Origin of the sequence: Colwellia sp. KU-HH00111, from assembly GCF_040362745.1 — a bacterium.
In the GTDB taxonomy this organism is placed as follows: Bacteria; Pseudomonadota; Gammaproteobacteria; order Enterobacterales; family Alteromonadaceae; genus Colwellia.
On record NZ_BAABWO010000006.1, the window covers coordinates 57,672 to 115,342 of the forward strand.

The following is a 57,671-nucleotide window of genomic DNA, read 5'->3' on the forward strand; positions in this document are numbered from 1 at the left end:
TGTTGAAAATAGTGTTGATGAAGCAATTAGTGATCCAATTAGCGCTCGTTACCCGTCAACTCAAAGTGCTGAACTTGATACGCAAGATTCACAAGCTACAACAGAGACGGTTAAAGCTGTGATCACTGAAGAAGTGCAGCAAGACTTGCCTTTTAATGATGTTGAACAACAGCAAACTGCAACACCATCTGACGCTAAGCAACCTACAGAAAGTGTGTCAGTTGAAAGCACAGCTAGCGCTGTTGAAGCCCAACCTCAACAAGCTGATTTAATTGATGCGAGTCAAGCCAGTTTGGCAACCGAGCCTGTGCTTGACCAAACTAAGCAGGAAGCAGTTAATAAGGATGACAGTACAGATATACCTGCTGCGGCGCCTGAATTTAATCTAGCAGAGAACACTGATGCTAAGGTTGGAGTTTCTGACGCTACTGAAGATGCAAACCCAGCAACGAGTACTGAGCAAAGCAACATGGCTGATGCGCCAACAACTGACGTTGAGGCAACTATAGTAACCGAGTCAACGGTTGCAGCGCCAGTTGAGGCAACTAATGCCGAAGCGCAAGCAAGCGATAGCGATACAGAGGTAGAAGCTGATGCTCTAACCTCGCAGCAACCTGCTAAGCAAGCAAAGCCGGAAACCAAGGCAAAAGTGAAAAAAACGGATGCCAAAGTAGCCACTAAGCCAGCTAATAAAAACAAAAAGTTAGCTAGACAAGTGAAAAAAGCAAATCGTTCATCTGGGCATGCGTCATCACCGATGACTAAAACAGAAACTATTACCACAATAAATGAAATTCCTACTCGCTTTATGGCGAATGAAGATCGTATGGTCCATCAAGTTTCAGGTCGAAGTGCTAGCTCAGCAGACGTAACCAGTAGAAGCTCAGCTAAAACAACTAATCCTACGTTGTAAGCTTTACTTCAAAGAATATAAAAGCCAGTTGTTAGTAATAACAACTGGCTTTTTTTTCACCCGGCCCTATAGCAAGCTAGCCTTTAAAATACTTTAAGGTAGCTTCTTTTCCCAAAAAAGTGCATGCCCTAAAGATGGGTCTAGTTCATACCCTGAGAACCCTATTTTTTTATAAGCATTTTTTGCAACTTCATTGCCTTGCAATACTTCCAGGGTTAGTTTGCAGCAACCTCTTTGAATCGCGATTTTCTCGACCTCAGCAAACAACTTTAAACTAATGCCTAAACCTCGATATTTAGCTAGAACTCCACAGTCATGAATATTGACCAAGGGCTTACAATTAAAGGTTGAAAAACCTTCCACACAATTGATGATTCCCGCAGGCTGATTATCTACATAACACAGCACAGTAAATACATCATTTCGTTGAGCCATTGTTGCGACCAAATTGTGTTTTACATGTGTAGTTAAAGGTTCACCTCCTCCCATGGGGTCAAGCGCATAATCATTTAATAACATAATTAAATCTGCTGCATGTTGGGGGTTGTTATAATCTGCTCTTACTAATGCTATCGCCATCTGAATCTCTTTAGTTGAATGGATATTATCTTAGGAATGTGTTCACTATACCCGAGCACTCTATAAAATAGAATCTTCATTGGTTGTAGTATTAAATCGCTTAGGTGGGTTTTGTTACTTTAGTTACATTGCCAGCGCATATTTAAGCTAAATAGTTAATTTATTGCTTTTTCATCGGTTATGCCCCTGCTAGAATAACGACAATTTTATTTGCCTCCATGCGACCTAGATACAAACTTGCTTGCATGTTTATTTTCGGAATTTATTTATCATGCGTACCAGTCAATACTTACTGTCTACTTTAAAAGAAACCCCTGCAAGTGCAGAAGTGATTAGCCACCAATTAATGCTGCGTGCAGGACTTGTCCGCAACCTTGCTTCAGGCTTATATACTTGGCTGCCAACCGGTTTGCGGGTATTAAAAAAAGTAGAAAACATTGTTCGAGAAGAAATGCAACGTGCTGGCGCTAATGAAATATTAATGCCAATGGTTCAACCTGCTGATTTATGGGAAGAGTCAGGTCGGTGGGATGATTACGGCCCAGAATTATTACGATTAAATGATCGTCACAAACGACCTTTTGTGCTTGGGCCAACCCATGAGGAAGTCATTACCAAGTTAGTGGCCAATGAATTAAGTAGTTACAAACAATTACCCCTATCGTTATTTCAAATTCAAACAAAATTCCGTGATGAAATTCGTCCGCGCTTTGGGGTGATGCGTGGTCGTGAATTCTTAATGAAAGATGCCTATTCTTTTCATTTAGAGCAAGACTGTTTGGAAAAAACATACCAAATAATGTTTGATGCCTATTGTCGAATATTTGACCGCCTTGGTTTGGATTACCGCCCTGTTTTAGCCGACACCGGCTCTATTGGTGGTGATGCAAGCCATGAGTTTCATGTATTAGCCGATTCTGGCGAAGATGATATCGCTTTTAGTAACGCCAGTGATTTTGCTGCCAATATTGAAAAAGCAGAAGCGTTAGCCCCATCTGCAGAGCGAGCAGAGCCAACACAAGCGCTAACCAAAGTTGCAACACCCAATGTCAAAACTATTGATGATGTTGCTCGCTTTTTAAGCGTTGATGTAAAAACTATAGTTAAAACGTTATTGGTCTGTGGTGTGGAAAATGAACAAGGTCAAACACCGCTTGTTGCCTTAGTGCTTCGAGGCGATCATCAACTAAATGAAATAAAAACTGAGCATCTACCACAAGTATCTACACCATTAACTTTTGCCAGTGATGAACAAATACTAGCCACAGCAAACTGTAACGCTGGCTCTATTGGCCCTATTGGTTTGAACATTGACGTGATCATTGATCGCAGTGCGGCACAGCTGAGTGATTTTGTGTGTGGCGCAAACGAAAATGATGCCCATTATACCGGCGTTAATTGGCAACGAGATTGTGCTATCACTGAAATTGCCGATTTACGTAATGTGGTTGAAGGCGATCCCAGCCCTTGTGGTCAAGGCGAAATCGTGATCAAACGTGGTATTGAAGTGGGCCATATATTCCAATTAGGTAGTAAGTATGCTCAAGCGATGAGTTGTGCAGTACTTAATGAAGGCGGTAAAAACCAAACCTTAACTATGGGTTGTTATGGTATCGGTGTTTCACGTATTGTTGCTGCTGCAATAGAGCAAAACCATGACAAATATGGCATAAAATGGCCTGAAGCTATTGCGCCATTCCAAGCGGCTATTGTGCCAATGAATATGGCCAAATCTGCCCGTGTAAAAGAAACGGCTGAAGCGCTATACGAACAATTAAGCCAAGCAGGTATTGAAGTGTTATTTGATGATCGTAAAGAGCGTCCTGGAGTGATGTTTGCTGATCACGAATTAATGGGTACGCCATTACTGCTGATTATCGGTGAACGAAATTTAGATGCACAACAAGTAGAACTTAAAAATCGTATTACCGGTGAAAAGTCACTAATTGCCATTGCCGATGTGATGTCATTATTTAACTAAAACCTGTAAGCTGGAGCATATCCCTCCAGCTTTATCTCACATTTAGCTGCTCCTAAAGACATTTATGTCAACAGTAATCAATAACACTATCAACTTGATTTTTATCTGTATTCAATCCTCAAAGAAACTTAAGGATAAAGATTGTTAAAAGAAATTAATCACGTTAAAGTTGTTTTAAACCTAATACATACCTAAACCATCTGCTTTTATCACTCGTGATATAAATACACTACTGTGAAGTACCAATGAATAAATTATTTTTACTACTAGCATTTACTTTCATCCCATTCAGCTCAGCCTCTGAAAGTAACTTAGAAAAATTTGCCCAAACCTATTTTAAGGCTATGGTAGCAACACAAGCACCGAATGCAACTAAAACAGATTTGGAAAACTACCTTTCATTATTAACAGACGATATCGGTCATTCACATTTACCCTGGGTAACTGATGACTCAAGATTGCCAGATGGAAAAGATACCATGCGTAAAGGGATGTTATTTTATTTAGCAGCCCATACAGAATATAGTGCAGAACTTCTTAATGTCTTTGTTTTCAACCACTCAGCAATAGCAATTCGATACAAAAACAGTGTAAAAGGTATTCATCCTGAAAGTAAAAAACCTATTGTTTATACTCAAACCATGATGGAAGTACTCGAAATGGAGAATGGAAAAGTGGCTGTTATTCGCAAGTATCACGAATAACCATTACCTAAATAGGCACTGAGTTTTACTATTTGCCAGCGCAAACTTCTTAGATCGTGCTATGTTATAGCATAATTGAAGACTCGACTAACCCCTCTTCATTCAGCGAACTCTGCTAGCACTACCATCGACAACACCATCCTATATTCCACTTTCTTCATAAACGCTATAAATAATCATTAAAAACTTAACCTTAACTATTCCAATACTGCTCAATATTAGCAACAATGGATAATCAATCATTAATACTAATAGAGAAGTAAACGCCTTATGAAAGCTATTATCAAGTCATCTAAATTAAATAATGTCTGTTATGAAATTAGAGGACAAATAGCAGCCGAAGCCCGTCGCTTAGAAGATGAAGGCCATAAAATCCTTAAACTTAACATTGGCAATCCTGCACCATTTGGTTTTGAAGCGCCTGATGATATTTTAAAAGACGTTATTCACAACTTACCTAGCTCTCAAGGCTATAGTGAGTCTCAAGGAATATATTCAGCGCGTGTTGCGGTAATGCAATATTTTCAGCAACAAGGTATTAAGGATGTTAGAGTTGATGATATTTTTATTGGTAACGGTGTCAGCGAACTCATTGTTATGGCGATGCAAGGCTTACTTAATAATAATGATGAAGTACTAATACCTGCACCTGATTACCCATTATGGACAGCGGCAGTAGCTTTGTCCGGAGGTAATCCTGTTCACTATATATGTGATGATGAAAACTTCTGGTATCCAGATCTGGAAGATATGGAAAGTAAAATCAGCGATAAAACCAAAGCAATTGTATTAATTAATCCAAATAATCCAACCGGCGCAGTTTATCCAGAAGAGGTATTGCTTGGTATCATTGAACTGGCGAGAAAACACAGCTTAATTATTTTTAGCGATGAAATATACGACAAAATTCTATACGATCAAGCCAAGCATATTGCCACTGCCTCCCTTGCACAAGATGTGTTAATTATTACCATGGGCGGTTTATCTAAAAATTACCGCATTGCTGGTTTCAGAGCCGGCTGGATGGTTATTTCTGGTCCCAAAATTCATGCCGAAGACTATATCGAAGGCTTGGGCATTTTAGCGTCCATGCGTTTGTGTGCAAATGTACCCTGTCAACATGCTATTCAAACCGCTTTAGGCGGCTATCAAAGCATTAATGAGTTAATTGAGGGTGATGGACGTTTACTCAAACAACGTAATATTGCCACAAAAATGATAAATGAGATTGACGGTTTATCCTGTCATCCAGCCATGGGCGCTTTATATTTATTTGTCAAAGTAGATGCTGAAAAGTTTAACATCACTAATGACGAACAAATGATTTTAGACTTACTTAAACAAGAAAAAATATTACTTGTTCATGGTAGTGCCTTTAACATAAAAGCAAACAATTATTTTAGATTAGTATTTTTACCGCATATTGATGAGCTTATTCCTGCGTTAGAAAAACTAAAAACTTTCTTTGCCACCTATAAACAAGTATCACTCAATTAATACAAGCTAGTCTGGACGAGAAAGCTCGTCCAGCGTTTGAATACAAGCAGGGAACTGCGATTGAAAAAACTCATTAACTTCTGGCCATTGTTGACAATGGTTATTTACTCTTTTTTCTAGAAGTTTTGTTGCATCAATAAACTCTCTATTACCACCGTTTACTTCAGATAAACTGTAGTAATATGCCGCTAAATCGTCCGCTGATTTTACAATCGCTTTAGTGACTTTGTCGACATTAGCTTGGATAACTAGCGGCGCCATCGCTTCATGCAAATACTCAGGTAAGCCTTCATATACCATGGAATGTTCCACTTCAGATTCGATTTTTTTAATTTGCTGGGTCAACTCTGGATTATAGTATTTTAACGGACTAGGAATATCGCCAACGCCACCACTCTCCGAAGCTTCATGATAAAGCGCGGCTAAAGCGATCGCTGAAGGGTCATAGGTGCGAGCAAATTTAATTTGACCAATTAAGGCAATTTGATGACTGATTAGCGCAACTTCAAACGAGTGTTGGGCACACGTTTCTGACTCTCTAGAGGTCATTAGCGGCCAACGGATAATTTTTCTAAGTCTTAGCATCCAAGCACTAAAACTACCTTTTTTATGGTGAAACATGAATGTCCAGAGGGAATGCTCCCATTATATAAGAATTAAGGGAAAAGTATGGTAACGATAATACTTTCACGTTAACAAAGCTAAACAATGATAACGTGAAATATACGTGAGTAGATTAATTAAATTGAGCAACCACCTCATCAACAACATCTTTTATCATCGACGAAGGCGCTTCTTTATCACTGGTCGAAAGGCGCTTAATAGCCCAGCCGTGCCAAGCAGGTTGGTGGGTTTTAACGTCATAAACATCAATCGCTAATTTACCTTCAGTGTATTGTCTAACGTGTGTGTCTGTATTGATATGAGCACCAAACATACCACCATAATAGCCTCTTCCCCAGCCAAAATACGAGTTATAACTAGAAGGGAAATTACTCACCTTGATTTTATCTCGATTACCAACTGAATAGGATATAGCAAAATCTGCTTTTTCGGCATCGCCAACGAGTTGGTAGCCTTTAGCGACAAATGCTTGTTCGATTTCATCATCAACACGTACCTTCATCACTGGGTTTATATCTTCGGCTGGCGCAATTATTTTTCCAGGGGTTAACCAAGCAAAGGTTTTATACGTTGACGTATCTATTTTGCTGTTTTTATCAAAATTAACTTTTGCTTTATAGGTAGTGACACAACCCGCCACGGCAATTACTAAGGCTGTTACAAATATTTTTTTTAAATTCGTCATCGTTTCCATCTCTTTACTTCGGTGTTGATTAACCTTAAAAGTTTAATATCAAAGGATTAATGAATCCGTTTGGTACAAGCTAATACCACGTTGATTAAGCATATACTGTAGTTATAAAGTGTAACGCAACTGATTAGAAATGATAGTAAAAAGTAAATTTTAGTATTGTATTAACCGAACAATATACATTATTTCAGTTAATTCTAAGAAAACACATCGCTTTTGTATTTAATGGTTGACAGTGTTAGCTAAACCCTTTAAAAATAGATTCACGCTTTAACCTTGTTTTACAAAAATATTAAATTTAACTAAACGATGCTTTCAAAATATAACAACATCCTCACAGTCGTCCTCATGGTCGTAGTAATTGTCAAATTACTGCGTGGATTTGGTCGTGCTAAGTATTAGTTTTAAATACAACAAGTAAGCAAAAAGATAACCAAGCCCTCGCTCTAAACTAGACCGAGGGCTTTTTTTTGATTCTCAATAACACAGTAGGTATTAATATGACAACAGAGCTTTTTACAGGTGCTGAAATGGTAGTGAAAGCACTATCCGCACTGAAGGTAAAGTATATCTTTGGCTACCCCGGTGGCTCAGTTTTAGACCTTTACGATGCGATATTTCAGCAACAAGAAATTGAGCATATTTTAGTACGCCATGAACAAGCAGCTACACATATGGCCGATGGCTATACTCGAGCCACTGGTGAAGTTGGTGTGGTTTTAGCTACTTCTGGTCCAGGTGCAACCAACTGTGTTACTGGTATTGCAACCGCCTATATGGATTCAATTCCTATGGTGGTATTAGCAGGTCAAGTGCCCACAACCTTGATTGGTAATGATGCCTTCCAAGAAACAGATATCGTTGGCTGTACTCGGCCAATTATCAAGCATAGCTTTAACTGTCGTGACCTAGCCGAGATCCCTAATGTCATAGCAAAAGCGTTTTATATTGCTAGTACAGGAAGACCCGGCCCTGTGGTTGTTGAGTTACCAAAAGATTTGCTTATCCCACAAAACAAAGCACCTTTTAGCATTGAAACTGACGTTAAAATGCGCTCTTACAATCCAAATATTAAAGGCCATCCAAAACAAATTCGTAAAGCAGCAAAAACCATCAGCGACGCTAAAAGACTAGTCGTTTACTCGGGTGGCGGTATCGTTTTAGCTGATGCTTCAGAATTGCTAACCACCTTAGTTGAAACATTAAAAGCACCTATTACTAACACTTTAATGGGCTTAGGTGGAATATCTGGCACCCATGAAAACTTTATTGGCATGCTCGGGATGCATGGCAGCATAGAAGCAAATAAAACCATGGCAAACGCTGATGTTATTCTTGCATTAGGAGCCCGTTTTGATGACAGAGTGACTAACAACGTTGAGAAATTTTGCCCTAATGCAACCATTATACATGTAGATATTGATCCAACCTCAATTTCAAAAACAATCAATGCTCATATTCCTGTTGTTGGCTTAGTTGATGTAGTAATGCAGCAATTACTCGATGAGCTTGAAGCAATCAATTACAAACCAGATGAAGATGCGTTAACAAACTGGTGGCAACAAATTCATCTATGGCGCGACATGAACAGCTTCAGCTATGAGCAAAATGAGGGCGAAAAAATAAAACCTCAACGCGTAGTAGAAGCTATGTATAAAATCACCAATGGCGAAGCCTATGTAGCTTCAGATGTTGGCCAGCATCAAATGTTTGCAGCTCAATATTACCCTTTTGCACAACCACGCCAATGGATAAATTCAGGCGGAGCCGGCACTATGGGCTTTGGTTTGCCTGCAGCTATGGGAGTAAAACTGGCTTTCCCAGATAAGCATGTTATTTGCATCACGGGTGATGGTTCAATTCAAATGAATATTCAGGAGCTTTCTACCTGCAAACAATATAATTTACCCGTGGTCATAGTAACATTAAACAACCGCTCACTAGGTATGGTACGTCAATGGCAAGATATGGTTTACGATGGAAGACATGCCTCATCGTATATGGAGTCTCTGCCTGACTTTATCAAAGTGGCTGAAGCTTATGGGCATGTTGGTATTCAAATTGATACCTTAGATGAACTAGAGTCAAAATTAGAACAAGCTTTTAGCATTAAAGATAAGCTTGTATTTGTAGATGTACTAGTAGATGAAAAAGAACATGTTTACCCAATGCACATCCGCCAAGGTGGTATTGATGATATGTGGGTGTCTAAAGGAGTTAAAGCCTAATGCATTATTTTCAGGCACTTAACATGCCAATCAATGGCACTAATGATATGTGGGCTGATATAACCCCCAAAGGAGTTAAAGCCTAATGTACTATTTTCAAAAACACAACACGCCAATCAATGGCACTGATGATATGTGGGTGTCTAAAGGAGTTAAAGCCTAATGTACTATTTTCAAAAACTTAACACGCCAATCAATGGCACTGATGATATCTGGGCTAATATAATACCCAAAGGAGAGAAAGCATAATGCGTCATATTTTAGCTATTTTATTAGAAAATGAACCCGGCGCGCTATCACGCATAGTTGGCCTGTTTTCACAACGCGCTTTTAACATTGAAAGCTTAACCGTTGCTCCAACCAATGATAACAGCTTATCTAGAATAACAATTGCAACCGTGGGCGATGATAAAGTATTAGAACAAATTGTAAAACAAGTAAACAAATTGGTTGATGTCATCAAAATTTCTGAATTGACCGATCGTAAACATGTTGAACGTGAATTACTACTTGTTAAAGTTGCAGCGATAAATAATAAATCTCGCGCTGAAGTAAAGCGAATAGCCGATATTTTTCGCGGTTCAATTATTGATATTGGTAAACAAGTTTACACCATTGAATTAACCGGCAGTGGTGATAAACTGAATGCCTTTATCGATGCCTTAAATAATGAAACAGAAATTATTGAATCAGCGCGATCTGGTTGTGTTGGTATGGCTCGTGGCGAAAAAGCGCTCAAAGTGTAAATCGTATGTACAGGTTAACGTTGTAACTTTCCATAAAATTGCAACGTTAACGACCAAAAGCTTAAACTTAAAGAGATACAATGATCAAATTAGGAAAATATCAACACTTTAAAGGTAGTTATTATCAGGTGCTCCATATCGCTAGACATAGTGAAACTGAAGAGTATTTGGTGGTATATCACCCATTCTCACAAAAAGATGATATTTGGGTACGCCCTTTATCTATGTTTACCGAGGTAATCACTAGAGCAGGAAAAACGATGCAACGCTTCGAGTTTGTTGGAGATTAACCTTAGCTTAGTCACTTAGTTTATAGAAAAAAAGCTATGTGCTTGCCATGCTACTTGCTGATGTTCAATTTGATCCACTTGCGCTTGCTCTGGCCCATGAGCTAGCCAAGCTAACATTTTTTCCACGTCTTTATCATCTCCTGAAATAAAAACCTCAACGTCACCATCAGGTAAATTTTTCGCATAACCACTTAAGCCATAATCAATGGCTTTTTGTTGACTAGAAGCACGAAAATATACACCCTGAACTTTACCTGATACATGAACAATATAGCTTACATTCATTGATTTACACTCTTATTAATATTTTTATTACCTAGAGTATAGACGCTTATGGTAAACAAAGAAAAAAACTCAAAAAGAAAAACTAATTATTGATGGCTAACTTTACTTTTTCTTTATAACTTCGGCTAACTTTAAGTTCTTTGCCATTTTTTAAAACTAAGAAGTATTCACCATTGACCTGACTACAAAACTTTTGAATATAGTCCTTATTGACAATTGTTGATCTATGATTACGAATAAAGCGCTTAGGATCGAGGTAGGCTTCAAGCTGTTTCATTGTTTTTCTTAAAATATGGGTATTTTCCGTGCTTGAATGCTGCGTTTGGGCATGTACACACATATAGTCGCCTGCAGCATCAATCCATATAATATCTTTAACCGGCACCCGACTAACTTCGCCACCATCTTTAATAGCTAAAATATCAGAATAATGAGATAAACTTACCGGTTCATTATTAACCAATTCAGTGAGTATTTGTTGACAGTCATTGCCAGTTACATCGCTAACAAGTCTGATTAATTTAGATTTATGTTCAGCATCAGTACTAGATTTATAGTGTTGTTTGACCTTATCAATTGTTTGGCCTAAACGTTCTTCGTCTACGGGTTTGAGAATATAGTCTAGCGCGTGGATCTCAAACGCATTGATAGCGTATTGGTCAAACGCCGTAGCAAATACCACCATAGGCATAGTAAGCCCTTGATTTGATATTTCATCAACCACTTGAAAACCATTAAGCCCCGGCATTTGAATATCAAGAAACATTAAATCTACATTAAAAGCTCTTATGGCTTCAATTGCTTCTCTACCATTATTGCATTGAGCAACAATGTCGATATCAGCAAATTGTTGTAGTCGTAAATGTAAGCCTTTACGGGCAAGGGGCTCATCATCAACAATAATTGTGCGAAATGTCATAGAGTGACCTATTTGCGAATATTTAGCGTGTTATCAAGAACCTTAGGATAACTCAAACGGCATACGAATACTTACTTTAACACCAGATGGAGTATTATTTGCTACAACTAATGAAAAATTCTTACCATAAAGTGCTTGTAATCGCTCCCGAGTATTGACTAAACCGACGCCATGTTCACGATGGAGGTTGCCATCAATAATATCAGCCCCTGGGCCATCATCAACAACCTCTATTAGTAAATCATTAGCAAAATGATTTACACTCACTGTTATGCTTCCCCCCTGCTCTTGAGTAGCGATGGCGTGTTTTATCGAATTTTCAGCGAGGGGTTGTAAAATCATACTAGGCACTAAGGCATTTTTACAGCTATCACTGAGATTAAAACGCACCTGCAAGCGTTCTTCAAACCGTACTTTTTCGATAGCTAGGTACAATTCTAAAGCTTGTATTTCACTGCTTAGGGTCACTTTTTTCATCGGATCTTTGTCAAGAGAATAACGAAGAAATTCACTAAGCTTTGTGACCATGCCATTAGCAGTGACCGTGTCTTTTAACATAATTAAGGTCGAAATAGCATTGAGGGTATTGAACAAAAAATGAGGATTAAGTTGATAGCGTAGCATTTTTAACTGAGCTTGATGGGCAACCGTATTAGCCTTTAACACGTTTTGTTTTTCTACTTGCAGCATTTGATAATACTTAGTACCAAAATACAGAACACTCCAACTAAGAATAATATAAAAAGACCAAACACTTGATTGCGTATACATCAACCAAAAGTCAGGTTTATAGCCATGCTTGTAGATTTCCCAATAGTTGATATTTTTAACGATTTGCCACAAAACTCCGGTAAAATATGAAGTAAATATAACCACCAAAGCGATTTTTACCGGAGGCAAATTCCACACACGTCTATATATATAACGCAATGGCACGGTGAACAACCAGCCAGCATATGCATTGAGAAATATAATGATGACAAAGATATCGCGTAAATCATGAAGTAACGACCCTAAATAATGCACTAAGGCAAAACCAAACCATCCCGCGGTATGCACAAGCCAAAATAGTCGGTTTCTATTTTCGAGTAATTCTTTCCAATTCACAGAAAATCCTAACAGCTATGAAAAATTTACTATTGTGTTTTAATTATGCGCTAGTGCAGTAATATCTGCACTGTGCTTAGTCGTAACTTTGCAGCCGTTTATCGCTTTTTAACTAAAAAAACGGCTTAAACCGACAACATCGCACCTAAACGCTGACCTCCCAATAAGTGCATATGTATATGAAACACTTCTTGTCCGCCATCTTCATTGCAGTTAATAATCAAACGGTAGCCGTTTTCATCAATACCTTCTTCTTTAGCTAGTTTTTTAGCAACAGAGATCATTCTTCCCATGGTCAACTCATCCGCATCAGTGACATCGTTAATAGTAGGAATATGCTTGTTTGGAACAATGAGTATATGTGTGCTAACTCTTGGAGCAATATCTCTAAAAGCTGTCACTAACTCATCTTGATAAAGCAGCGGCGTTGGTATTTCTTGTCGGATAATTTTTGAGAAAATAGTTTCAGCAGTCATAAGGTTACTCAACATAGTATAATTTCACCTTAGTTTACGTTAAATGCACTAGTGGCTAAACCACTATTAACACTATTTTTTTAAAAGCTGTACAGTTCAACCACTTTTATTGACCTTAATCAACACCTACTTAGTGAAAGATATGACATGCTAGTATCATTAACGATTCATCACTTAAAATACAGCTATTTGGGTATTTGAAAGTCACTATTTGTAGGTAACTCTTTGTAGGTAATAATATGGAAATAGACTATAGCGAAATAAACTATCTACAAGATCCCTCGTGGCAAGCGTTACAAGCAGATTACGAGCAATTTTTATTGTCAATGACAGGGCCAACTGTCATTGATGTAACTGGCTTAAATACCAATAAATGCCGCGTAATCACTACCTTGCTACAAGGCAACGAACCTTCAGGGTTAATTGCCCTTCATCGTTGGCTAGTGACCAATGTAAATCAAAGATTACCGCAAACTAATTTACGTTTTATTATTTGTTCGGTAGAGGCGGCCTCAAAAAGCCCACTGTTCTCAAAACGCTTTATTGAAGGCAGCAAAGATATTAATCGTTGCTTTGTAACGACAGAGCAAAAAGCAGACTTAAAAGCGCTTGGTAATGCACCAACACAACCGGGTTGTTTTGAGCGAGCAAAACTCATTGAGCATGCGATTCGTGAAGTTAATCCTGAAATGGTGATCGATCTTCATAATGCCTGTAGCCCTAGTCCTTGTTTTGCAGTTAGCGCTAGTGTAACCACTGAAACCCTCTCGTTAGCTTCATTTTTTTGCCAAACGTTAATATTGTCAGACCTAAAATTAGGCGCATTAATGGAGCAAGATTTTGCTTGCCCTTGTATTACCATTGAATGTGGCGGTAGCAATGATGAGCAGTCTCATGAAGTCGCTTTTGCTGGTATTGATCATATTGCCAATTGTGAAAATATCGGTTACATCCATCAAGAAAAAAACGTTGAAGTTATTTATCGTCCGCTTCGGTTGAGACTCAAAGAAGGCGTTAATCTCTCGTATGCCGAGCACGATGAAGGCCACCGCGGAATAACTTTAAAAAAGAATATTGAATGCTTTAATTTTGGTGGTATTAATCAGGATGAAATGATTGGCTGGGTTGATGGTAACGGCATCGAAAACCTAATATTACTCGATAAAAATGATAATAACATTATTGATGAATATTTTTACACACGAAATAACCTGCTGGTTAGCCGACAAAACTTACGTATATTTAAAGCCTCTACCAATAAAGCAATCGCTTTAAATGACTGCTTATTTTATGTGGTAAAACATCACAATAATGAAGGTTAGCGCTTAATAATAAGCGCTAATATAAGTATCAATAAATCACTTGTTGCTGCGCTATTGGGCTTTCAGAAAAACTCATCGCATCAATGTATTGCTTACTTGCAAGAGCCGCACTTTCTGCGGTATTCGCATGTACCCGAGCAACAACATCAGCCCTATTTACCCTTGTACCTAGCGGTAATATTCGATCGAAACCCACACTGTGGTCAACTTTTTGATCATTACTGATACGACCGCCACCTAAACCAACCACAGAAAAACCAATATCACGGGTTTGCATCGCACTAATATAACCGTGACAAGGCGCTAAAATCTCAACAATATGCTGTGCTTTATTCATAGAACGCCAAGGATTTTCCAGAAAATCAGTTGGCCCGCCTAACGCACTGATCATTTTAGCAAAAATTTCAGCCGCACTACCTGATGTCAAAGCATAATCAATTTTAGATTGTGCATCTGCTTCATCAACAGCCAATTGGCTATTGATTAACATCGCTTTAGCTAAAGTAACCACAACTTGGTGCAACCTTGGTTCACGCAGCTTTCCTGTTAAATATTTTACTGTTTCATACATTTCAAGCGCATTACCAGCGGTACTGCCAAGCACTTGATTCATATCAGTAATAATTGCTTGTGTCTTTACACCAGCACCATTAGCTACTGTAGTAATGCTTTTTGCCAGCGTTTGAGCCTGTTCAAGTGAGGTCATTTGCGCGCCATTGCCAACCTTTATGTCCATCACAAGGGTGTCTAAACCTGCGGCTAATTTTTTAGACAAGATTGATGCGGTTATCAATGGTACTGATGCTACTGTAGCGGTTACATCACGAATCGCATACAAGCGCCTATCAGCTGGCGCTAAATCGGGCGTTTGAGCAATAATAGCTACACCAAGTTCAGCAACTATCCGTTTAAAATCAGTTAGGTTTGGCTGAACATTAAAGCCTTCAATACTTTCCAGCTTATCGGCTGTACCACCGGTATGACCGAGTCCTCGCCCTGAAATCATTGGCACATAACCACCGCAGCTAGCCACAATTGCAGCGAGCATAAAGCTTACTTTATCACCAACACCGCCAGTAGAATGCTTATCAACCACAGGGCCATCAAGACCATCCCAGGATAATACTTCACCTGAGTGCATCATAGCCTTGGTTAATTCTACAGTTTCTTGTGACGTTAATCCTTGTTGGAATATCGCCATTGCCATGGCACCAACTTGCGCATCATTAAAATTATTAGAGACTAAGCCATCAACAAAAAAATTAATATCTTCACTTTGTAGTACTTCTTTATCACGCTTTTTAGCAATTATGTTTTGAGGTAATAACATCAATATAATTCCTTTATAAATTATGTTTTATTAATTAAATCATATGGAGTAAACGCATCAGGCAGTATTTGTGCGACTGTCCATTGTTGCTGTTCATTAAGATGATTCACTGCCATTATCTGGGCATTTTGTGGAAAGAATTCACTAATGACCTGGCGACAAGCTCCACATGGTGGGGTTAACTTTTCTTGTTCGGTATAAATAACCATGGCAGCAAACTCAACCGTGCTGTCACCTTCATTAGTTATCACACCTTGGGCAATACAATTACGCTCAGCGCAAACCGTTAATCCGTAGGAGGCATTTTCAACATTACAGCCCTGCACTACTTTATTGGCTGTTGTTAACGCTGCCGAGCCAACTTGAAATTGACTATAAGGGGCATAGGCTTGTTGATAAGCCTGTTGCGCATTTTTAGTCAACATCTGCCATGTATTAGCATCAATTGCTTTATTCATAACCTACCTATTACCTTTACTTTTACTCGAATTAAAAACTGACCATGTGGTCAACTTAATAGAGATATCATAACATTAATTCTTTTAATTAATATAAAAAGATCTAAATTTAGGACAAAAAAAACCGAGCACTTTGGCTCGGTTTTGTAATCGCTTAGAAAAAGTTAAAAGTCGTAACTCACACCAATTCTAATTTCCCAAAGAGATGCGTCTTTGTAGTAGTCTTGATCTTGATTACTCGCATTAAACTCTTCGTAAACATATTTGCCATCTTCAATTGACATGGCAACCATGCGATTTCCAACGAATGCACCTTGCTTCATTACTCCCCAATCGTCATTAAGTAGATTACCGATGTTTTTAACGACGAAGAAAGCGTTACCCTTATGACCATCAACAAAACCAGGAATTTCTTGGTTAATCTTTAAGTCAAATGAAGTATGCCAATCAGCATTATAAGCATTACGACCTGTAATCTCTCCTCGAGTTAATCCTTCAGCTTTTACAAAAGCATCGAATGCAGCTTTATCAAAATCAGCATGATAGACAACATTTGGATCATCTACTGTTGGTATATATAGTAATTGACGGCTACCATTCCAGTTATCATCGCCAAAATCACGATCTGCTCGTTCGAACGTAAATGAATAAGGTTGACCCTGACTTGCTTTACCAAACAAGCTAAAGCGTGTACTTAATCCATCAATTAATTCCACAGCATAACTTAAATTAAGAGTGAAGCGATGTGGAACTTCATAATTTGAAGTGGTCATTCCAGGGTTGAGCGCATCTGTAGCAGCTAAATTTCCGTAGTTTGAACCCGCAACAGCGCTAGTCATTGGGTTTGCATCTTCTGAACTAGTGTATGCATAACTAAGCGATGCGTCTAAACCGAAGTCAAAGCTTTTACTCAATGCTAAAGAAAGGATTGTTGAACTTCCGTCCTTACCACTATTGGTTAACACATACTCACTTGAGCGACCAGCAATACGTTCATACATTGGTCGGCCATCTGGTGCAGTGTCTGCAGAATATTTCAAACCAGCATCAATGATAGTTGCTGAATCAACTTTTTGGTTATGCAACAGATCGGCAGAAAAAATAATATCATCTTCTGAAGTGTATGTTGCACCAATGGCATACTTCCACTCTGAAGGCATATTAAAGTTTGGATCTAATGCATTAACAGAACCATCACCACCCTGTATTGGAGTATTTTGAATCTCATCATACATAAATTGAGGTACTTCAAAACCAGGTGTACCACCATTGGTCATTGGCGTATTAAATAAATCTAAACCTCTTTCCTGTAATCCAATTTGTACTATACCGTCATTAGAATATGAATTAGACAACCAAACATTTGGGTTACCACCTGAATATAAACCAAAACCTGCGCGAACTTCTAGACTTTCATCAACAACCCAATTAAATCCAACGCGTGGTTGAAATAAATCAATTCCATCAAAGTTTGCATTATTAGCAAACCCATAACGTTCTTCAAACTGTGCATTGTATCTTGGGTTATCATTACTTGTATATTTGTCGTAACGGAAACCAAACATTACAGTGGCATCAATATCTTCAAATGTATACTCATCTTGGATATAAAAAGAATGCATACCGTATGTAAACTCTTGGCTGGCATCACTTGGCACATTGGTACCTGCAGAGTTATTATAATAAACTCTAGCAGCCATCCCTGCTTCGTAATCGTCAATAGAATCAAAACGGAACTCACCTTGAGTGTGCTGCATAAATAAGTTAAAAGCAGTTAACGTTTCGTACTCATAACCGGCAGTAATAGTATGCTCATCTAAATAATAGTTACCAGAAAGCTTAAAAGTCGTATTTTCCCAGTTCATTTCATTTGATTGACGAGAATCATCAGGCCCTAGGAAAATAGTAGTACCATTATGTCTAATTTGAACTTCACCAAAACTACTGGCAGCATCAAGTGAACTTTGTCTATTCTCAAGTTCAGTATGAGCCACTCTAACTTCTGTAGAAAAATTATCAGACCAATCTGAATTAATAGCAGCTGCGTAAGAACTCATTTCAGCGCCAGATTCATAAAAATGGCTATCTAGCGTTAGTGCCCAACTATCAGACTGTGATAATTTAAAACCATCATTATAGTTGTAAATAAAGCTAGCTCTATGGTCTTCATTGATGTTCCAATCTAATTTAACTAAAATCTTTTCATCTTCAACAGGTAATCCTGCAGGTGTACCACCGGCATTATATCCGTATACACGATTTGAAATTTCTACAACACGATCAACATCTGCTTGACTAACTTGATCATTTTCAAAAGGAGAGTACTCAAATAACTCTTCTCCATCTAGTTTTTCATAAGACATAAAGATGAACAACTCATCTTTAATTAATGGCATACCAAAATTAAAGCCATAACGTTTCTCGGAGTAAGAGCCATTATCTTGGTCATCGCCTTCTATTGAGTCACCTTTCATGGAATCATTAGTGTAATCAACAAAAACACTGCCGTGCAGCTCATTAGTACCAGACTTTGTTACAGCATTGATATTACATGCCGTAAAACCACCATATTTAACGTCAAAAGGAGCTAACTCAACTGAGACTTGATCGATTGAATCGTAAGAAAAAGGAATTCTAGTTGTTGGATAGCCATTATCATTCAAACCGAAGCTGTCATTCATTCGAACGCCATCAACTGTTAAACTATTAAAACGAGGGCTACCACCACCACAACTAATGGCATCACTTCGACTTTCATCTATCGAAATACGAGGATCTATACGAACAATATCTTTTAAATCACGGTTAATAGCCGGAGCATTTTTTAAGTCATTTGCGCTGAAATGAGTAGCAGGGCCAGTTCCGCCTGCGTGCATACTTAGAGCTCGACCTGTGACAACAATAGTTTCAAGATTGTTTTGAGCTTCTAAAGCTACATTCATTGGGTATGTTTCACCCAATGTTAAAAATATATCATCAATTTTTGCATCATCAAATTTATCTGAATCAACAACAACTGTATAAGGGCCACCAACACGTAAACCTTTAGCAACAAAAATACCTGCATCATTAACTGTTGCTGATTTAGTTGTGCCTGATGGAACATGAGTAATTGTAATTTTTGTTCCTGCTGCAGGTTTGCCTTGTGGACCTGCGATTTGACCTTTAATAGCAGATGTTGTGGTATTTGCTAATACATCAGTTGAAACAACCGATGTAGACAAACCAAACGCAACTACGAGCGCGCCCGCTATGCGTGATAGAGAGTGGGTTTTCATCTTAGTATTCCTATGTGTGTTTGTTTATGTTCATGTTTAAATCTGTGTTAGTTATTATCTTTTCTTTTAGTGGTTATCCTTCCACAGAGTGTGCTTAGTTAACTATTGACTAAAGCAATTCAAGCTTAAGCAAAGTTGTTTACACTTTTATTACATCCTTGCGTAAATTACCCTAATTTTACACAAATAAACAGGATTAAGTCAAAAAACACACCAAAAGGTCAACTTTTTGCTTTTTAAATGCAATAGCTATAGGATTACTCTCAATAAAAAGACAATTAAATAGACCAAAAGGACAAGAATGATAGTTTAGTCGCTATATAAGTAAAATAATTGACAGTTTTGTTCATATAAAAGTTAAAAGTCATTGAAGTTAAGAATACTATGCACAAGCACTATAATTTACTAAGCAAATGATTAATAATGTGCCAACTCAATTATGCCACCGTAACTAAAAAGTCACTCTCTGTTAAAAATAGTATGAAAAACAATAATAAACCTCAAAAAATCCGAGTCGTTAGCATAGATAAAATATTGGTTGCTGCCCAAGATGAATTCATTTTACAAGGCTATAAAGGTGCTACCGTACAATCTATTGCCGACAATGCAGGTTTACCTAAAGCTAATGTACTTTATTACTTTAAAAATAAAGAAAATATTTATCATGCGGTACTCGAACAAACCTTAAATATGTGGGATCAAGGTATTGGGGATATTTTGCCAGAAGATGGCCCTAAACTTGCGATAGAAAAATTTATTCGCGCTAAAGTGACCATGTCATTTAATAATCCTAAAGCCTCTAAAATTTATGCCATGGAAATTATTCAAGGTGCTCAATATTTAAAAGATTTTGCTCGAACTTATCTTCGTCAGTGGGTTAGAGAAAAGTCAAAAGTATTTCAATGTTGGATAGACAATGGTGAGATGACCAACATTGACCCTGTCAATTTAATTTTTCTAATTTGGTCATCAACCCAACATTATGCTGATTTTGATAACCAAGTTCTCACTATAATGAACCGTGCCGATTATGAAGATGCTGATATTGAACATGTCACGCACTTTCTTACTGATTTCATTTTACGTGGTTGTGGACTTAAACAATGAAACCTTATATAAAGTTAATTAAGCCGGTGCTGGCTTTGGTATTATATAGCACGACTATCTTAGGCTCAGCAATCTCGGGGATCGCTATGGCACTAGACACACCAACTAAACTTCGACTGGCAACCTTCAATGTCAGTATGGAAGCGTTAAATTATGTTGATCGCCCATCACACGGTGAAGCAAAAGTTACAGGCAATGAACTTAGCCAAGTTCTACAGCAAAATAATCAACAAATTAAGAATATCGCCGAAATCATTCAGCGCATTAACCCTGATGTTATTTTACTTAATGAATTCGACCGTGTTGACAATAGCCATAAAAACATACAGTACTTTATCAATCACTATTTAGCTAAACAGCAACATGGTCAAGCCAGTATTGAATATCCGTATTTTTATCAAGGGGCTGTAAATACCGGTGTTAAGGTTACTCACAATGCAAGTAATAATCATGGTTTTGGTTACTTTGAAGGGCATTTTGGTATGGCGTTGTTATCAAAGTACCCTATTGATGAAAAACAGATCAGAACTTTCCAACGGTTTAAATGGCGAGATATGCCCGGCGCATTAAAACCCATAAACCCAGAAACAAACCAACCTTGGTTTAGTGAAAGTGTTTGGCAAGCACTTAGGCTATCATCAAAATCACACTGGGATATTCCCATTAAAATCAAGGGAGAAACTATTCATATTTTAGCTTCACACCCTACTCCACCAGTATTTGATGGTCCTGAAGATCGCAATGGTAAGCGTAATCACGATGAAATTCGTTTCTGGGTTGATTATATCAACGGCGAACAAGCACACTATATTTATGATGATTTAGGACAAAAAGGTGGATTAAAACCTAATCAACCCTTTGTCATTATGGGCGATCAAAACGCATCTATCATCAACGGTGACGCTATTTATAACAAAGGCAGCCAAGGTATATACGCACTTTTACATAGCGACAAAATACAAGACCCGCTACCGAAAAGTTTAGGTGGAAAACATCACGATAAAAAGAATATAAACGCACAATTTCATACCGCATATTGGGGTATGCGTGCAGATTATATCCTACCATCGGCATTAGGCTTTACCATTAAAGACGCTGGCGTATTTTGGCCAAAAAAAAATGATGATAGTTATCGTTTAATATCAAGTCGGCAAGCGTCATCAGATCATCGACTAGTATGGGTAGATGTCGAATTAACTAAATAAATCCATCAATATATATAATTTCGGAATTTACAATGAAACTTTTTATTTCTGCCATTGCCCTGTCAATACTGACAGTATCTTGTGTTAATACTGGCACAGTGCATCACGCTCAAAGCACAGCCGCTGGCACTAAGCCAACCATTAAAGCAATGCCAATAGCAAATAACGTACCTCACTCTTTACCAAGTAATATTATCATGGTGGTTGGTGACGGTATGGGGCCGGCATTCACCTCAGCTTATCGCTATTATAAGGATGATCCGGCAACTAAAGCAGTTGAAGATACTATTTTTGACCATCACCTTACGGGGATGTCTAGTACCTACCCTGCACCAGTTTCTGGTGTAGTAACAGACTCTGCTGCAAGTGCCACAGCCTTAGCAACCGGGGTTAAAAGCTATAATGGCGCTATAGGGGTGGACGTTAATAAAAAACCGGTGCAAACCGTATTAGAATGGGCAAAGTTGCAAGGTAAAAAAACCGGTGTAGTGGTAACCTCGCAAATAAATCATGCCACACCGGCTTCCTATTTAGCCCATAACGAAAGCCGAAGAAATTACAACGAGATTGCAGATAGTTATATTGATGATGGCATAAAAGCCGATTTATATTTTGGTGGTGGTTGGAAGTATTTTATTCGTGAAGATCGAAACTTAGTCAATGAGTTTAAACAAGCCGGTTTTCATTATCTTGATAATTACTCAGATTTAGTAAATTTACCCAACAATAAACCTGTGTTAGGGCTTTTTGCAAATAAGGGCTTACCTTGGGCGCTTGACGATACCAATAAACACCGTTTATCTGCTATGACTAAAACAGCGGTTCATCACCTTGTGGACCTGCAAAAAAACGATAATGCCAAAGACAATGGCTTTTTTATGTTAATTGAAGCAAGCCAAATTGACTGGGCAGCTCACGGTAACAATATCAGTGATGCTATGGCAGAAATGGACGATTTAGCGAAAACTTTGACATACTTAGAACACTTTGTTGAGCACCACCGCGATACATTAGTTGTGGTAACTGCCGATCATAGCACAGGTGGTTTTACCGTAGCAGCCAATGGCGAGTATCAATGGAATGCTAAAGATTTGCGTACAATGAACCATTCGGTAAATTATATTGCCAAACAACTAACAGTCAATAAAATCACCAGTAAAGCCGCTGCTGCGCTGTTTAATTTCACCTTAACAGAAGATGAGATGCGCCTGCTAATAGACAGCAAAAACAACGCTAAATTAGCAAACAACAAAAATATGTACCAAGACAAAAACACCTCAAGCAGCGAATTAGCCTTGTTAAAAAGCGTTAAAGCACTGTTAGATAAACGCAGCAACAGTGGCTGGACGTCTAGCGGTCACACCGCTATAGACGTACCGGTGTTTGCTTTTGGGCAACATAGTGAGTTATTTAATGGCTTACAAGACAATACAGAGATAGCGAAAAAACTCTTTAGATTACTAGGGAAAACTGATAGCCATTAATAAATTGATAGAGACTAAGCGGCATTGCATAATGGATTTACACTGCCGCTATTGATTTTCTATTCTTTTTTAATTATTGTTGCTAAAAATAATAAAAAAGTAATGTTATGAACAACGACCAACTCAGCCGTTTCACTATGCTCACCAAAAAAGTAATTAACACTAACGCTTCGCTCAGTGAACTTAAAGAGTATAAAGGCTTATTAAATACACTGAATGAGCTAGTCGAGTTAAGCCCCCTAAAAGCGATAGACAACTTTAAACACTATAATCAAACCGCAAAAGATCACCTTTAGCCTTGGGATAACACCTGATTAAAGCGTTCAAAACCAAGTGTTAAATCGTCAATGAGGTCATCAACATCTTCTAGCCCAATATGTAAGCGGATTAATGGATATTCCGCTGTCCATTTAGTTGCACTACGAATTGAATTAACACTAGTGATCCCCAAAATTAGTGATTCGAATCCGCCCCAAGAATACCCCATTTTAAAATGCGATAGCCCATCAAGAAACGCTGTCAATGCCGCCCTGTTACCACAATTCAAGGTAAACGAAAATAAGCCATTTGAGCCGGTAAAGTCACGTTTGAAAAATTCATGCCCAGGGCACGACTCAAAGGCTGGATGCAAAATAGTGTCTACTTCAGCTCGACCTTTTAACCAATTAGCCACTTTTAACGCACTTTCTTGATGTTGTCTTAGTCGAACACCAATAGTTCGAATACCCCGTAAAGCAAGGTAAAGATCGTCAGGAGAGGTACACTGCCCCATTAAATAACTGTTATCGCGTAATTGCGGCCAATATTGCGCTGTTGCTGTTGCTGTGCCTAACATCACATCAGAGTGACCAACAATATATTTAGTTGCTGCTTGCACGCTAATATCAACACCGTAGTCAAAGGGCTTAAAGTTAATGCCAGCGCCCCATGTATTATCAAGCATGACTATACAGTTATGTTTATGAGCAATTTGACAAATCGTAGGAACATCTTGAACTTCCATGGTGATTGAACCAGGAGACTCTAAAAATACAATACGAGTATTATCTTTAATTAGATCTTCAATATCAGCGCCAATTAATGGATCGTAATAACTTGTTTCAACGCCCATTTTGGATAAAATTTTATCGCAATAATCACGGGTTGGCTCATAAACACTATCAACCATTAAAATATGATCGCCACTTTGAACAAAAGACAAAATAGCATTAGTAATAGCAGCCGTGCCTGATGGGTACAAAGCACAACCTGCTCCGCCTTCTAGCTCGGTCATAGCGTCACTAAAGGCAAACGCTGTGGTAGTGCCACGACGCCCATACACCATGGTTTGGTTATTGCGGTTTTTTAGGGCATTGTTCATTTCTTCAACGCTATTAAAAACCACTGTTGAAGCACGAGTTACACTTGGGTTTACTACGCCATTAGTCCACTTAGCTTTGCGGCCTGCCGTAACAATTTTAGTATCTTGTTTCATGTATCTTAAACACCTAGGTTAAATGCACATTTCATAAATAGCTATCTAGCCATCTAAAACTTAAAGCTATTTATACCTTGAATTTAATTATTTATCACCTGTTATCTTATTTATAATAAAAAGAAATCAATCTATCTAATTACTCTTATGATTATTAAAACTAAACTAGCCCTTGATTAAGTGCTATAAGCACAGCTCGAGTACGATCACGGGTATTTAATTTAGCCAAAATATTAGAGACATGATTTTTTACTGTGCCTTGGGCTAAAAAAATACTACTGGCAATTTCTTTATTAGAAAGCCCACCCGCAATCAGCTTAAGAATTTGTTGTTCTTTCTCTGTTAATTCTTCAATCACAGGAGAGTCTATCAAGCCTTGGTTAAGTTGTTTCATCACTACAGGCTCGGCAACAAAGCCGCCATCGGCTAGCGTTTTAACTGCATTTACTAGCTTGTCTAATGACACATCCTTTAATAAAAAGCCATTTGCCCCGGCTTGAAGGCTTTGCATAAAAAGTTCACTGTCATCAAACGTCGTTAACATTAAAATGGGCAGCTTATTACCTTGCGCGCGCAAAATTTTAACTAGTTCAATACCATTAACTTTAGGCATGCGAATATCAAGCAACATAACATCAGGTTTTTGCTCATTATTATTCAATTTATGCTGAGCATCTTCGCCGTCTTCGGCTTGCCAAATAATAGACAAATCGTCACAAAGTGATAATAAGCCTGCAATGCCTTGTCTAACGAGTTGTTGATCATCTACTAATGCTACCTTAATCATAACAATCCTCTACTCTCAATTGTAAGGTGCTACCATGTGGCCCACCAATAAGTTGTACCGTACCATTGAAGTCAGCTAAACGCTCTTGCATACCCGTTAAGCCGCTACCAAACTCAGCACTTTTATTCGTGTGAAAACTACAACCATTGTCAATTAATTCAATCACCAAGCGCTTACCATTTTGTTCACTTGAAAGCGTTAATTGATTGGCTTTACCGTGTCGAAGTGCATTACTAATACCTTCTTGCAAACAAAACATTAGCTGCTGCTTGAGACGCAATGAATTAATACTCAGGGGCGACTCAATAGTAAGTTGGCAATCAGGTAGTTGATTAACTAGGTTGTACAAACTAGCGGTTAAATCAAACTGTTCTTTATCACGCATTTCTTTAACCACATGGCGAACATCTGTTAACAGCGTTTTGGCTAACTTCACGTTATCTTGTAACATAGCTTTGAATTCATCGGGCACTTTATGGCTAGCAACTTCTAAGTTTAACGACAATGCGGTTAATTGGTGACCAATTACATCATGTAAATCACGAGAAATACGTAAACGCTCTTGCTTTTGTGATGAAGTTTTTAACATGTATCGTGTTGCCAACAACTCTTGATTAATAGCCGCCAGCTCTTCTTTAGCTCGCTCCTCTCTTAAAATGGTTTCAATGGAAGAAAACCCAAAAATCTGTAACATAAAAAAGATAGTGACATGAAAAAAAGTATTTATAAACTCACCATTAAAGACTAAGCTAAAATGCACAATAGCAATCACCAGCATTAATACCAGCGCGTGTTTACGTCTAAACATTGATGGTAATTGCGTTGCAATCAATACTAATAAAATAGCTACCACACGATATTTATCTTCATAAATTAGCGGCATGATTATCATTAATTGGCAAATTATTATTACTTTATTTCGTAGCTCATGATCCCCCTTTTTAGAAGCAACCACTTTTGCAAATAAAAGATAAAAGCTGATGAACCCCGCTAATTTTAAAAAAAATTCAACATTAAAATCAAGGCGACTTAACGATAAAAAAGTCACTATCGACCAAGTTAAAAAACCGGAAATATGTAATAGCCAATTTTTACGTAATTCTTCTGGCACATTTGATGTAATCATATTTTCGTCTCTGTAAATAAATAACCCCGATTGATTATCATGGTATCTAAACAATGAGATCATTCCAGCGGGGTGTTAGGCTTGAATCCAAACTAAAACTCCTTGGGTTATCGACAACAGACTTCGACGACGCTACCAAGGAGCTTCTGAGTAACGTGCATAGGCACGTAATTAACTGATTTTAATGCAATTCGATTTCAATTGCTGTACTTTCTTTAATAGTGAACTTTGCATCAGTATATTTTGGCGCTCCAAACCTACCACCATTATTGCTAAAACCGTACCCTTCTTTTGGGATACCCAAGAGATTAAAATCTAGCTTGCTATTATCATTTTCATCTTGATACATTTTAATTGCATACTCTCCGTTAGGTAAGTTTTCAAAAACAACAAATGCTTGCTCTTTATCTGCTTTCACCTTGGATGAATAGCTCGCTTTACCACTAGCATATGATGCTTGGTCAACATAAAGTGCCACCAGTAAGTGCCCCTTTCCTTCTTCAACATCACTAATGTTAACCGTTAAATCAGCCGCTACTGCATGCTGACTAAACACAGTGATAATTGATAATGAGCCGATAGCAGTCAAGAGTAAGCTTGTGGCAGATAAAGATAATAATTTTTTAAACGTCATGGTAAATCCTTAATATAGCGTTGTTATGTTTGGGTTATAGTGTTAACTCATTATTGTGGATGAGTGTTTTAATTCACCATTAGTGTAAATAATTGAGCGTTTGAATAAAGGTGCCAAAAGTCATGATTACCTAAGAAAAAAACCATGACTTTTGGCAAAAGCTGACCATAGCTTAACAATACTTAATCGCGCAACGCTTCAGTAACAGGAAGTCTCATTGCTTTTAAAGCAGGCAACAGCCCTCCGAGCAAACCAATTAACACTGCTAATGACATCGCTTGTGCAATCAACACTAGGTGAATATCAAAATTAAACATCATTTGACTCAAACTACTGGCATTTTGCGTGGCTGCGGTCCAACCGTCAAAAGCAAGGTATAGCGGCAAAATGCCTAACCCCCCTCCAACAACGGCTATTAAAACAGCTTCACACAGTATTGATATTGAAATAGCTAAGGGGCTAAAGCCAATGGCTTTATGGGTAGCAATTTCCTTACTTCGACTCGCAATAGCTGCATACATAGTATTAAGCGCTGCAACCATAGCGCCTAATGCCATAACCACCGCAACAGGAAAACCCAACCAACGAATAAGTCGGGTTAAATCCTCAGCTTGATCGGCAAAAAATTGCTTTTCTGTGATCACTCGAACATTCAAGCGAGGATCATCTTGCCATTCTTTTTCAAGCGTCGCTAAATCATTGATATTATTTAATGCTAACCGGATAGACTGAATGGTATTGCCACGCTGATAATCACTTTGTACTATGCCGATATCTGCCCAAAGCTCAGATTCAAACACACTGTTATCATCTGAAAAAATGCCACTAATTTGCCATTGAGCCCCACCCAAAGTAATCGTTTTGCCAACACTCAACTCTGGCATTCTGCGGGCAATAGCTTGACCGATAAGAAGCTGCCTGATACCAGAAGAGAATAGCTTACCACGCTCTAGCTTAAAGTTAGGCCTGAACAACAGTGTTGTTGCACTTATTCCTCTAAGCGCCAAACTCGTTGTAACCTGATCATCAATACCCGCTTTAAAATTCACCTCTGCATTCACAAACATCTCAGCAGAAGCCATCGCTTGTCCTTGAGCATTTCGAGTGATTTTTGAATTATTAGCTAAAATATTCATTTCAACAGGAAACATTACACTTTGTAACTCTGACACCGCCCCCGCACGCATGACTAAAATAGTATTGTCCAAGCCTGTTTTATGTAAGGTTTTCATCATCCCCTCTGTCATGGCTAAAACACTTAAAATTACAGCAGTGACACAGGCAATACTTAAAATACTCACTAATGATGCAGCCAAGCGTTGTGGAAAACTTTTAAAATTAATAATGGTTAACGCTTGAGCTTGCTTAATATGAATAAAAAACTGCACAAGAGCATTTGATAAATAACTCATGACTTGCCTCCTAAGGTTTCACTGATAGCAATACCATTGATTGTGATGGCAGGGAAAAAACTGCAAAAAGCCGCAGCAATATTAACTAATGACAAAACCGTGATGTAATGTGCCGATGTAATATATATTCCTGGTAAAAAATCACCAAAACCTTGTTTAACATAAACTAATAGAACACTTGCTAATACGGTACCTAAGGCCGCACCAATCCCTATTAATAATAACGATTCACAATAAATACCCCTGATCAGAGCTGAAGATGAAAAACCAAGGGCCTTCATCATTGCACTTTCATTTAATCGTTCACGACTTGTTTGGATCATGGTGTTACAAACAATTAGCAGCAAAGTAAAGAATACGGCTATGACAACAATATTAATGACCATCGCCATATCAACAAATTGTTGTGCTTGCTCTTTAATAAAAACTTGCTCTGTTGTTGTTCTTGTTGGGCTATTTGAATGTGCAAACAAATCATCAATTGATTTAATCACTTGCTCAACATTTTCGTGCACCGCTATTTTCGTTGAAAGCCAACTAATTGAATGACTAGCATAAGCCCTACCTTTGTCAAAATAAGCATGTTGAAAGAATATCTTGTTATTATCGCCTGCTGTTTTTGTACTCTGGTAAATACCTGAAACAACAAATTCCCAACTGAAAGAGCCGTTTTTATTCATCCAAATAGATGAGCTTAGCGGCACTTTATCACCAACACGCCAACCGTATTCCTTAGCAATGGCGTGGCCAATAATGATTCCAGTACGTGCTTTTTTCCAGCTCGCTAATTGTTGCTCAGGTATGTGGTATTCATCAAACAACTCAAAATAACTTGTATGGTCAACAGCCGTAACTGCTAATTGATTTTTTTCATTTTGATAAAAGCCGCCAAACCATGAAGCGAAAGTGACTTGCTCAACGCCATGAAGTGTTGCAATTTTTTGTTGATAATTAATTGGCAATGACCGTGTTAATGATATTTTGTGACTAGTGATTAATCGATATTGGTTAATGTTACTAACACTAGCCGTTAAAGCATGGTTAACTCCTGCTAGCGTTGTAAATAAAAAGAAAGCTACCATCACCGAAAGACACGTTAAGCCAAAGCGGATTTTCTTTCGCAAGCTATTACGCCAGACTAACAACCATAAATTCATGCGCTTTTACCTACTAAAACGTTATCTAAGGCTAACGCTTTATTTTCAGGTTGTTCTTTATTTTTTGCTAGAAGATACGACTCAAGATCAATCACTCGAGTTGCGTAGTCTGCGGCCTTAATATCATGAGTAACCATCACAATCGTTTTTCCTGAGTCGCTGTTTAGCTTGGCGAGGAGCGCTAAAATTTCATCGGCTGTTTTGCGATCTAAATTCCCTGTGGGCTCATCACATAATAATATTTGTGGGTCACTAACAATGGCTCTAGCAATAGCAACCCGTTGCTCCTGCCCCCCTGATAATTCTTTGGGGTAATGGTTGGCACGTTCGCTCATGTTCACTAATTGTAATGCCATACTGGCATGTTGCTTACGCTGTTTTTGATTTAATGGTGTTAATGCTAACGGTAATTCAACATTGCCTTGGGCACTTAATACCGGTAATAAATGATGCGATTGAAAAACAAAACCAATATTGTCTGCGCGCCATTGTGTTAATTGCTTTTGGGACAAATTGTCGATACGTTGGTGACCAATATAAATTTCCCCCTGTGTTGGTTTATCTAAACCGCCCATTAAATGTAACAAAGTACTTTTTCCTAACCCCGACGGCCCCATAAGCGCGACAAACTCGCCTGACTTAATGGTCAAATTAAAGTCATTGTGAACAACAACCGTGCTATCCCCTTTTTGATAACTTTTGTTTATCGCCTTAAATATAATATCGGTATTCGAATTATCTGAATTCATTATTTTTTCCTTAATAATCATGTTGTGGTTACAAACTATAAACTCGCTATATTCGCTTCAGTAGCTTTGCCAGACAGCGTACTTTCGCCGATAAAACTTACTTTTACGCCCATATCTGGCAAAATTCTCGGATCAGTTTCAAAGAATTTTACTCTGACTTTTATGCTCGCTTTTTGGCGGTTTGCAGTAGGAATTACCGCAACTACTTCACTGTTAATAGACCATTGAGGGTAAGCATCTAATTTGGCAATCACTTTTTGTCCTGCAAAAACACGGTTGATATAGCTTTCTCCCACTTCTACTTCGATTTCTAATGAGCTCATATCAACAATCGTGCCGACACCCGTACGAATAAAACCACCACCAGATGATCCTGCAGAAATAAGCTCGCCTACTTGAGCATTTTTACTGATCACCACGCCATCAAAAGGTGCTCGAATTTTATGCTGATTAAGTTGATATTGCGCTAAAGCCACTTTATTTTGAGCTAAGCTTACTAACGCCTGTTTATTTTTAACTTGAATAGCCAATTGCGCATGTTTAAACTGACTATCTTCGAGTAGTTGCTCGCTAATGAGTTGTTGCTTTGCCAATGATTCGTTGCGATTAAATCGTTTAGTTTGCTGCTTGAATAGCAGATTTAATTCGTCAAAACCTGCTTGCTTTGCTGACAACTCTGCTAGCGCTAATTGATGCGCAATCACGGCTTGCTTGTCGTCTAGCTCAGCCAAAACATCTGACTGATTAACTCGTTGTCCTTCTTCTATATGAAGTTGTTCAAGCTTTCCTGTTACCCGAGATGACACTGTTGCTATGCGCCTAGCCACAATATGACCGCTAGCATCAAGTACTGTGCTATGACTTATTTGATTAGCGCTATTTTCTTTCGTTGAATTGAGCGTTGTTGAGGTGGTTTGTGACGACTTGGTTATTGCTAATTTACCATTAGCAATTAATGGTTCCGTTTCACTTATTTTGGCAGCAGCTAACACTTGAGCATTGTCACCATTATTTTCAGGGGCAAACATAGCTGCACTTACATACAATATGCTAGCGCTAAGACCCAGTAAAATTAAACCATTTGGCACATAAGCAGCATGCCAAAGGCTTTTACGTTGTGGTTTGCGGTCAATTTTCAGTTGAGAAATATCAAGGGATTTACTTTTGGGCTGTGGCATTTCATTCTCCTACAAAGTTTGTAAAAGAATAAGGAGATTGTTAATTCGCTAACAGTGCCAAAAGTCACGGAAGGAATACATATACGCTTTTGGCACAATTAACTTTAATAACAGCGATACCAATTATTGAAAAAAGCGTCTATTCAGGTACACTGACTGAATAACATTGAGTAAAAAAGAGTATGGAAGCTAGTTAAAATTTAATTGCCATTTTGCCGCCATCCTTCTTGAGAAATAACTCACAAAACAAAAACCATATAGACTGTGCCTAGTGGCTCAGTCCAGCAGGGCATTTAGCTCTCATGCTTAGACAAGAGATAAATGTTTAGCTGTTAGATTTCAATCGAGTATAAATTATGTATCAAAGAAATAATCCTGTGGTGGGTACACTTGCAACTTTTGCAGTATTCGCCGTTGTAATAGGTGTTTCACTAACATCTTGTTCAAATCCGCGCACTCCAGCTGGACACGAAGGTTATATTTCAGAAAACCCTAGGGTGTTTGGTTCTGGCGGCTATAAAGGGACTTTATCTGGACCAAGTAATTTTGGTGTTTCTTTATGGCGAAACGAAGCTATAAACATAGATATAAGGCCAAATACATACACAGAAACTTTTCAAATACTTGCTAAAGATGACTTAAATATCAGTTTTAATTTCCATGCTGTTATATCAATTAAGCAAAATACTATAAAAACAGTGGTTGAAGAGTATGGAGCGGAAAAATGGTTCTCTAGGTTTGTAAGAGAACCATTTAGAACTTTTGTACGAAATTCAGTGCAAAAATACAACAGTAGAGAGCTAAAAGTTAATCGAGACGCAATATCAAACGAGGTTACTTTAAAATTAAATGACTACCTTGCTGGTTCGCCATTTAATTTAAAGAGCGTTGTTGTCGGTAATATTAATTATCCTGCAATAGTTGCGACAGCTGTAGAAAAAAAATTAGCCGCGCAGCAGTTACTTTCTGAAAAGTCTACTCAAAAAGAAATAGCTAAACAGGACGCTGCGATTAGAGTCGAGGAGGCAAAAGGGATTGCGGAAGCACAAAAGATAATTAATACAACGCTTACAGTAAACTATCTTCAACATGAAGCTATCAATGCACAATTAGAAATGGCTAAATCCCCCAACCATACTACAGTATATATTCCGGTTGGAACCAATGGTATTCCTTTGGTGAAAGGCACTAAATAAATTTAATAAGCCCCCCGATATTATGGGCGGTCTGATCAGTAGCACGTTACTTTTTTTAACAAGATTATTTGAGACTATTCTAGCATTTTCTTAACGTAACTATTATCATTTAAATAGTAAAATTAGCAACTTAGTAAATTAGTTACATAAAAAGTCAACACAACTGAGAATCTTTTAGTAGTATTATGGTCGAACAATACATTCATGATTATCGACTTTACAGGATCTAACTTTGTTTAACATTAAACCCCTATTGTTACGGTGTATTATTAGTACCGCAATAGCTAGCACCATCACTGTTGATGTTAAGGCAAGCAGCTTAAATAATAAAAACAAACTACCTGACATAGGGATTTCAGGCTTTAGTGTCTTGTCCTTAGATAAAGAGCGACAAATTGGTAAAGCAATGATGCGTCAACTTCGTGCTAGCCAACCTTTAATTCAAGATCCTGTGTTAATTGAGTATATTAATCATTTAGGCAATCAATTGGTTAAAAATGCTCAAGACGTTAACTATGCTTTCGAGTTTTTTCTCATTAATAATAACGAGCTAAATGCCTTCGCATTTTTTGGTGGTCATGTTGGTATTCATTCTGGCTTACTTACTACTGCTGATAATGAAAGCGAACTGGCGTCGGTAATTGCTCATGAAATATCGCATGTAACTCAACGCCATTTAGCCCGTCGTTTAGAATCTCAAAGCAATGCCCAAGCGTTAAATATGACAGGGGTAATATCAAGCATATTGATTAGTTTAATCAACCCTACAGTGGGCATGGCAGCATTAAGCGCGTCTATAGCGGCCTCTCAGCAATCGAGTATAAATTATACCCGAGGGAACGAAAAAGAAGCAGATAGAGTTGGCATTGCTTTATTAGCCAATAGTCAGTTTGATCCACAAGGCGCACCTAGCTTTTTTAGCAAAATGTCTGAAAAATATCGCTACGTCAGTAAGCCACCTGCAATGTTACTAACTCACCCTTTACCGGAATCACGCATTGCCGACGCTAGGCAACGTGCTCATAATTACCCAGTAAAACATTTACCCCCTAGTTTAGACTTTGAACTAGCGAAAGCTCGAATACAAGCTCGTTACCAAAACAGTGCTCAAGACAATATCGCCTATTTTAAACGGCAGCTAAAACAGCAAAGCTATAGCCTGAAAGCGGGCGCAGAATATGGGTTAGCTTTATCATATTTTGAACATAAACAATTTCAACAAGCTAAAATCTTGTTAGAGTCATTAAAAGCACAAGATAATAACAACCTGTTTTATATTGACGCCTTAACGGATGTCTATCTGGCATTAAAAGAATACGATGTCGCGTTATCTATGCTCGAGCCTTTAACTCTACTTATGCCAAACAATCAAGTAATTAGCCTAAATCATGGTAACGCGTTACTAGAGTCTAAACGCTACCAACAAGCAGAGCTAGTACTGCAAGATTTTTTATTAGTAAACCCTGAGAATTATATAGCCAACGACCTATTAACCACCGTTTACAGGAAGCAAAATAAAAAAGGGCTAATGCATATCACTAAAGCAGAAGTATTAGTATTATTAGGCGCATATAATAAAGCTATAGATGAGTTACAAACTAGTTATGATTTTGTTGAAGACCAGCCACTTTTACAAAAAAGAATTAAAGCAAGAATATTGCAAGTTCAAGAACAAGAAAATAAACTTAAGCGTTTATAATTAATCACCTTATAATCACCCTCAACCTATAATTTAAGAAGCAAGCTATGTTAACTATTTATCATAACCCACGTTGTTCAAAAAGCCGTCAAACTCTTGAGCTGTTGCAAGAAAACACCAAGCAAGAGCTAACCATTATCGAGTATCTGAAAACGCCCCTAAGCCAAGAAACAATAGTGCAACTGCTAAAACAGTTAAACTGCACACCGCTCGAAATGATGCGAGTAAAAGAAACCGAATTTAAAGAGCAAGGTCTAAAAGGTGCAGATGACAATACCTTAATTGCCGCCATGGCTGCCACACCAAAACTAATAGAACGTCCAATTGTCAGTAATGGGAATAAAGCGGTCATCGGCCGACCGCCAACAAACGCACTCGTTTTTTGTTAAATGATAGGCAGTAATCACTCGATGAATACCCAAAGAATATCAACCACTAATTTAAAGAAAATGGCCTTATTTGGATATTTTTCTTTACTTGTTTATATGCCGTTATGGCTATTGGTGTTATCACCTAGTAGTAGCTTGGGTACAACCACTACACTAATTTTGTTTACCTTACCCTTACTCTTTCCATTGAAGGGACTTTTACAAGGTAATCCTTATACTTATGCCTGGGCTAACTTTATCGTATTGATTTACTTTTTACATAGTTTAACCACTTTATGGGTACTCCCTAGTGATATCATTTGGGCTGTATTGGAGCTATTTTTTGCTACGACCATGTTTATCGGTTGCAGCTATTATGCAAAATACAGGGGACAAGAACTTGGCCTGAGTATACGTAAACCCAAAAATGAACCAACTAATTAACTTTAATTTTTAAAAGGATGTAAAGCATGACATTAAAACGCTATCTCTATAGCTCAACACTAATCTCAACATTATTATTAACGGCTTGTGGTGGAAGCTCTGACAACTCATCTATACCGTCTGTTGAACCTTCAGCGCAAGATGCTATTTTACAGTTAGAAAGCAATTTAATGATTAACCAAGGTGTTGACTTAGTTTTATATTATCCTGATGACGAATTAGGTAATATACATTGGCAACAAACCGCTGGAGCAAGTGTTGCCCTACTTGCTGATACCAGTAAAGTAGTAGGCTTTACCCCAACAAGTGCAGGTGATTACAGCTTTGAAGTGAGCTTTAATAAAAATGGCGGCGCTTTACAAACGATTACTAAGTCTATTACTGTTTCCGAAGAATCAAGCCCAATCACTGCTCGGTTAGCCCATGAAGTGGCCAGTGAAAACAAAGTATCCCTTCGAGCTCAGCTAGGTATCAATACAGATAACAGCTCTGTTAAATGGCAGCAAGTAGCTGGGCCAAGTGTGGGTCTGAGCACATCAACAACACAAGGCGAGTTGGCCATCTTTTTTGATGCGCCAAAAGTAACTAAAGATACTTACCTTAGCTTTGCTGCATCAGTAACCTCACAGGGAACACAGTACACAGACACTGTTACTGTATTAGTTGAGCCTGCGGACAACATAAACAGCAATGCTTATTTCGACACACGCGTGGCAGAAGTGTTTGCTTATAATGAAAACAGCCCTTATAAAGCAACTTTAACTGATTGTGTGTATTCTAATTCACTGACCAGTTCATGCACTCTAAGTAAATTACCACTAATAGCAAGTGAAGTACAAAATTCAAATAGCACCCCCAGTATTAACACTATTATGGATAGAGTCGTTGTTTCACACCAATGGATGGGCGATCGGTTTAAAGCGTTTTTAGAAAATAATGATCCCCACGACGATATTAAAAATTTATTGCGAGCAACAACTGCCATAGTGATTAGTTATGATGTTAGACCATCATTTTATTGGGCTGCAACCGGTGCTATCTACCTAGATGCAGACAATTTTTGGTTAACTGCACAAGAGCGAGATACCATCAATGAAGCGCCAGATTTTCGCGCTGATTTTGGTAATGATTTACAGTTTGTTATGCCATGGCGTTATGTCAAAGAAAACGCGTATGCTTCTGCCTATATTCCATCGCATATTCGCTCTGATCGTGCAGCAAGTGCAGGTTTATATCGGTTAACATCTTTAATGTACCATGAACTAGCTCACGCCAATGATTTTTTCCCAAGCACTGAGTGGTATAGTCATTCAGCACAAACACGGATATTAGATGCAGCGCTAAGCACAGATTTTGAATCAGATCAGTTATCGGTAGCTATGCCATTAACAAGTCAAATTATGCGGGATTTGGCACAAGTCAGTTTTGCGGGTGTTGACGCGAACAGTACGCAAAAATCATATTTGCCTGCTGATGTTGAAACATTTTTCAGCGCAGATAGTGCCACTGACTTTTATGCCTATTCAAGTTTACGTGAAGATTATGCGATGTTATTTGAAGAGTTAATGATGCAAAAGCGTTTTAATATTTTCAGAGATGTTGCCATTACCAATCAACCTACGGGTTCCAACGTAACCGGCCAAGATTATATTGTGACTTGGGGGCAACGTGGCAGAATTGGCGATACGAAAATTAAGCCGAGAGTATTATTTAGTGCTAAGCGTGTATTACCTGAATTTGATAGTGAGAGCGCTTTAGCTGCAGTCGCCGACCCGATCAATATGATAATAGGTGAAAACTGGGTCAATAACTTAACCATAAGCCCAGCGCCAACCAGTGGGTATAAATTAAATAAAACTGAGCACGTTATTCCACAACAGGTTCAGCCTAGATTTAATCAGTATTATCAAAAAGCATTGCCTAAGCACTAAAAATTGAGAACAGAGCTATAAACTATAAACAACTGTGGCTAGCGGTTAAGTGACAACTTAATTGGCTAGCCAAGTTTTACTGATGAGCACTTTATCTTGTTGGAGTACCTTAGCAACAAATTCACTGCCTGCACGAATTTGCCCAACACCTTTTGGGGTTCCTGTCATAACAATATCGCCATCAGTAAGTGTCATAAACGTTTGTAACTCAGCTAATATCTGTTCAGGTTTATACATCATTAATTTAACCCCACCAGCTTGCGCTATATTACCATCAATACTTAGCGCTAAATGTAAACTATCATTAATCGAATCAAGCTGAACAAAATCACTAAATAACGCAGCGCCATCAAAGCTTTTAGCACGTTCCCAAGGTAAACCTTTCGCTTTTAGTTTTGCTTGTAATGTGCGTTTAGTTAAATCTAAGCCAATTGCTACACCCACAAATGTTCCAGGCTTGCCCTGCGCTTTTTGTGTCGTAGTGTGCTGATATAAAAAACACAATTCAGCTTCGTAATGCAAAGGCTCGTGATGGTGCGATTGTAATTGCTCAGTAATTGCAGAGTTTGGCTTAACAAACACCACCATTTCATCAGGGATTTCATTCCCTAACTCGGCAATATGATCAACATAATTACGACCAATACAAATAATCTTAGACGGGGTAACTTGTGACTGCTCAAAATTAACAATATTCATAGTGTGCTCTTGTGAAATAAATAAAATAGATCTTAAATCCTAGGTAATAAGATTTAACACTTCTTTAATAAAAGGAATGGTAATTTTACGTTGCTCTCGAATCGATGCTTTATCAAGTATATCAAGCGAGTTAATCAAATCAGTCATTTCTCTAGAGATTCTATTGAGTAAGAAATTTGCGGCTTCATCACTGAGTAACAATCCTCGTTGAGATGCTCTAAATTGCAACGCACTCACTTTTTCTACATCACTGAGTGGTTTTAACTGCTCAGTTAACCCCCAACTTAATCGAGAATTTAAATCGGCTAAGGTGATACCTAATTGATTGACACTTTGATTGCCACTGATTAACAAACAGTTATTTTGCTCTATTACTCTATTATAAAGATCAAAAATGGCTTGTTGCCATAATTGATTTCCTGCTAACAACTGAATATCATCTAAACAAATAACATCAATTTGCTCTATACCATCAAGAACTGCTACCGATAATTGCAATAACTCTGCACATGACAAACAGACAGAGGTTTTATTTAATTGCGCAGCATAAGCGCTGCTGGCATGTAATAAGTGGGATTTTCCCACCCCTGCCAAACCAAACAAATAAAAACTATTAGGCTGATTTAATGGCTCTGACGCACTATTTTCAATAAACAAGGCTAATTGGCTGACCACTGAACGATTTGATTCACTTAAGAAGCTATCAAAGGTTTCATCATCAGGTAGCTGCACCGATAACGCCAGTTGTGAGGTGTTTTTCATTAATTTCCCCAATAAAAAACAGGCACACTTGACTCGCCATTTGCTGGCGCTAATGGTTCATCAAATTTGGCTAATGGGTCGATATATTGCTGTAACTGCTTATTTAATCTCAATGAGGCCAACCATGCATCAACAGAGCCAAGTAAGTCTAAATTAAAGCGACGTACTTCTCCCTTTGCACTCAATAGCGTAACCGCGTTGACCGAGGACAAGTTAGTTAAAAAATCGAATACTTCAACATACGTGGCTAACGAATCAACATTAGCGACCTCAATGACCAGGTTATTTTGATTTGTTGCTGATAAGGCATAGCGTTGATAAATCAATTCGGTAATATCATCAAGGCCTTGCTGCAATAGCACTTGAGGATTATCACCTTGGTATTGCTGACTAAATTGTTGCTGCCCTTGAGCTGTACTAACATCTATTAAGCTCCAATCTAATACGTAAGGTTGCTCGATAGCTTGTGCTTGTTCGCATAACAAGCCGCAGTCAGTTGGCACTAGCACATTTGTAGCACCTAACTCAGATTCAGACGCCATAGTCACCAAACTGGAATTAGAGATGCGCATAACAATAATAGCTTCAGCAAAATAGCGTTTTGATGCCGCAATAATAGGCTGTTGAAACCTTCCCCAAATATCACTTATAGCAACACTGTTTGCATCAGTTAAATCCATCAAAGGCATCAAAATGGGTAAGCCGCGCTGTGTAGAAAACTCATTTACCTTAACAGGTAAGTTCGACTCAGAAGCGTTCGACATAATAGTACGGGTTAATCCTTGCTCATCAATCAACCATAATAATATTTGCGGACGTAAACTACCCCATAAGGGTAAATTAGCTTGTTGAAATAATTGATTTATTTTTTCTTCATTAAAACTGGCTAATAAAAACAATTGCTTATCTTTGCTCGATTTTTCCGCCAGCTGAAGCGGCTTAACGTGGTAACGATATTGACTTAAATAAGCACCATAGTTTTTTAACGATTGCTTAATAACTTGATTGTTTAAAACACTTTTTTGCCCGCCTACTTTTAGCATCACGGCCGCGAGTGCTTTTTTTAAGGCACGGGCTCTGTCATGACTATTTTGTGACTCAATAGCAATGCTCGCTTGGTATAAACCTTTTACTTCCACCGCCTCTAGCGACTTAAAAGGTAAAAAGGCAACAATAACAAACAGTAAAAAATTAATTATTTTAAACATATAAAAGAAAATAGGCTATTTTGTAGTGCAGATATTATCACAATACCACTAATATATACCGCCAAATAAAAATATTTATCAATTTTAGATAAAGATTTTGAGTATATGCGTCACCGCTGTTAGAATACGCATCTTTTTAAACCTGAGTGGGCCTATTTTTTAAGCTTGTTTAGGCGTTATTCTATCGCTAATATTTTGAGGTTTCCCGTGAGCGAACAAAAACAGTCCTTAAGCTATAAAGACGCTGGTGTTGATATTGATGCTGGTAATGCCCTTGTTGAAAACATTAAAGGTGCAGTAAAACGTACTAATCGTCCTGAAGTTATGGGTGGTTTAGGTGGTTTTGGTAGTGTTTGCCAATTACCTACAGGTTATAAAGAGCCTGTATTAGTTGCCGGTACTGATGGAGTGGGAACCAAATTACGTTTAGCTATTGATTTAGCAAAACACGATACTGTCGGTATTGATCTCGTCGCTATGTGTGTGAACGACCTTATTGTTCAAGGGGCTGAGCCCCTGTTTTTCCTTGATTACTATGCCACTGCTAAGCTTGATGTTGACGTGGCATCATCTGTGGTAGAAGGTATCGCTGAAGGATGTATACAAGCTGGTTGTGCCCTTGTTGGTGGTGAAACAGCTGAAATGCCTGGCATGTACCATAAAGGTGACTACGACATCGCAGGTTTTTGTGTCGGCGTTGCAGAAAAGTCTCGCTTAATTGATGGCAGTAAAGTAGCAGCAGGTGACCAGTTAATTGCCTTAGGTGCTTCAGGCCCTCATTCAAATGGTTTCTCGCTGATCCGTAAAGTGTTAGAAGTCAACAACACAGATACCAGTGATTTACTTAATGGCAAAGCCATCAGTGAACATTTACTCGAACCCACTAAAATTTATGTTAAATCCGTATTAGCATTGTTTAAAGAAGTTGATATTCATGCCTTGTCCCACATTACTGGTGGCGGATTTTGGGAAAATATTCCACGTGTTTTACCTGCAACAGCCCAAGCTGTGATTAACGGCGAAAGTTGGCAATGGCCTGCTATCTTTGACTGGTTGAAAGAACAAGGCAATATCACAGAACATGAAATGTACCGCACTTTTAACTGTGGTGTTGGTATGATTATCGCTGTTCCTCAAGACAAAGTAGCACAAAGCTTAGACATTTTAACGGCTCATGGCGAAAAAGCATGGCACATTGGTGCGATTGCCGATAAAGACGATGGTGAAGAGCAAGTCGTTTTCTCATAGCTTGAATATAATACCAAGGTTAAAATTAATAAAGGAAGCTCAATGTCTAGCCGTATTGTAGTCTTAATTTCAGGAAGTGGCACTAATTTACAAGCCATTATTGATGCATGTGATGCCAGCGATTATCCTGGAAAAGTGGTTGGTGTAGTTTCAAACAAAGCAGATGCCTATGGTTTAACTCGTGCTAAAAATGCTGATATCGAAACAATAACGCTTTCACATAAGTCTTTTGAGAGCCGTAAAAGTTATGATCAAGCATTAATGAGTGATATTGATACACTTAGCCCTGATGTTATTGTACTTGCAGGCTTTATGCGCATATTAACGCCTGAATTTGTAAAGCACTATCAGGGAAAGCTCGTCAATATTCATCCGTCTTTGTTACCTAAGTATCAAGGCCTAAATACGCATCAACGCGCAATTGATGCCGGTGATACAGTACACGGAGTGAGTGTGCATTTTGTCACGGCGGAACTAGATGGCGGCCCGGTGATACTACAAGCTAAAGTTCCGGTGTTTGAAACAGATACCAGTGATGATTTAGCAGCGCGAGTTCATGAACAAGAGCATAGAATTTACCCTTTAGTGGTTAAATGGTTATGCGAAAAACGTTTACATATGAAGACAGAAGGTGACAACGAATTTGCCGTTCTAGATGGTAAAATTTTATCAATTTCTGGTTATGCGAACGACTAATTTGCTGTTAGTATAAAGGTAGTTATTTTACCTTTATACTTTTTTGCAGGATTGTTTGTGACAATTAAATCCCCTATCGCTTTTTTATTTTGCCTAGCACTAACACCCAAAATTGTTGATGCTGAAATATTAGACCAAGTAACTAACTCTAAACCCCTCTTACCTGCATTTACCGCGCAATATAATATACTCCATAAATCTGACGTGGTAGGAAATGCTGTGAGACAGCTAAGCTACCAAGGAGATGGTAAGATAAATTATCATTATCAAACCAAAGTAAAATGGTTAATTTTTTCTCAAAAACGAAGCGAAACGTCAATACTTTCAATTGATGACAATCAAGTGACCCCTCACCATTATACCTACCGACGTGAAGGAACAGGTAAAGATAAACATTATGAGTGGCTTTATAATGCAAAGAACAATACCGCACAAGATCTAGGAAGGAGCCGCAATATTGCGCCGCTTGATTTTTCAGATAACTTACAAGATAAACTCAGTTATCATCTTCAGCACAGGTTAAATTTAATAGCTAATGCCTCGCAACCACAATATGTGTACAAGGTTGTTAATACCTCTGGCACTATTTCAGATCATGTTTATCAATATGATGGAGAAGAAGAGTTGATGCTACCTTATGGTTTAATAAAAACGGTGCGTTTTAAACGGGAAGTCAAACAGAAAAAACGTATTACTTACGCATGGTTTGCACCAGAACTTGACTATTTATTAGTTAAACTTTATCAGATTAAATCCGGCAATAGTCAATTTGAGGCACAGTTATCGAGTTTAGAAATAAATGAGAAAACCAACTTAAAATAAACTATTCATCGCTAAGCTATTTTCTATATAAGCCCAGAATGCATAAATATAAAGTGCATAGGCCTGTGGGTTGTAGGTTGAGGTTGAGGTTGAGGTTCAAGACTATTCTTACTTCTTATTAATCATCGTAAATAAGGTAATTATTCTTACCACTTTTTTTAATAGCATACATTGCCTCATCTGCCTTTTTTAACAGTGATGTTGCATCTTCAGCATGCTCAGGATAAAAACTGATACCAATACTCACCCCAATTTTACACTGATGACCATCAAGTTCAAAAATTTCGGAGATAGCATGAATAATTGCATGACTAATACGTTTAACATCAGCCTTATCAACAAGATTAGAGGTTAAAAGGGAAAATTCATCACCGCCTATTCTGGCCAAGACATCCTCCGCTCGTATTAAATTTTTGATTCTCGTTGACACCTGCTGTAATAACTTATCACCAATATCATGACCGTAAGTATCATTAACCGCTTTAAAACCGTCTAGATCCAGAAAGAAAACCGCAACCAGTTTTTTATTTCTTTTGGCGCTTGCCAAACACAAATCTAACTGCTCTTGAAATAAAGCGCGATTTGCTAAACCCGTTAAATGGTCATGGGTGGCTATTTGATTAAGTTTTTCATTGGCTTTTTCCAGCTCTATTGTACGTTGTCTAACACGCTCTTCTAGGGTTGCATTTGCACTTTGTAATTGCTCTAGTAGATCACGATTTTTTTCTATAATATTATAACGCTCAAAAGCCTCACCAACGATGGAATCTAACTCTATTGGATTCCATGGTTTAGTGACATAGCGAAATATGTGTCCTTCATTAACCGCTTGGATTACCGCATTAATATCAGCAAAACCAGTCAACAACATTCTAATAGAATCGGGGTAATGTTTTTCAACATGTGAGAGGAATTCACTGCCGTTCATATCAGGCATGCGCTGATCTGAAATAATCACCTTTATCGGCTTATTTTTCAGGATTTCAAGCGCTTCTTGTCCACTGTTGGCAATATTAACGTGGTAATAACGCATGAATTGGCGACGCAAAGATTTAATGATCTCAATCTCATCATCTACTACTAATATCTCTTGCTTTTGCTCTGACTCAGGTAAATCAGACATACTATACTCCTGCGATAGGTAATAAGATTGTAAAGGTCGTCCCTTTATTAAGTTCTGAACTCACTTCGATACTGCCTTTATGACGTTCTGTAATTATTTTATACGCAATGCTCATACCTAGCCCCGTTCCTGCACCTACAGGTTTAGTGGTATAAAAGGGATCAAAGACTTTTTTCTTTACCTCTGTTGTCATACCACAACCAGAGTCAGCAAATGATAATTGAATTTTATCATTATCTTGCAATGAACCTTTAATTATAATCTCTCCTCCGGTTTCCATTGCTTGTGATGCATTAATAATAATGTTTAGAAAAACCTGGTTGAGCTCTGAAGGGTAGCATTGGATAAGTGGCAGATTATCTAACTCAAGGCGGCAAGACACATTATTGATGCTCAATTGCGGACTTGCCAAAGAAATTGTACTGGTTAAATTCGGCGCTAAGTCAACACTCTGAACTTCTGCTTCATCAAGATGGGAAAACTGGCGTAGATCGCCAACAATTTTGGTCACTCGCTCTAGCCCATTCTGAGAGCCTTTAACCAAATCCTCAACATCTTCAAATACGAAATCAAGATTGTATTGACTTCTAATTTTATGCAGTGGCTCTGACGCTATACCCGCTGACTTGCCCAATTCTTCAATACTTTGGTAGGCTTGAGCAACGTCGTCGAATGAGGTAGCAAGGTAATGTAAATTACTATTAACAAAGGCTAGCGGGTTATTAATTTCATGGGCAACACCAGCGACCATTTGCCCTAAAGCACTCATTTTTTCTGAATGAATTAACAAATCCTGAGTATTACGTAATTCGTTAAGAGTGTTATCAAGGTGCCTGTTTTTCTTGATCATTTCACGCTGAAGATTATTAATAGTTATGTTCTGATCTAACACAGTATTGTTCAAGTGATTAAGCTCACAAACATCATATTCGCCATAAACAATGAGCTTTTCGTTTTCGACAAAGCAATGAGCTAACAAACTAATATTTATCTCGAGCCCGTTACCTAAGGTTGCGATGCCTGAAAAAACTTTATACTCGTCATCTGGCTCTGTAGATAATAACTGCTCAAATGTAGGGTTTACTAAGTAATTAGCGGCACTCTCTACATCATCACCAACAATATCGAGCAAACCTCGGTTCGCATAAAGCATCTTTTGATGACAATCAAATACACCTAATACTTGGCTAGAGCTTTCCTGCATCAAGGTAGCAAATGGCTCAGGCCATTTCAGCGGATTACTAAACTTCATAGAATAAAATCATTTAGTGGCATTTTAATTAATCTTACTCATCAGTTAACTCAACAAAACTAGACTGATTGATGATAAACCATCGATATAATGGTTCAATTTCGAGATACGATTGTTTAGTTAGCTCTTGCTCTAGTAGTGTAAGCCAACCATTCAATTGTGCTGACCAGTATGTCAGTTGAAAGCCATGAGAGCGATATGCCCTAAATACCCAAAGCACAGTATCAACCAGAACCTCTGGATTATATTCATTGAGCATAGCTTCAACAAAACGGCTGTGATTACTATGATTATCTCGCATCATATCTTGATTACCTGCACCTACCAAGTCATCTAAATCTTCACGTTGCTCCAAATTTTTATTTAACCCGGCCGTTATCGTTGCTCTTTTAGCACTATATTCTACTATCGTTTCTGGTGAAACCTTTACTAAATTTAGAGCTGACGCTACTAATTGTTCTTTGTTCACTTACCTTCTCCTTTGATAAAACTATTTCAATGACTTCAAAAAATTAATTAGCATTTTAACGCTGTTGTTTTTATAGTGAATTGCTTTGCAAAAATTCATTGAGTGCTGCAAGATTCTCTACATAATAAACATGTGCAAATTGATTAGCGATATCCTCGCCGTTTGTCAGCAAACCTTGACCACCGATAATAATAGGCAGATCAGCAAACTCTGCACGCATTGCATTTATCATCTTTTTTAGCCCCATCAAGTTAAAATAGCTCGACATCGATAAGCCAATCAAATCTGGATGGTTTTCATGGGCAAAAGCAATTAATTCAAAAGTAGGCGTGTTCGCTCCAAGAAAGAAACTTTCCCAACCGGCCATTTCAAGAATATCACAAACCATCTTGGCTCCAACCTGATGAGGTTCACCTTCAACAGAGCATATTAGTGCTGTTTTGTTATTACTGTCTTGACGCGCTAATTGCGGATAAATTTGATTAAGTAAGCCTTCTGTCATCGCAGTAGCCATATGTTCAGTAGCAACCGAAACTTGATTCTTTTACCATAATTCTCCAACTTGATACAAAGACCGTCTAATAAGCTCCTCATATAACTCAGGAACGGGTATTCCTTCTTTTAAAAGGCCATTGACAGCATCAGATAGTTTAGCGCGTTGCCCAGAGGTTAAGTTTTTCAAATAATCATTGTAAAGGTCGTTTTCAATCATGATTTATCACCACTTTATACATGCGGGTTCCTTGACGTCCTAATCAGAAATAATGACTAATTACTAATTACTAATTACTAATTACTAATTACTAATTACTGATTATTTCGTACCTACCAAAAGTAGACATCATCGGTGGTTTCTGTCCTGATTCTTTGGCTTTTTTTAAATCAGCAAAGGCACGTTCATGCCCTTTTTTAAATTCTTCTGATTTAGTCCAGTTTTCAAAACAATCCATACTGTCCCAATGGCTTATGACAAGAAAAGCCGCATCAGGATCTTGTGATGCCATAGGTTTTAACACCTCCATATGTTGAAAACCGGGTATATTGTCAATTTCCCTTGCTCGAGTTGAAAACAAATACTCCATACGTTCAATATAACTTGGCTCACAAATAATGTTATTAATAGCGACGTATCCCATAGTTTTATTTTTACTGTTCATTAACAATCCTAACGGCAATTTAAATTATACTTCAACAACTTAATAAGTGTAGCCGATAATAATTAGAATGCTAATTTACTGATATTTAGTTAATAGAACTACCTGAAATAATAACAAACACTCGCTGTGCTAGTGAAGACATGAACAAATATTAATGAAGATATGGTGTTAGACCCTATATTGAAGATATGGCCCTATATGGTATTAAGCAGAAGGTAATTAATGGCAAGTAGCTAAGTGTATTGTTATCAGCTTGGGGTAAAATAAATTAGAGTAAAGGTATCCATACCATTACTCAAGTGACGCTTATTTGCCACCAATAATAGATTCACCTAAACAAAACAAGTGCCAATCGCCTGCATTCATTTTGTGCCAGTTTTCATCATCTGTAAGTGGTTGAGTAGCTATAATAGTAACAATATCGTTATCTGTAGTTTCTTCACAGAAATCTATAGCCACTTCAGCATCAATTAAACTGGCCTTGCCAAAAGGGGCACGACGGGTGATCCAGTGCAAATTATTAGAACAATAAGCAAATAAGCAAGCACCATCACTAATAATAATATTGGCAACGCCAAGCGCGTCAATTTGTCGTGCAAGTGTGGCAATATATTTGAAAAGATCTTCAGGTGTGGGCTCTTGAGCGCCAAACTCATAATGAAGTTGATCTAAAATCCAACAAAATGCATGCTCACTGTCAGTAGTTCCTATAGGTAAATGCAGTTTAATCGGTAACTTTTCCGTAAAAGTCTTAAGTTGACCATTATGTGCGTAAGTCCAGTTTTTTCCCCACATTTGTCGTATAAACGGGTGAGTATTTTCTAAACAAACACCACCAGAATTTGCCTGACGAATATGGCACACTACCGACTCACTCTTCATCGGGTATTTTGTGACTAAATCTGCGATAGGTGAATGAGCACTCGGGTTAGGATCTTTAAAACTACGACAGCCTTTACCTTCATAAAAGGTAATTCCCCAACCATCTTTATGAGGGCCAGTATTACCTCCTCGTTGCATTAACCCACTAAAGCTGAAACAAATATCAGTTGGCACATTCGCAGACATTGCCAATAATTCACACATAACTCACCCTATTAACTAAACCTAAACCTACTACTACAACTGAACCAATATCTACAGCAGTAACTCGACAGTTCACTAAACCTTAATTTTAAGCTAGCTATAACCACAACTTAAAACAAAACAAACGCTTGGTAATCCGGACATTTTAATCTATAAATAGATTATACAATTAAATAGTGTAAAAAATTCAATTTCTTTCACTTTAACAACATATAAGGATTTTTTGTGGATATCTGCCTCTGGTTAATTGCCGCCTTCTCGCTCGCATGGTTTATGAGCTATTCAAGAGCATCACTTTCAAGCTTTACCTTTGCTTTTTTAATATTGATGGCCATCGGTACTTTTTTCGATATTATTGGGTTTGTTTCTTGGTTACTCTTTGCCGTTATCATGCTTCCTGTCAACCTAGACAACATTCGTTTGCAATTTATCAGCATGCCATTATTAGCCATATTCAAAAAAATAATGCCGCAAATGTCTGATACTGAACAACAAGCCATTGATGCGGGCACTACTTGGTTTGAAGGAGAGTTATTTCGTGGCAACCCCAGTTGGACAAAATTACATAATTATCCTCAACCTCGATTGAGTGCTCAAGAGAAAACATTTTTAGAAGGACCCGTTGAAGAATTATGTGCCATGGTAAGTGATTGGCAGGTAACACATCAATTAGCTGATTTACCTCCTGAAGTATGGCAATTTTTAAAAGAGCACAAATTTTTCGCCATGATAATTAAGAAACAGTATGGTGGCCTTGAGTTTTCTGCTTTTGCTCAATCAAGAGTGCTACAAAAATTAACCGGGGTTAGCTCTGTATTAGCGAGTACCGTGGGCGTCCCAAATTCATTAGGCCCTGGCGAATTATTACAAGAATATGGCACAAAAGCCCAGCAAGATCATTACTTGCCGCGCCTTGCTAGGGGGGAAGAGATCCCTTGTTTTGCCTTAACTAGCCCTGAAGCTGGCTCTGATGCCGGTGCTATTCCAGATACTGGCGTGATATGCCAACAAGTGTTTGAAGGTGAAGAAATACTGGGTATTAAGCTTAATTGGGATAAACGTTATATTACCCTAGCCCCAGTAGCCACTGTGCTAGGTTTAGCCTTTAAACTTGAAGATCCTGACAGCTTGCTTGGTGATAAAAAAGAGATAGGCATTACCTGTGCTTTGATCCCAACCAACCTTGATGGCATTACTATTGGTCGTCGACATTTTCCTTTGAATATACCTTTTCAAAATGGACCAACCCAAGGTAAAGATGTGTTTGTACCCCTTGATTATATTATCGGCGGCAAGGAAATGGCAGGTCACGGTTGGCGGATGTTGGTTGAATGTCTTTCAGTTGGCCGTGCTATAACCCTTCCATCTAACAGTGCTGGAGGGATCAAAGCAACAGCATTAGCTACCGGTGCTTACAGTAGAATTCGACGTCAATTTAAAGTACCTATTGGTAAAATGGAAGGTATTGAAGAGCCATTAGCACGTATTGGCGGCAATGCTTATTTAATGGATGCGGTAACCACTATGTCGACCGGCGCTATAGATCTGGGTGAAAAGCCCTCAGTGATCTCTGCTATTGCTAAGTATCATCTAACCGAGAAAATGCGCTCTTCTATTATTGATGCTATGGATATTCATGGCGGAAAAGGCATTTGTATGGGGCCAAGCAATTACCTTGCCCGTGGTTATCAAGGAGCGCCCATTGCTATAACTGTTGAAGGAGCCAATATTTTAACGCGCAGCTTAATTATCTATGGTCAGGGTGCAATTCGTTGTCACCCTTATGTATTAGCTGAAATACAAGCTGCTAATCAAAGTGATGAAGCCTTAGCACTAAATGAATTTGATCATGCGCTGTTTGGTCATATTGGTTTCGCTATCAGCAATATTAGCCGAAGCTTATGGTTCTCATTTACTGGTGCACGCTTTTTGTCAGTGCCTTATCGTGATCAAACTAAACGCTATTATCAGTTATTAACTCGCTTTAGTGCAAATTTAGCCATGCTCAGCGACATTGCCATGTTGTCGCTTGGTGCTGACTTAAAGCGCAAAGAACGCATATCTGCAAGACTTGGCGATGTATTAAGTCATTTATATCTTGCCAGTGCTTGTTTAAAACGTTTCAATGATGAAGGCAGACAAGCCCAAGACTTACCTTTATTACAATGGGCAGTTGAAGATTCATTATTCAATATACAACAAGCTATTGATAACTTATTGAGCAACTTTCCTAATAAAGGGCTAGCATACTTGTTAAGGCTTATTATTTTTCCGTTAGGAACTTGGCTAACTAAACCGTCTGATACCTTAGATCATCAAGTAGCAACCTTGTTGCAAACCCCTAGTGACACGAGAGACCGGCTTGGAAAATGGCAATATTTAGTGAGAGATGGTAAAAATGTCTTTGGTATTTTAGAGCAAACATTAGAAGATATTATTGCATGCGAGCCAGTTTTTTCGAAAGTGTGCATTGCAATCGATAAGAACCTGCCTTTTTATGATTTAGACAAAGCTGCTGAATTAGGTTTAGCCGCTAATGCTATTTCAGAAAAAGAAGCGCAGTTATTAATCAAAGCCGAACAAGGCAGAAAAGCAGTGATAAGCGTTGATGATTTTGATCACAGCGAACTTATTGCAGGTGAAGCAAGCCATTAACTTATTCCAAGTTAATAAAACGCTCAGAGTCTACAAAGCAAAAAACGCACAAGCTCTCACTTGTGCGTTTTGGTTTCAACAATCTAAAACATTATGATATAGATATTAACGCTTGATCAAGTTGCATTAATGTTTTTGGATCCGCCATCATAGTCTTGGCTAACGACTTAGTTCTTGGCAACATGCGTTCAAAGTAGAATTCGGCTGTTTTAATTTTAGCACGATAAAAATCACGGTTTTCTACATCTGTGGCTAACTTTTCATAAGCAGATTGTGCCATTTGCGCCCAAAAGTAAGCCATTACGATGTAACCAGAATACATGAGGTAATCCACAGAAGCTGAACCAACAATGTCACGGTCTTTCTTCGCTTTTAGCGCTAATCTCAACGTATATTGCTGTAAGTTAGCAACTTGTTTACTTAATGGCCAAATAAATTTATTCATTTGTCGTTTATGTGGGTTACTTGAAATTAAGCTTTTGTCTTTACAAAATGAGAGTACTTCTTTTGCAAAAGCTTTTAAGGATTTACCACGCGTAAGCAGAATTTTACGCCCCAGTAAATCTAATGCTTGTATGCCTGTAGTACCTTCATATAAGGTAGCTATTCTGGCATCACGAACAATCTGCTCCATGCCCCACTCTTTGATAAAGCCATGGCCACCAAATATTTGCAAACCATGGTTTGCACTTTCAGAGCCAAGCTCAGTTAGAAATGCTTTTAAAATGGGCGTAATAAAGCCAAGGCGATCATCTGCAGCTTTCTTTTCTGCATCAGTTTTGGCCATTTCAATCTCATCGACAATCTTAGCGGTATAATAAATCATGGCACGACCACCTTCAGAAATGGCCTTTTGTGTCATCAACATTTTCCTAACATCCGGATGAACAATAATAGGATCAGCTACTTGCTCTGGAAACTTCTTACCTGTTAGGGCGCGCATAGATAAACGTTCTTTTGCATAAATCAAAGAGTTTTGAAACGCTAGTTCAGCGGTACATATGCCTTGTAATGCCGTACCTACACGTGCAGTATTCATAAAGGTGAACATACATTCCAAGCCTTTATTTTCTGGTCCGATTAATTCACCAACGGCATTATCAAAATTTAACACGGCAGTAGCAGAAGCTTTAATGCCCATTTTATCTTCGATTGAACCACACACAACATTATTGGCTTCACCTAAGTTGCCTTGTGCATCTGTTTTAATTTTTGGAACAATAAACAATGATATACCACGAGTGCCTGCAGGTGCGCCAGGCAATCTAGCTAATACAATATGAATAATATTATCAGTTAAATCATGCTCACCTGCTGAGATGAATATTTTGGTGCCGGTAATATTATAAGTACCATCGCCATTCGGCTCAGCTTTGGTTTTAACTTGCCCTAAATCTGTACCACATTGAGGCTCAGTTAAACACATGGTGCCGGTCCAAGTCCCTTCAGTTAAGCGAGTTAGATACAATTCTTTTTGTGCATCACTGCCATGAGTTTGTACCGTATTCATTGCGCCATGACTCAAGCCTGGGTACATAGCCCAAGACCAGTTAGCCGTACCCATCATTTCTGATTTAGCCATGCCCAGTGAAGGTGGTAACCCTTGTCCACCATGTTCAACAGGATGTGACAAACTTTGCCAGCCACCTGCTACATATTGATTGTATGCTTCTTTAAAACCTTTAGGGGTAGTTACTTTACCGTTATCAAAAGTACAGCCTTCTTTATCACCACTTTGATAGATAGGAAGCAGTTCATTTTCACAAAACTTGGCACATTCTTGCAAAATAGCATCCGTCAAATCGGGTGTTGCTTCTTCAAATTCAGGGTATTTTTTATAATGTCCATAATAATCAAATACATCTTCAATAAGAAATTTGATGTCTGTTATGGGTGCCTTGTAACTAAGCATATGTTGCTCCTACCGCTAAGATAATATTGATGCTGTAATCTGTAGCGCTATATTTGATAACGGTACATTTAGTCTCAGCATTGTAACTTTAGATACCCTTGATTAAACACTGGTCGTACCACTTATTCAAGTTATTTTTTTACTTTGAAAGAAAAAAAACACATAATTAAAACTAATACCCTGTTAATCAAGGTAAAATTTATAAAGGTTTCTTGAAAGAAAAACTGATAAAATAACTACTGTACCTATTATTTAGTAAAAAAAATTGAGCTATAAATGTCAGACCAACCCGCAAGTTACTTAGAAATCCAATTAGATCAACAACCCATTGAACTATGCAAACTCCTTAAGATTGCTGATTTAGTTGCCGGTGGTGGCGAGGCAAAAGTGGTGATAAGTGAAGGTTACGTTTTACTGAATGGTGAAGTCGAGTGCCAAAAAAGAAAAAAAATATACCATAATGATGTTGTTGAATTTAATGGTGAGGTAATTCAAGTTGTGATTAACGAGTCCTTAGCCAAAGAAACTGCGTTGCAACCCGCGCCCCCTGCTCCTAATCTATCACAACAAGCGCAAGCTATTGATCAGTCACAAGTCAAACAAGCGACAAAGAAAAATAACAAACAAAAAAAAGCAGTACCAACACCTGTTGATACTGCAAGCAGAAGTAAAAGAAAGCCTATTTCTTTTTAACAGCGCTTTGATGATGAATTACAGCATCAACATCTATTTTACAAAAGCGATAGCTTCATTTGCTAGTTGGGTGATTTGCGACCAATTTTTACTTACAACAGCTTGATTAGGCACTAACCAAGAGCCGCCGCAGCAAATAACGTTAGGCAAAGCTAAATAATCACGAACATTGTTTAAGTTAATGCCACCTGTTGGGCAGAATTTAATATCTGGGAATGGGCCACCAATTGATTTAATTGCATTTACCCCACCAGAAGCTTCAGCAGGGAAAAACTTTAAATGATCGTAGCCAAAATCTGAGGCATCCATTAACTCAGAAATAGAAGAAATGCCCGGAATTAGCGCAATCTCACTCTCGTTGCCTGCCTGTAATAAATCTTTAGTTAAGCCAGGGCTAATTGCAAATTTTGCACCCGCATCAATAGATTGCTGTAGTTGTTGACGATTAGTCACGGTACCTGAGCCAATAACAGCTTCAGGTAACTCTTTGGCAATAGCACTGATCACATCGAGTGCTGACGGGGTACGTAAGGTTACTTCAAGCACTTTAACATCTGCCGCTAAAAGTGCTTCAGCAATTGGCAAGGCATCCTCTACTCTATCAATCACTAATACAGGCACAATAGGCCCCATAGCGAAAAGATCCTTAGGCATAATTTGCCAATTTTTTGATACTGTCATAAATCCTCTACTGTTTCTTTGCATGCAATACTGAGTAATGCGTAAATTTCTATCATTAATATTTTATTATTTGATGGTTCTTTATTGACTGTTTATTCATCAAATAAAGAACAAGCACCGGTTTCTGCTGAACTTAAATTACGTCGCATAAAACCAAAAATTTCACGCCCCATTCCTTGGTGATGACCATTAACTTGAAAAATAGCAGCATCGCGTGCAGCTAATTCTTTTTCATCCACTAACAAAGTTAACTCGCCTGTTTCACCATCAAGATTGATCATATCGCCAGTTTTAACTTTAGCGATTAAGCCACCATCTAGTGCCTCTGGACACAAATGGATTGCAGCAGGCACTTTACCTGAAGCTCCAGACATGCGTCCGTCAGTCACCAAGGCAACTTTAAAACCTTTGTCTTGAAGCACACCCAAAGGTGGCGTTAATTTGTGTAATTCTGGCATACCTCGCGCTTTAGGCCCTTGAAAGCGAACCACAGCAACAAAGTCTTTTTCTAATTCACCTTTATCAAACGCCGCTTGTAATTCGTGTTGATCTTCAAAAACAACAGCAGGTGCTTTAATGACATAACTGCCCTCACGCAATGACGATGTTTTCAGCACTGATGTACCTAAATTACCTTTTAGTGTTTTTAAGCCACCATCAGCTTTAAATGGTTTCTCTACAGTAGCAATAACATCGTCATCTAATGATTTATCGACACCATCAACCCAAATTAGTTGACCATTTTCAAGGATAGGTGTTTGGGTATATCGTGTTAGGCCTCGACCACAAATAGTTTCAACATCTTCATGTAATAAACCAGCATTAATAAGCTGTTTAAACAATAATGCCATGCCGCCTGCTTCTTGGAACTGATTTATATCTGCCTGACCGTTAGGGTAAATTTTAGTGATTAATGGTACGGCGTGTGACAAGTCGTTAAAGTCTTGAAAATTAATAATGATGCCAGCCGCTTTCGCTACAGCAATAATGTGCATAGTTAAATTGGTTGAGCCACCAGTAGCTAACAAGGCGACAATAGCATTGACGACTGAGCGTTCGTCAACCATTTTACCAATTGGCATATAATTGCCTGACTGCTGCGTTAAACGTGTCACTTGACGTGCTGCGGCTTTTGTTAACTCGGTTCGTAGTGGTGTGTTTGGGGCAACAAATGAAGCACCAGGTAGATGAAGTCCCATCACCTCAACGACCAATTGATTAGAGTTAGCGGTACCAAAGAAGGTACAAGTTCCTGGAGCATGATAAGAGGCTGATTCAGCTTCTAATAGTGCTGCTTCATCAACTTCACCTTGGGCATATTGCTGGCGTACTCGCGCTTTTTCTTTATTTGGAATACCTGAAGGCATAGGACCTGCGGGTATAAATGCGGTAGGTAAGTGACCAAAAGTCATACTAGCGATCAGTAGCCCGGGAACAATTTTGTCGCAAATACCAAGCATCAAGGCGCCATCAAACATATTATGCGATAAGCCAATACTCGTGGCCATCGCAATCACATCACGGCTCATCAGGCTTAAATCCATACCTGGTTGACCTTGTGTTACCCCGTCACACATTGCAGGTACACCGCCAGCAAATTGTGCAACCCCTCCGGTTGATTTCACCGCTTCTTTAATAATTTGCGGATAGGTTTCATAAGGCTGATGAGCACTTAGCATATCATTATAGGCTGATACTATCGCGACATCTGAATGATTGAGGCCTTTAATGGTTTGCTTGTCTTCTTTGCCACATGCAGCAAAACCATGGGCTAAATTACCACAAGACAAGCTAGCACGATGAACCGTATTAGATTTTGCTGCGGAGATTTTCGCTAAGTACGCTTTGCGAGTTAGAGCACTTCGCGCGATAATTCGCTCAGTAATGTCTACTATTTCTTGCTTCATTGTTACTGTCATAGGTCTACTTCTTAATTTTTCAATTTCATTTTAATTGTGATCACTCAGCCCAATACACCTGAGTATCAATAGCTTGGTCTTGTAAAAACGCACGAATTGGCATTTCAAAAATATCACTATCGCTCAAGGCTTTCGTTAACACTGTTTTTTTACTGTCACCACAAAGATGTAAAAATACATGAGCACTTTGCCGTAATGCAGCAAAACTAAAGGTAATGCGTTGATGAGGTGCAGTGGTTGGCTCAACTTTTATTAATGAACTTTGATTTGATAACGCTAAGCCCGTGTGTATTTGTTCACTACATGGAAATAGCGAAGCAGTATGACCATCTTCACCCATGCCTAAAATCACAACATCTAAAGGCAATAATAAATTATCTACCGCAATATTTAGATCCGACAAGGTCTCGTTAGATAATGTATCACCCTGTTTTAAATGGAAAAACTTAGCTGCTGCTGCTTTATTTTGTAATAAGTTTTCATGCACTAGACGGGTGTTACTAGCATCTGAGTTAATATCAACCCAACGCTCGTCTACTAGGGTTATCGTTACCTTCTTCCAATCAATATCTTTATTAGCCAATAAAGTAAAAAAGCCCTTGGGTGTTGAACCACCTGAAACAGCAAGGCTTGCTTTACCTTTCACCGCTATAGCTGCTTGAAGAAGCTGGCTCACCTTGTCTGCTAGTGCTTGATCTAATTGCGTTCGTGTTACAAAGTTATTAATGTGATGCATAGTTTATTCTACCCACTGGCGATCATCTCGCGCGATTAACGATATAGAAGAAACGGGTCCCCATGAACCTGCAGCATATGGTTTTGGTGCTTCATTGGTAGATTGCCATGCATCAATAATACTGTCAGCCCAAGTCCAAGCTGCTTCAACTTCATCGCGACTTACAAACAATGATTGATTACCGTTTAAAATTTCAAGCATTAGGCGTTCATAAGCATCAATTACTCGTTGATTTTTATAGGTTTCATTAAAACTCAAATCAAGTTTATTTTCTTGGATGTTCATCTGAGTTGCTATACCTGGAATTTTATTCATCATTTGTAACTCAACCCCTTCATCAGGTTGCAAACGGATGGTCAATTTATTAGCCGGTAAATCACTATAACTGTCTTTAAAAATGTTATGAGGTTGGGCTTTAAAGTGCACAACAATTTCACTGTGCTTTGCAGGCATACGTTTACCTGTCCTTAAATAGAAAGGCACACCTGACCAGCGCCAGTTATCAATTTCTGCTTTAATGGCAACAAAAGTTTCGGTTTTACTGTCTGTATTCGCGCCTTCTTCATTTAAATAACCCGGTACCGCAATGCCATTTAAAAAGCCATCTGCGTACTGACCACGCACGGTTTTTTCTTTGATGTTGGTTCTATCAATAGGACAAAGAGCTTTTACTGCTTTCAATTTCTCAGCACGAATACTTTCAGCACTTAAATCGGCAGGTGGCTCCATAGCTAATAAAGATAAAATTTGTAAAAGATGATTTTGGATCATATCGCGCATTTGACCTGCTTCATCGTAGAAGCCCCAGCGACCTTCAATACCCACACTTTCAGCGACCGTTATTTGCACATGATCAATACTATTGCGGTCCCAATTGGTAGTAAACAGTGAATTAGCAAAGCGTAATACCAATAGATTTAACACGGTTTCTTTACCAAGATAATGGTCAATGCGATATATTTGCTGTTCTTTAAAGAAACGCGCGACCTGATCATTAATAACTTTAGACGACGCTAAGCAATGCCCAATTGGTTTTTCCATCACCACACGGTCTTTTGCCGAAATCAAGTTAGCGTGATCTAACCCATGGCAAATATCGCCATATATAGCAGGTGGCGTTGAGAAGTAATATATACGGGTATCGTTACCTTTAGCTAAGGTTGTCGCTAAGCCT

55 protein-coding genes (2 of these 55 cut by a window edge) are annotated in these 57,671 nt (G+C 38.3%); 22 read left to right on the plus strand and 33 right to left on the minus strand.

All coding sequences use genetic code 11. The features are described 5' to 3' along the window. A protein-coding gene (gene rne, locus ABXG98_RS12075) for a ribonuclease E (protein ID WP_353538944.1) crosses the window boundary here: on the plus strand, positions 1-913 show its 3' portion. 2,336 nt of this gene lie to the left of the window's left edge; the window shows 913 of its 3,249 coding nt (coding positions 2,337-3,249); its start codon lies beyond the left edge, outside the window; the stop codon is at positions 911-913. Between the two features lie 93 nt (positions 914-1,006). Here rne and ABXG98_RS12080 read toward each other — a convergent pair whose 3' ends face one another. Then, complete coding sequence (locus ABXG98_RS12080; protein ID WP_353538945.1) at positions 1,007-1,492, minus strand: GNAT family N-acetyltransferase; 486 nt, start codon at positions 1,490-1,492, stop codon at positions 1,007-1,009. A 271-nt stretch (positions 1,493-1,763) separates the two neighbouring features. On the opposite strand from ABXG98_RS12080, the gene ABXG98_RS12085 reads away from it, so the two are divergent. From ABXG98_RS12085 to ABXG98_RS12095, 3 genes are all read left to right on the plus strand, one after another. Further along, the gene (locus ABXG98_RS12085) at positions 1,764-3,473 is read left to right on the plus strand and encodes a proline--tRNA ligase (RefSeq protein WP_353538946.1); all 1,710 of its coding nucleotides are present in this window, start codon (positions 1,764-1,766) and stop codon (positions 3,471-3,473) included. Between the two features lie 245 nt (positions 3,474-3,718). Further along, positions 3,719-4,177 carry a nuclear transport factor 2-like protein gene (locus tag ABXG98_RS12090; RefSeq protein ID WP_353538947.1) on the plus strand — a complete coding sequence of 153 codons (459 nt, stop codon included), beginning with the start codon at positions 3,719-3,721 and terminating at the stop codon, positions 4,175-4,177. Positions 4,178-4,447: 270 nt separating this feature from the next. Continuing rightward, positions 4,448-5,674, plus strand: coding sequence for a pyridoxal phosphate-dependent aminotransferase (locus ABXG98_RS12095; RefSeq protein ID WP_353538948.1), 1,227 nt, complete (start codon positions 4,448-4,450; stop codon positions 5,672-5,674). A gap of 6 nt (positions 5,675-5,680) precedes the next feature. On the opposite strand, the gene yfbR is transcribed toward ABXG98_RS12095, so the two are convergent. Together yfbR and ABXG98_RS12105 are read right to left on the minus strand one after the other, a co-directional pair. Next, complete coding sequence (gene yfbR, locus ABXG98_RS12100) at positions 5,681-6,295, minus strand: 5'-deoxynucleotidase (protein WP_353538949.1); 615 nt, start codon at positions 6,293-6,295, stop codon at positions 5,681-5,683. A 115-nt stretch (positions 6,296-6,410) separates the two neighbouring features. Next, positions 6,411-6,983, minus strand: a complete 573-nt coding sequence (locus ABXG98_RS12105; protein ID WP_353538950.1) for a DUF4136 domain-containing protein — start codon at positions 6,981-6,983, stop codon at positions 6,411-6,413. Positions 6,984-7,489: 506 nt separating this feature from the next. Here ABXG98_RS12105 and ABXG98_RS12110 point away from each other — a divergent pair. From ABXG98_RS12110 to ABXG98_RS12120, 3 genes are all read left to right on the plus strand, one after another. Beyond that, entirely contained in the window at positions 7,490-9,217 is a 1,728-nt protein-coding gene (locus tag ABXG98_RS12110) for an acetolactate synthase 3 large subunit (RefSeq protein ID WP_353538951.1), read from the plus strand. 248 nt (positions 9,218-9,465) lie between these two features. Next, a complete protein-coding gene (ilvN, locus tag ABXG98_RS12115; RefSeq protein WP_353538952.1) occupies positions 9,466-9,963 on the plus strand; it encodes an acetolactate synthase small subunit in 498 nt (165 codons plus the stop codon). A gap of 80 nt (positions 9,964-10,043) precedes the next feature. Next, positions 10,044-10,253, plus strand: a complete 210-nt coding sequence (locus tag ABXG98_RS12120) for a DUF1653 domain-containing protein (protein ID WP_353538953.1) — start codon at positions 10,044-10,046, stop codon at positions 10,251-10,253. Positions 10,254-10,268: 15 nt separating this feature from the next. Here ABXG98_RS12120 and ABXG98_RS12125 read toward each other — a convergent pair whose 3' ends face one another. The 4 genes from ABXG98_RS12125 to ABXG98_RS12140 all read right to left on the minus strand — a co-directional run bounded on the left by ABXG98_RS12125 (position 10,269) and on the right by ABXG98_RS12140 (position 13,040). Then, a complete protein-coding gene (locus tag ABXG98_RS12125) occupies positions 10,269-10,538 on the minus strand; it encodes an acylphosphatase (RefSeq protein ID WP_353538954.1) in 270 nt (89 codons plus the stop codon). A gap of 82 nt (positions 10,539-10,620) precedes the next feature. Next, positions 10,621-11,457: a LytR/AlgR family response regulator transcription factor gene (locus ABXG98_RS12130; protein WP_353538955.1), complete on the minus strand. Its 837-nt coding sequence runs from the start codon at positions 11,455-11,457 to the stop codon at positions 10,621-10,623. Positions 11,458-11,499: 42 nt separating this feature from the next. Beyond that, positions 11,500-12,564: a sensor histidine kinase gene (locus ABXG98_RS12135; RefSeq protein WP_353538956.1), complete on the minus strand. Its 1,065-nt coding sequence runs from the start codon at positions 12,562-12,564 to the stop codon at positions 11,500-11,502. Between the two features lie 125 nt (positions 12,565-12,689). Beyond that, a complete protein-coding gene (locus tag ABXG98_RS12140; protein WP_353539169.1) occupies positions 12,690-13,040 on the minus strand; it encodes an HIT domain-containing protein in 351 nt (116 codons plus the stop codon). Between the two features lie 239 nt (positions 13,041-13,279). On the opposite strand from ABXG98_RS12140, the gene ABXG98_RS12145 reads away from it, so the two are divergent. Then, positions 13,280-14,362 carry a M14 family metallopeptidase gene (locus ABXG98_RS12145; protein WP_353538957.1) on the plus strand — a complete coding sequence of 361 codons (1,083 nt, stop codon included), beginning with the start codon at positions 13,280-13,282 and terminating at the stop codon, positions 14,360-14,362. Between the two features lie 28 nt (positions 14,363-14,390). Here the strand turns inward: ABXG98_RS12145 and deoA are convergent, their stop codons facing one another. From deoA to ABXG98_RS12160, 3 genes are all read right to left on the minus strand, one after another. Then, positions 14,391-15,692: a thymidine phosphorylase gene (deoA, locus tag ABXG98_RS12150; RefSeq protein ID WP_353538958.1), complete on the minus strand. Its 1,302-nt coding sequence runs from the start codon at positions 15,690-15,692 to the stop codon at positions 14,391-14,393. 20 nt (positions 15,693-15,712) lie between these two features. Continuing rightward, positions 15,713-16,150 (minus strand): cytidine deaminase, encoded by a 438-nt coding sequence (locus ABXG98_RS12155; RefSeq protein WP_353538959.1) that lies wholly within the window; start codon positions 16,148-16,150, stop codon positions 15,713-15,715. Positions 16,151-16,314: 164 nt separating this feature from the next. After that, positions 16,315-19,428 (minus strand): TonB-dependent receptor, encoded by a 3,114-nt coding sequence (locus ABXG98_RS12160; RefSeq protein ID WP_353538960.1) that lies wholly within the window; start codon positions 19,426-19,428, stop codon positions 16,315-16,317. Positions 19,429-19,851: 423 nt separating this feature from the next. Here ABXG98_RS12160 and ABXG98_RS12165 point away from each other — a divergent pair, with 423 nt between their 5' ends. The 4 genes from ABXG98_RS12165 (at position 19,852) to ABXG98_RS12180 (ending at position 23,520) form a co-directional block, all read left to right on the plus strand. Then, positions 19,852-20,535 (plus strand): TetR family transcriptional regulator C-terminal domain-containing protein, encoded by a 684-nt coding sequence (locus ABXG98_RS12165; RefSeq protein ID WP_353538961.1) that lies wholly within the window; start codon positions 19,852-19,854, stop codon positions 20,533-20,535. Then, a complete protein-coding gene (locus ABXG98_RS12170) occupies positions 20,532-21,740 on the plus strand; it encodes an endonuclease/exonuclease/phosphatase family protein (RefSeq protein WP_353538962.1) in 1,209 nt (402 codons plus the stop codon). Before ABXG98_RS12165 ends, ABXG98_RS12170 begins: the two co-directional genes overlap by 4 nt. A 32-nt stretch (positions 21,741-21,772) precedes the next feature. Beyond that, on the plus strand, positions 21,773-23,224 hold the full coding sequence (locus ABXG98_RS12175; protein ID WP_353538963.1) for an alkaline phosphatase: 1,452 nt from the start codon (positions 21,773-21,775) through the stop codon (positions 23,222-23,224). Between the two features lie 107 nt (positions 23,225-23,331). After that, complete coding sequence (locus tag ABXG98_RS12180) at positions 23,332-23,520, plus strand: hypothetical protein (RefSeq protein WP_353538964.1); 189 nt, start codon at positions 23,332-23,334, stop codon at positions 23,518-23,520. Here the strand turns inward: ABXG98_RS12180 and ABXG98_RS12185 are convergent. From ABXG98_RS12185 to ABXG98_RS12220, 8 genes are all read right to left on the minus strand, one after another. Beyond that, entirely contained in the window at positions 23,517-24,698 is a 1,182-nt protein-coding gene (locus ABXG98_RS12185; RefSeq protein ID WP_353538965.1) for a cystathionine beta-lyase, read from the minus strand. The genes ABXG98_RS12180 and ABXG98_RS12185 overlap by 4 nt on opposite strands. A 160-nt stretch (positions 24,699-24,858) precedes the next feature. Beyond that, positions 24,859-25,485, minus strand: coding sequence for a response regulator (locus ABXG98_RS12190; RefSeq protein ID WP_353538966.1), 627 nt, complete (start codon positions 25,483-25,485; stop codon positions 24,859-24,861). After that, a complete protein-coding gene (locus ABXG98_RS12195; RefSeq protein WP_353538967.1) occupies positions 25,478-26,611 on the minus strand; it encodes a sensor histidine kinase in 1,134 nt (377 codons plus the stop codon). Before ABXG98_RS12195 ends, ABXG98_RS12190 begins: the two co-directional genes overlap by 8 nt. 181 nt (positions 26,612-26,792) lie before the next feature. Continuing rightward, positions 26,793-27,245, minus strand: a complete 453-nt coding sequence (locus tag ABXG98_RS12200; protein WP_353538968.1) for a DUF2141 domain-containing protein — start codon at positions 27,243-27,245, stop codon at positions 26,793-26,795. 182 nt (positions 27,246-27,427) lie between these two features. Further along, on the minus strand, positions 27,428-28,657 hold the full coding sequence (locus ABXG98_RS12205; protein WP_353538969.1) for an ABC transporter permease: 1,230 nt from the start codon (positions 28,655-28,657) through the stop codon (positions 27,428-27,430). Further along, complete coding sequence (locus ABXG98_RS12210; RefSeq protein WP_353538970.1) at positions 28,654-29,814, minus strand: ABC transporter permease; 1,161 nt, start codon at positions 29,812-29,814, stop codon at positions 28,654-28,656. Before ABXG98_RS12210 ends, ABXG98_RS12205 begins: the two co-directional genes overlap by 4 nt. Continuing rightward, entirely contained in the window at positions 29,811-30,563 is a 753-nt protein-coding gene (locus ABXG98_RS12215; RefSeq protein WP_353538971.1) for an ABC transporter ATP-binding protein, read from the minus strand. Before ABXG98_RS12215 ends, ABXG98_RS12210 begins: the two co-directional genes overlap by 4 nt. Before the next feature lie 35 nt (positions 30,564-30,598). Further along, positions 30,599-31,741 carry an efflux RND transporter periplasmic adaptor subunit gene (locus ABXG98_RS12220; RefSeq protein ID WP_353538972.1) on the minus strand — a complete coding sequence of 381 codons (1,143 nt, stop codon included), beginning with the start codon at positions 31,739-31,741 and terminating at the stop codon, positions 30,599-30,601. A gap of 356 nt (positions 31,742-32,097) precedes the next feature. Here ABXG98_RS12220 and ABXG98_RS12225 point away from each other — a divergent pair, with 356 nt between their 5' ends. The 5 genes from ABXG98_RS12225 (at position 32,098) to ABXG98_RS12245 (ending at position 37,379) form a co-directional block, all read left to right on the plus strand. Beyond that, positions 32,098-32,937, plus strand: coding sequence for an SPFH domain-containing protein (locus ABXG98_RS12225; protein WP_353538973.1), 840 nt, complete (start codon positions 32,098-32,100; stop codon positions 32,935-32,937). A gap of 232 nt (positions 32,938-33,169) precedes the next feature. Continuing rightward, positions 33,170-34,636 (plus strand): beta-barrel assembly-enhancing protease, encoded by a 1,467-nt coding sequence (bepA, locus tag ABXG98_RS12230; RefSeq protein WP_353538974.1) that lies wholly within the window; start codon positions 33,170-33,172, stop codon positions 34,634-34,636. A gap of 47 nt (positions 34,637-34,683) precedes the next feature. Further along, positions 34,684-35,025 carry an arsenate reductase (glutaredoxin) gene (gene arsC, locus ABXG98_RS12235; RefSeq protein WP_353538975.1) on the plus strand — a complete coding sequence of 114 codons (342 nt, stop codon included), beginning with the start codon at positions 34,684-34,686 and terminating at the stop codon, positions 35,023-35,025. A gap of 21 nt (positions 35,026-35,046) precedes the next feature. After that, on the plus strand, positions 35,047-35,448 hold the full coding sequence (locus ABXG98_RS12240) for a DUF2069 domain-containing protein (protein ID WP_353538976.1): 402 nt from the start codon (positions 35,047-35,049) through the stop codon (positions 35,446-35,448). 26 nt (positions 35,449-35,474) lie between these two features. Then, the gene (locus tag ABXG98_RS12245) at positions 35,475-37,379 is read left to right on the plus strand and encodes a hypothetical protein (protein ID WP_353538977.1); all 1,905 of its coding nucleotides are present in this window, start codon (positions 35,475-35,477) and stop codon (positions 37,377-37,379) included. Positions 37,380-37,436: 57 nt separating this feature from the next. On the opposite strand, the gene ABXG98_RS12250 is transcribed toward ABXG98_RS12245, so the two are convergent. The 3 genes from ABXG98_RS12250 to ABXG98_RS12260 are packed head-to-tail and all read right to left on the minus strand — an operon-like array spanning position 37,437 to position 40,048. Then, a complete protein-coding gene (locus ABXG98_RS12250) occupies positions 37,437-38,078 on the minus strand; it encodes a fumarylacetoacetate hydrolase family protein (RefSeq protein ID WP_353538978.1) in 642 nt (213 codons plus the stop codon). A gap of 39 nt (positions 38,079-38,117) precedes the next feature. After that, a complete protein-coding gene (gene hda / locus ABXG98_RS12255; protein ID WP_353538979.1) occupies positions 38,118-38,840 on the minus strand; it encodes a DnaA regulatory inactivator Hda in 723 nt (240 codons plus the stop codon). Then, a complete protein-coding gene (locus ABXG98_RS12260) occupies positions 38,840-40,048 on the minus strand; it encodes a DUF2066 domain-containing protein (protein ID WP_353538980.1) in 1,209 nt (402 codons plus the stop codon). The genes hda and ABXG98_RS12260 overlap by 1 nt, the downstream gene beginning before the upstream one ends. A 207-nt stretch (positions 40,049-40,255) precedes the next feature. On the opposite strand from ABXG98_RS12260, the gene purM reads away from it, so the two are divergent. The 3 genes from purM to ABXG98_RS12275 are packed head-to-tail and all read left to right on the plus strand — an operon-like array spanning position 40,256 to position 42,814. Further along, a complete protein-coding gene (gene purM / locus ABXG98_RS12265) occupies positions 40,256-41,296 on the plus strand; it encodes a phosphoribosylformylglycinamidine cyclo-ligase (RefSeq protein WP_353538981.1) in 1,041 nt (346 codons plus the stop codon). Positions 41,297-41,338: 42 nt separating this feature from the next. Continuing rightward, the gene (purN, locus tag ABXG98_RS12270) at positions 41,339-41,992 is read left to right on the plus strand and encodes a phosphoribosylglycinamide formyltransferase (RefSeq protein ID WP_353538982.1); all 654 of its coding nucleotides are present in this window, start codon (positions 41,339-41,341) and stop codon (positions 41,990-41,992) included. Positions 41,993-42,049: 57 nt separating this feature from the next. Beyond that, entirely contained in the window at positions 42,050-42,814 is a 765-nt protein-coding gene (locus ABXG98_RS12275; RefSeq protein ID WP_353538983.1) for a DUF3108 domain-containing protein, read from the plus strand. Positions 42,815-42,932: 118 nt separating this feature from the next. Here the strand turns inward: ABXG98_RS12275 and ABXG98_RS12280 are convergent, their stop codons facing one another. The 7 genes from ABXG98_RS12280 to ABXG98_RS12310 form a co-directional block, all read right to left on the minus strand. Further along, positions 42,933-43,937, minus strand: coding sequence for a two-component system response regulator (locus ABXG98_RS12280; protein WP_353538984.1), 1,005 nt, complete (start codon positions 43,935-43,937; stop codon positions 42,933-42,935). 1 nt (position 43,938) lies between these two features. Continuing rightward, complete coding sequence (locus ABXG98_RS12285) at positions 43,939-45,189, minus strand: sensor histidine kinase (protein WP_353538985.1); 1,251 nt, start codon at positions 45,187-45,189, stop codon at positions 43,939-43,941. A 34-nt stretch (positions 45,190-45,223) separates the two neighbouring features. Beyond that, positions 45,224-45,658 carry a hypothetical protein gene (locus ABXG98_RS12290; protein WP_353538986.1) on the minus strand — a complete coding sequence of 145 codons (435 nt, stop codon included), beginning with the start codon at positions 45,656-45,658 and terminating at the stop codon, positions 45,224-45,226. Positions 45,659-45,728: 70 nt separating this feature from the next. After that, a complete protein-coding gene (locus ABXG98_RS12295; RefSeq protein WP_353538987.1) occupies positions 45,729-46,160 on the minus strand; it encodes a cobalamin B12-binding domain-containing protein in 432 nt (143 codons plus the stop codon). A 42-nt stretch (positions 46,161-46,202) separates the two neighbouring features. Then, the gene (locus ABXG98_RS12300) at positions 46,203-46,370 is read right to left on the minus strand and encodes a B12-binding domain-containing protein (protein ID WP_353538988.1); all 168 of its coding nucleotides are present in this window, start codon (positions 46,368-46,370) and stop codon (positions 46,203-46,205) included. A 91-nt stretch (positions 46,371-46,461) separates the two neighbouring features. Then, positions 46,462-46,815 (minus strand): antibiotic biosynthesis monooxygenase family protein, encoded by a 354-nt coding sequence (locus ABXG98_RS12305; RefSeq protein ID WP_353538989.1) that lies wholly within the window; start codon positions 46,813-46,815, stop codon positions 46,462-46,464. A gap of 306 nt (positions 46,816-47,121) precedes the next feature. Further along, complete coding sequence (locus tag ABXG98_RS12310) at positions 47,122-47,901, minus strand: class II glutamine amidotransferase (protein ID WP_353538990.1); 780 nt, start codon at positions 47,899-47,901, stop codon at positions 47,122-47,124. A 225-nt stretch (positions 47,902-48,126) separates the two neighbouring features. Here ABXG98_RS12310 and fadE point away from each other — a divergent pair, with 225 nt between their 5' ends. Then, positions 48,127-50,556, plus strand: a complete 2,430-nt coding sequence (gene fadE, locus ABXG98_RS12315; RefSeq protein WP_353538991.1) for an acyl-CoA dehydrogenase FadE — start codon at positions 48,127-48,129, stop codon at positions 50,554-50,556. 91 nt (positions 50,557-50,647) lie between these two features. Here fadE and ABXG98_RS12320 read toward each other — a convergent pair whose 3' ends face one another. Then, positions 50,648-52,468, minus strand: coding sequence for an acyl-CoA dehydrogenase C-terminal domain-containing protein (locus tag ABXG98_RS12320; RefSeq protein ID WP_353538992.1), 1,821 nt, complete (start codon positions 52,466-52,468; stop codon positions 50,648-50,650). Between the two features lie 276 nt (positions 52,469-52,744). Here ABXG98_RS12320 and ABXG98_RS12325 point away from each other — a divergent pair, with 276 nt between their 5' ends. Then, positions 52,745-53,161, plus strand: coding sequence for an RNA-binding S4 domain-containing protein (locus tag ABXG98_RS12325; protein WP_353538993.1), 417 nt, complete (start codon positions 52,745-52,747; stop codon positions 53,159-53,161). A 33-nt stretch (positions 53,162-53,194) separates the two neighbouring features. On the opposite strand, the gene ABXG98_RS12330 is transcribed toward ABXG98_RS12325, so the two are convergent. The 4 genes from ABXG98_RS12330 to zwf form a co-directional block, all read right to left on the minus strand. Continuing rightward, positions 53,195-53,842, minus strand: coding sequence for a bifunctional 4-hydroxy-2-oxoglutarate aldolase/2-dehydro-3-deoxy-phosphogluconate aldolase (locus ABXG98_RS12330; RefSeq protein ID WP_353538994.1), 648 nt, complete (start codon positions 53,840-53,842; stop codon positions 53,195-53,197). Between the two features lie 92 nt (positions 53,843-53,934). Then, positions 53,935-55,749 (minus strand): phosphogluconate dehydratase, encoded by a 1,815-nt coding sequence (gene edd / locus ABXG98_RS12335; protein WP_353539170.1) that lies wholly within the window; start codon positions 55,747-55,749, stop codon positions 53,935-53,937. Positions 55,750-55,801: 52 nt separating this feature from the next. Further along, positions 55,802-56,497: a 6-phosphogluconolactonase gene (pgl, locus tag ABXG98_RS12340; RefSeq protein WP_353538995.1), complete on the minus strand. Its 696-nt coding sequence runs from the start codon at positions 56,495-56,497 to the stop codon at positions 55,802-55,804. Between the two features lie 3 nt (positions 56,498-56,500). After that, positions 56,501-57,671, minus strand: partial view of a glucose-6-phosphate dehydrogenase gene (gene zwf / locus ABXG98_RS12345; protein WP_353538996.1) — the 3' portion only. It continues 299 nt past the right edge of the window; only the last 1,171 of its 1,470 coding nucleotides appear in the window; its start codon lies off the right edge, out of view; its stop codon occupies positions 56,501-56,503.

Excerpts from the sequence above, each read along its gene's own strand:
- ABXG98_RS12080 (WP_353538945.1), bottom strand. The coding sequence starts at position 1,492 with ATGGCGATAGCATTAGTAAGAGCAGATTATAACAACCCCCAACATGCA.
- ABXG98_RS12085 (WP_353538946.1), top strand. The coding sequence starts at position 1,764 with ATGCGTACCAGTCAATACTTACTGTCTACTTTAAAAGAAACCCCTGCA.
- ABXG98_RS12090 (WP_353538947.1), top strand. The coding sequence starts at position 3,719 with ATGAATAAATTATTTTTACTACTAGCATTTACTTTCATCCCATTCAGC.
- ABXG98_RS12095 (WP_353538948.1), top strand. The coding sequence starts at position 4,448 with ATGAAAGCTATTATCAAGTCATCTAAATTAAATAATGTCTGTTATGAA.
- yfbR (WP_353538949.1), bottom strand. The coding sequence starts at position 6,295 with ATGTTTCACCATAAAAAAGGTAGTTTTAGTGCTTGGATGCTAAGACTT.
- ABXG98_RS12105 (WP_353538950.1), bottom strand. The coding sequence starts at position 6,983 with ATGACGAATTTAAAAAAAATATTTGTAACAGCCTTAGTAATTGCCGTG.
- ABXG98_RS12110 (WP_353538951.1), top strand. The coding sequence starts at position 7,490 with ATGACAACAGAGCTTTTTACAGGTGCTGAAATGGTAGTGAAAGCACTA.
- ilvN (WP_353538952.1), top strand. The coding sequence starts at position 9,466 with ATGCGTCATATTTTAGCTATTTTATTAGAAAATGAACCCGGCGCGCTA.
- ABXG98_RS12120 (WP_353538953.1), top strand. The coding sequence starts at position 10,044 with ATGATCAAATTAGGAAAATATCAACACTTTAAAGGTAGTTATTATCAG.
- ABXG98_RS12125 (WP_353538954.1), bottom strand. The coding sequence starts at position 10,538 with ATGAATGTAAGCTATATTGTTCATGTATCAGGTAAAGTTCAGGGTGTA.
- ABXG98_RS12130 (WP_353538955.1), bottom strand. The coding sequence starts at position 11,457 with ATGACATTTCGCACAATTATTGTTGATGATGAGCCCCTTGCCCGTAAA.
- ABXG98_RS12140 (WP_353539169.1), bottom strand. The coding sequence starts at position 13,040 with ATGACTGCTGAAACTATTTTCTCAAAAATTATCCGACAAGAAATACCA.
- ABXG98_RS12145 (WP_353538957.1), top strand. The coding sequence starts at position 13,280 with ATGGAAATAGACTATAGCGAAATAAACTATCTACAAGATCCCTCGTGG.
- deoA (WP_353538958.1), bottom strand. The coding sequence starts at position 15,692 with ATGTTATTACCTCAAAACATAATTGCTAAAAAGCGTGATAAAGAAGTA.
- ABXG98_RS12155 (WP_353538959.1), bottom strand. The coding sequence starts at position 16,150 with ATGAATAAAGCAATTGATGCTAATACATGGCAGATGTTGACTAAAAAT.
- ABXG98_RS12160 (WP_353538960.1), bottom strand. The coding sequence starts at position 19,428 with ATGAAAACCCACTCTCTATCACGCATAGCGGGCGCGCTCGTAGTTGCG.
- ABXG98_RS12165 (WP_353538961.1), top strand. The coding sequence starts at position 19,852 with ATGTGCCAACTCAATTATGCCACCGTAACTAAAAAGTCACTCTCTGTT.
- ABXG98_RS12170 (WP_353538962.1), top strand. The coding sequence starts at position 20,532 with ATGAAACCTTATATAAAGTTAATTAAGCCGGTGCTGGCTTTGGTATTA.
- ABXG98_RS12175 (WP_353538963.1), top strand. The coding sequence starts at position 21,773 with ATGAAACTTTTTATTTCTGCCATTGCCCTGTCAATACTGACAGTATCT.
- ABXG98_RS12180 (WP_353538964.1), top strand. The coding sequence starts at position 23,332 with ATGAACAACGACCAACTCAGCCGTTTCACTATGCTCACCAAAAAAGTA.
- ABXG98_RS12185 (WP_353538965.1), bottom strand. The coding sequence starts at position 24,698 with ATGAAACAAGATACTAAAATTGTTACGGCAGGCCGCAAAGCTAAGTGG.
- ABXG98_RS12190 (WP_353538966.1), bottom strand. The coding sequence starts at position 25,485 with ATGATTAAGGTAGCATTAGTAGATGATCAACAACTCGTTAGACAAGGC.
- ABXG98_RS12195 (WP_353538967.1), bottom strand. The coding sequence starts at position 26,611 with ATGATTACATCAAATGTGCCAGAAGAATTACGTAAAAATTGGCTATTA.
- ABXG98_RS12200 (WP_353538968.1), bottom strand. The coding sequence starts at position 27,245 with ATGACGTTTAAAAAATTATTATCTTTATCTGCCACAAGCTTACTCTTG.
- ABXG98_RS12205 (WP_353538969.1), bottom strand. The coding sequence starts at position 28,657 with ATGAGTTATTTATCAAATGCTCTTGTGCAGTTTTTTATTCATATTAAG.
- ABXG98_RS12210 (WP_353538970.1), bottom strand. The coding sequence starts at position 29,814 with ATGAATTTATGGTTGTTAGTCTGGCGTAATAGCTTGCGAAAGAAAATC.
- ABXG98_RS12215 (WP_353538971.1), bottom strand. The coding sequence starts at position 30,563 with ATGAATTCAGATAATTCGAATACCGATATTATATTTAAGGCGATAAAC.
- ABXG98_RS12220 (WP_353538972.1), bottom strand. The coding sequence starts at position 31,741 with ATGCCACAGCCCAAAAGTAAATCCCTTGATATTTCTCAACTGAAAATT.
- ABXG98_RS12225 (WP_353538973.1), top strand. The coding sequence starts at position 32,098 with ATGTATCAAAGAAATAATCCTGTGGTGGGTACACTTGCAACTTTTGCA.
- arsC (WP_353538975.1), top strand. The coding sequence starts at position 34,684 with ATGTTAACTATTTATCATAACCCACGTTGTTCAAAAAGCCGTCAAACT.
- ABXG98_RS12240 (WP_353538976.1), top strand. The coding sequence starts at position 35,047 with ATGAATACCCAAAGAATATCAACCACTAATTTAAAGAAAATGGCCTTA.
- ABXG98_RS12245 (WP_353538977.1), top strand. The coding sequence starts at position 35,475 with ATGACATTAAAACGCTATCTCTATAGCTCAACACTAATCTCAACATTA.
- ABXG98_RS12250 (WP_353538978.1), bottom strand. The coding sequence starts at position 38,078 with ATGAATATTGTTAATTTTGAGCAGTCACAAGTTACCCCGTCTAAGATT.
- hda (WP_353538979.1), bottom strand. The coding sequence starts at position 38,840 with ATGAAAAACACCTCACAACTGGCGTTATCGGTGCAGCTACCTGATGAT.
- ABXG98_RS12260 (WP_353538980.1), bottom strand. The coding sequence starts at position 40,048 with ATGTTTAAAATAATTAATTTTTTACTGTTTGTTATTGTTGCCTTTTTA.
- purN (WP_353538982.1), top strand. The coding sequence starts at position 41,339 with ATGTCTAGCCGTATTGTAGTCTTAATTTCAGGAAGTGGCACTAATTTA.
- ABXG98_RS12280 (WP_353538984.1), bottom strand. The coding sequence starts at position 43,937 with ATGTCTGATTTACCTGAGTCAGAGCAAAAGCAAGAGATATTAGTAGTA.
- ABXG98_RS12285 (WP_353538985.1), bottom strand. The coding sequence starts at position 45,189 with ATGAAGTTTAGTAATCCGCTGAAATGGCCTGAGCCATTTGCTACCTTG.
- ABXG98_RS12295 (WP_353538987.1), bottom strand. The coding sequence starts at position 46,160 with ATGACAGAAGGCTTACTTAATCAAATTTATCCGCAATTAGCGCGTCAA.
- ABXG98_RS12300 (WP_353538988.1), bottom strand. The coding sequence starts at position 46,370 with ATGATTGAAAACGACCTTTACAATGATTATTTGAAAAACTTAACCTCT.
- ABXG98_RS12305 (WP_353538989.1), bottom strand. The coding sequence starts at position 46,815 with ATGAACAGTAAAAATAAAACTATGGGATACGTCGCTATTAATAACATT.
- ABXG98_RS12310 (WP_353538990.1), bottom strand. The coding sequence starts at position 47,901 with ATGTGTGAATTATTGGCAATGTCTGCGAATGTGCCAACTGATATTTGT.
- ABXG98_RS12320 (WP_353538992.1), bottom strand. The coding sequence starts at position 52,468 with ATGCTTAGTTACAAGGCACCCATAACAGACATCAAATTTCTTATTGAA.
- ABXG98_RS12325 (WP_353538993.1), top strand. The coding sequence starts at position 52,745 with ATGTCAGACCAACCCGCAAGTTACTTAGAAATCCAATTAGATCAACAA.
- ABXG98_RS12330 (WP_353538994.1), bottom strand. The coding sequence starts at position 53,842 with ATGACAGTATCAAAAAATTGGCAAATTATGCCTAAGGATCTTTTCGCT.
- edd (WP_353539170.1), bottom strand. The coding sequence starts at position 55,749 with ATGAAGCAAGAAATAGTAGACATTACTGAGCGAATTATCGCGCGAAGT.
- pgl (WP_353538995.1), bottom strand. The coding sequence starts at position 56,497 with ATGCATCACATTAATAACTTTGTAACACGAACGCAATTAGATCAAGCA.